The organism is Nonomuraea sp. NPDC004580 (assembly GCF_040609855.1).
Classification (GTDB): domain Bacteria; phylum Actinomycetota; class Actinomycetes; order Streptosporangiales; family Streptosporangiaceae; genus Nonomuraea; species Nonomuraea salmonea.
Genome location: NZ_JBEXLH010000007.1, coordinates 1 through 56,943 on the forward strand (window position 1 = coordinate 1; position 56,943 = coordinate 56,943).

At 70.5% G+C, this 56,943-nt stretch carries 50 protein-coding genes and 1 riboswitch (1 of these 51 only partly in view); of the genes, 23 read left to right on the top strand and 27 right to left on the bottom strand.

The annotated features are described in order from the left end of the window. Window positions 1–412: 412 nt before the first annotated feature. From ABZW11_RS10400 to ABZW11_RS10410, 3 genes are all read right to left on the bottom strand, one after another. Window positions 413–904, bottom strand: coding sequence for an NUDIX domain-containing protein (locus tag ABZW11_RS10400; RefSeq protein WP_355414814.1), 492 nt, complete (start codon window positions 902–904; stop codon window positions 413–415). A 952-nt stretch (window positions 905–1,856) separates the two neighbouring features. Further along, window positions 1,857–2,390, bottom strand: a complete 534-nt coding sequence (gene cpt / locus ABZW11_RS10405) for a chloramphenicol phosphotransferase CPT (protein WP_355414816.1) — start codon at window positions 2,388–2,390, stop codon at window positions 1,857–1,859. 90 nt (window positions 2,391–2,480) lie between these two features. Beyond that, complete coding sequence (locus tag ABZW11_RS10410; RefSeq protein ID WP_355414818.1) at window positions 2,481–3,323, bottom strand: PhzF family phenazine biosynthesis protein; 843 nt, start codon at window positions 3,321–3,323, stop codon at window positions 2,481–2,483. 168 nt (window positions 3,324–3,491) lie between these two features. On the opposite strand from ABZW11_RS10410, the gene sepF reads away from it, so the two are divergent. Further along, window positions 3,492–3,875 carry a cell division protein SepF gene (sepF, locus tag ABZW11_RS10415; RefSeq protein ID WP_355414820.1) on the top strand — a complete coding sequence of 128 codons (384 nt, stop codon included), beginning with the start codon at window positions 3,492–3,494 and terminating at the stop codon, window positions 3,873–3,875. 555 nt (window positions 3,876–4,430) lie between these two features. Here the strand turns inward: sepF and ABZW11_RS10420 are convergent. The 5 genes from ABZW11_RS10420 to ABZW11_RS10440 form a co-directional block, all read right to left on the bottom strand. Beyond that, entirely contained in the window at window positions 4,431–5,765 is a 1,335-nt protein-coding gene (locus ABZW11_RS10420; protein ID WP_355414822.1) for a hypothetical protein, read from the bottom strand. A 120-nt stretch (window positions 5,766–5,885) separates the two neighbouring features. Next, window positions 5,886–7,613 carry an arginine--tRNA ligase gene (gene argS, locus ABZW11_RS10425; RefSeq protein WP_355414824.1) on the bottom strand — a complete coding sequence of 576 codons (1,728 nt, stop codon included), beginning with the start codon at window positions 7,611–7,613 and terminating at the stop codon, window positions 5,886–5,888. After that, a complete protein-coding gene (locus tag ABZW11_RS10430; protein ID WP_355414826.1) occupies window positions 7,610–9,922 on the bottom strand; it encodes an HAD-IC family P-type ATPase in 2,313 nt (770 codons plus the stop codon). Before ABZW11_RS10430 ends, argS begins: the two co-directional genes overlap by 4 nt. 73 nt (window positions 9,923–9,995) lie before the next feature. After that, window positions 9,996–11,015, bottom strand: a complete 1,020-nt coding sequence (gene plsX / locus ABZW11_RS10435) for a phosphate acyltransferase PlsX (protein ID WP_355414828.1) — start codon at window positions 11,013–11,015, stop codon at window positions 9,996–9,998. Window positions 11,016–11,155: 140 nt separating this feature from the next. Continuing rightward, window positions 11,156–11,716 (bottom strand): DUF1707 domain-containing protein, encoded by a 561-nt coding sequence (locus ABZW11_RS10440; RefSeq protein ID WP_355414830.1) that lies wholly within the window; start codon window positions 11,714–11,716, stop codon window positions 11,156–11,158. A 178-nt stretch (window positions 11,717–11,894) separates the two neighbouring features. On the opposite strand from ABZW11_RS10440, the gene ABZW11_RS10445 reads away from it, so the two are divergent. Further along, entirely contained in the window at window positions 11,895–13,211 is a 1,317-nt protein-coding gene (locus ABZW11_RS10445; RefSeq protein ID WP_355414832.1) for a lysine 2,3-aminomutase, read from the top strand. Window positions 13,212–13,604: 393 nt separating this feature from the next. Then, window positions 13,605–14,567 carry a hypothetical protein gene (locus tag ABZW11_RS10450; RefSeq protein ID WP_355414834.1) on the top strand — a complete coding sequence of 321 codons (963 nt, stop codon included), beginning with the start codon at window positions 13,605–13,607 and terminating at the stop codon, window positions 14,565–14,567. A 667-nt stretch (window positions 14,568–15,234) separates the two neighbouring features. Here ABZW11_RS10450 and ABZW11_RS10455 read toward each other — a convergent pair. The 3 genes from ABZW11_RS10455 to ABZW11_RS10465 all read right to left on the bottom strand — a co-directional run bounded on the left by ABZW11_RS10455 (window position 15,235) and on the right by ABZW11_RS10465 (window position 17,349). Further along, the gene (locus tag ABZW11_RS10455; protein ID WP_345391275.1) at window positions 15,235–15,390 is read right to left on the bottom strand and encodes a hypothetical protein; all 156 of its coding nucleotides are present in this window, start codon (window positions 15,388–15,390) and stop codon (window positions 15,235–15,237) included. 164 nt (window positions 15,391–15,554) lie between these two features. Beyond that, complete coding sequence (locus ABZW11_RS10460; RefSeq protein ID WP_355414836.1) at window positions 15,555–16,421, bottom strand: ABC transporter ATP-binding protein; 867 nt, start codon at window positions 16,419–16,421, stop codon at window positions 15,555–15,557. Next, window positions 16,414–17,349, bottom strand: a complete 936-nt coding sequence (locus ABZW11_RS10465) for an ABC transporter permease (RefSeq protein WP_355414838.1) — start codon at window positions 17,347–17,349, stop codon at window positions 16,414–16,416. Before ABZW11_RS10465 ends, ABZW11_RS10460 begins: the two co-directional genes overlap by 8 nt. A gap of 602 nt (window positions 17,350–17,951) precedes the next feature. On the opposite strand from ABZW11_RS10465, the gene ABZW11_RS10470 reads away from it, so the two are divergent. The 5 genes from ABZW11_RS10470 (at window position 17,952) to ABZW11_RS10490 (ending at window position 23,548) form a co-directional block, all read left to right on the top strand. After that, on the top strand, window positions 17,952–19,460 hold the full coding sequence (locus tag ABZW11_RS10470; RefSeq protein WP_355414840.1) for an ABC transporter substrate-binding protein: 1,509 nt from the start codon (window positions 17,952–17,954) through the stop codon (window positions 19,458–19,460). 125 nt (window positions 19,461–19,585) lie between these two features. Next, window positions 19,586–20,530 (top strand): ABC transporter permease, encoded by a 945-nt coding sequence (locus tag ABZW11_RS10475; RefSeq protein ID WP_355414842.1) that lies wholly within the window; start codon window positions 19,586–19,588, stop codon window positions 20,528–20,530. Beyond that, window positions 20,523–21,497, top strand: a complete 975-nt coding sequence (locus ABZW11_RS10480; protein WP_355414844.1) for an ABC transporter permease — start codon at window positions 20,523–20,525, stop codon at window positions 21,495–21,497. The genes ABZW11_RS10475 and ABZW11_RS10480 overlap by 8 nt, the downstream gene beginning before the upstream one ends. Window positions 21,498–21,510: 13 nt before the next feature. Further along, window positions 21,511–22,548 carry an ABC transporter ATP-binding protein gene (locus tag ABZW11_RS10485; protein ID WP_355414846.1) on the top strand — a complete coding sequence of 346 codons (1,038 nt, stop codon included), beginning with the start codon at window positions 21,511–21,513 and terminating at the stop codon, window positions 22,546–22,548. Further along, window positions 22,532–23,548, top strand: a complete 1,017-nt coding sequence (locus ABZW11_RS10490; RefSeq protein ID WP_355414848.1) for a dipeptide ABC transporter ATP-binding protein — start codon at window positions 22,532–22,534, stop codon at window positions 23,546–23,548. Before ABZW11_RS10485 ends, ABZW11_RS10490 begins: the two co-directional genes overlap by 17 nt. Window positions 23,549–23,607: 59 nt before the next feature. On the opposite strand, the gene ABZW11_RS10495 is transcribed toward ABZW11_RS10490, so the two are convergent. The 5 genes from ABZW11_RS10495 to ABZW11_RS10515 form a co-directional block, all read right to left on the bottom strand. Beyond that, window positions 23,608–24,792: a lipid-transfer protein gene (locus ABZW11_RS10495; RefSeq protein ID WP_355414850.1), complete on the bottom strand. Its 1,185-nt coding sequence runs from the start codon at window positions 24,790–24,792 to the stop codon at window positions 23,608–23,610. Continuing rightward, on the bottom strand, window positions 24,789–25,193 hold the full coding sequence (locus ABZW11_RS10500; RefSeq protein ID WP_355414852.1) for an OB-fold domain-containing protein: 405 nt from the start codon (window positions 25,191–25,193) through the stop codon (window positions 24,789–24,791). Before ABZW11_RS10500 ends, ABZW11_RS10495 begins: the two co-directional genes overlap by 4 nt. A 26-nt stretch (window positions 25,194–25,219) precedes the next feature. Beyond that, the gene (locus ABZW11_RS10505) at window positions 25,220–26,377 is read right to left on the bottom strand and encodes a S8 family serine peptidase (protein ID WP_355414854.1); all 1,158 of its coding nucleotides are present in this window, start codon (window positions 26,375–26,377) and stop codon (window positions 25,220–25,222) included. After that, window positions 26,374–26,523: a hypothetical protein gene (locus ABZW11_RS10510; protein WP_355414856.1), complete on the bottom strand. Its 150-nt coding sequence runs from the start codon at window positions 26,521–26,523 to the stop codon at window positions 26,374–26,376. Before ABZW11_RS10510 ends, ABZW11_RS10505 begins: the two co-directional genes overlap by 4 nt. 188 nt (window positions 26,524–26,711) lie before the next feature. Continuing rightward, a complete protein-coding gene (locus ABZW11_RS10515) occupies window positions 26,712–27,518 on the bottom strand; it encodes an SAM-dependent chlorinase/fluorinase (protein WP_355414858.1) in 807 nt (268 codons plus the stop codon). A gap of 118 nt (window positions 27,519–27,636) precedes the next feature. Between ABZW11_RS10515 and ABZW11_RS10520 the strand changes: the two genes are divergently transcribed. Then, window positions 27,637–27,936 carry a DUF3263 domain-containing protein gene (locus tag ABZW11_RS10520; protein WP_355414860.1) on the top strand — a complete coding sequence of 100 codons (300 nt, stop codon included), beginning with the start codon at window positions 27,637–27,639 and terminating at the stop codon, window positions 27,934–27,936. 39 nt (window positions 27,937–27,975) lie between these two features. Beyond that, a complete protein-coding gene (gene otsB, locus ABZW11_RS10525) occupies window positions 27,976–28,746 on the top strand; it encodes a trehalose-phosphatase (RefSeq protein WP_355414862.1) in 771 nt (256 codons plus the stop codon). Between the two features lie 4 nt (window positions 28,747–28,750). On the opposite strand, the gene ABZW11_RS10530 is transcribed toward otsB, so the two are convergent. Next, window positions 28,751–30,175 carry a trehalose-6-phosphate synthase gene (locus tag ABZW11_RS10530; RefSeq protein WP_355414864.1) on the bottom strand — a complete coding sequence of 475 codons (1,425 nt, stop codon included), beginning with the start codon at window positions 30,173–30,175 and terminating at the stop codon, window positions 28,751–28,753. Window positions 30,176–30,206: 31 nt separating this feature from the next. On the opposite strand from ABZW11_RS10530, the gene ABZW11_RS10535 reads away from it, so the two are divergent. The 6 genes from ABZW11_RS10535 (at window position 30,207) to ABZW11_RS10560 (ending at window position 35,315) form a co-directional block, all read left to right on the top strand. Beyond that, window positions 30,207–30,761 (top strand): RNA polymerase sigma factor, encoded by a 555-nt coding sequence (locus ABZW11_RS10535; RefSeq protein ID WP_355414866.1) that lies wholly within the window; start codon window positions 30,207–30,209, stop codon window positions 30,759–30,761. 79 nt (window positions 30,762–30,840) lie between these two features. Further along, window positions 30,841–30,982, top strand: a riboswitch (SAM riboswitch). Between the two features lie 13 nt (window positions 30,983–30,995). Then, window positions 30,996–32,228 carry a threonine synthase gene (thrC, locus tag ABZW11_RS10540; protein WP_355414868.1) on the top strand — a complete coding sequence of 411 codons (1,233 nt, stop codon included), beginning with the start codon at window positions 30,996–30,998 and terminating at the stop codon, window positions 32,226–32,228. A gap of 24 nt (window positions 32,229–32,252) precedes the next feature. Continuing rightward, window positions 32,253–32,528, top strand: coding sequence for a MoaD/ThiS family protein (locus tag ABZW11_RS10545; RefSeq protein WP_355414870.1), 276 nt, complete (start codon window positions 32,253–32,255; stop codon window positions 32,526–32,528). Window positions 32,529–32,771: 243 nt separating this feature from the next. Further along, window positions 32,772–32,972, top strand: coding sequence for a cold-shock protein (locus ABZW11_RS10550; RefSeq protein ID WP_043633553.1), 201 nt, complete (start codon window positions 32,772–32,774; stop codon window positions 32,970–32,972). A 330-nt stretch (window positions 32,973–33,302) separates the two neighbouring features. After that, window positions 33,303–34,934, top strand: coding sequence for a chaperonin GroEL (groL, locus tag ABZW11_RS10555; protein WP_355414872.1), 1,632 nt, complete (start codon window positions 33,303–33,305; stop codon window positions 34,932–34,934). A gap of 150 nt (window positions 34,935–35,084) precedes the next feature. After that, window positions 35,085–35,315: a hypothetical protein gene (locus ABZW11_RS10560; RefSeq protein WP_355414874.1), complete on the top strand. Its 231-nt coding sequence runs from the start codon at window positions 35,085–35,087 to the stop codon at window positions 35,313–35,315. Window positions 35,316–35,369: 54 nt separating this feature from the next. Here the strand turns inward: ABZW11_RS10560 and ABZW11_RS10565 are convergent, their stop codons facing one another. Both ABZW11_RS10565 and ABZW11_RS10570 read right to left on the bottom strand, forming a co-directional pair. Next, window positions 35,370–35,900: a YbhB/YbcL family Raf kinase inhibitor-like protein gene (locus ABZW11_RS10565; RefSeq protein ID WP_355414876.1), complete on the bottom strand. Its 531-nt coding sequence runs from the start codon at window positions 35,898–35,900 to the stop codon at window positions 35,370–35,372. 66 nt (window positions 35,901–35,966) lie between these two features. Continuing rightward, on the bottom strand, window positions 35,967–37,997 hold the full coding sequence (locus ABZW11_RS10570) for an AAA family ATPase (RefSeq protein ID WP_355414878.1): 2,031 nt from the start codon (window positions 37,995–37,997) through the stop codon (window positions 35,967–35,969). Between the two features lie 121 nt (window positions 37,998–38,118). Here ABZW11_RS10570 and ABZW11_RS10575 point away from each other — a divergent pair, with 121 nt between their 5' ends. Beyond that, window positions 38,119–38,448: a hypothetical protein gene (locus tag ABZW11_RS10575; RefSeq protein ID WP_355414880.1), complete on the top strand. Its 330-nt coding sequence runs from the start codon at window positions 38,119–38,121 to the stop codon at window positions 38,446–38,448. Window positions 38,449–38,663: 215 nt separating this feature from the next. Here the strand turns inward: ABZW11_RS10575 and ABZW11_RS10580 are convergent, their stop codons facing one another. The 3 genes from ABZW11_RS10580 to ABZW11_RS10590 form a co-directional block, all read right to left on the bottom strand. Beyond that, window positions 38,664–40,316, bottom strand: coding sequence for a DNA repair helicase XPB (locus ABZW11_RS10580; RefSeq protein WP_355414882.1), 1,653 nt, complete (start codon window positions 40,314–40,316; stop codon window positions 38,664–38,666). 131 nt (window positions 40,317–40,447) lie between these two features. Continuing rightward, a complete protein-coding gene (locus tag ABZW11_RS10585; RefSeq protein ID WP_355414884.1) occupies window positions 40,448–40,804 on the bottom strand; it encodes a hypothetical protein in 357 nt (118 codons plus the stop codon). A gap of 73 nt (window positions 40,805–40,877) precedes the next feature. Next, window positions 40,878–42,356, bottom strand: coding sequence for an AMP-binding protein (locus ABZW11_RS10590; protein WP_355414886.1), 1,479 nt, complete (start codon window positions 42,354–42,356; stop codon window positions 40,878–40,880). A gap of 342 nt (window positions 42,357–42,698) precedes the next feature. Here ABZW11_RS10590 and ABZW11_RS10595 point away from each other — a divergent pair, with 342 nt between their 5' ends. Then, window positions 42,699–44,048, top strand: a complete 1,350-nt coding sequence (locus ABZW11_RS10595) for a hypothetical protein (protein WP_355414888.1) — start codon at window positions 42,699–42,701, stop codon at window positions 44,046–44,048. On the opposite strand, the gene ABZW11_RS10600 is transcribed toward ABZW11_RS10595, so the two are convergent. Then, a complete protein-coding gene (locus ABZW11_RS10600) occupies window positions 44,026–46,416 on the bottom strand; it encodes a helicase C-terminal domain-containing protein (protein WP_355414890.1) in 2,391 nt (796 codons plus the stop codon). The two genes, ABZW11_RS10595 and ABZW11_RS10600, sit on opposite strands and share 23 nt — an antisense overlap. A 45-nt stretch (window positions 46,417–46,461) precedes the next feature. On the opposite strand from ABZW11_RS10600, the gene ABZW11_RS10605 reads away from it, so the two are divergent. Next, window positions 46,462–47,271: a hypothetical protein gene (locus tag ABZW11_RS10605; RefSeq protein ID WP_355414892.1), complete on the top strand. Its 810-nt coding sequence runs from the start codon at window positions 46,462–46,464 to the stop codon at window positions 47,269–47,271. On the opposite strand, the gene ABZW11_RS10610 is transcribed toward ABZW11_RS10605, so the two are convergent. Both ABZW11_RS10610 and ABZW11_RS10615 read right to left on the bottom strand, forming a co-directional pair. Continuing rightward, window positions 47,268–47,885: a helix-turn-helix domain-containing protein gene (locus ABZW11_RS10610; RefSeq protein ID WP_355414894.1), complete on the bottom strand. Its 618-nt coding sequence runs from the start codon at window positions 47,883–47,885 to the stop codon at window positions 47,268–47,270. The genes ABZW11_RS10605 and ABZW11_RS10610 overlap by 4 nt on opposite strands. A 34-nt stretch (window positions 47,886–47,919) precedes the next feature. Then, window positions 47,920–48,375 carry a hypothetical protein gene (locus ABZW11_RS10615; RefSeq protein ID WP_355414896.1) on the bottom strand — a complete coding sequence of 152 codons (456 nt, stop codon included), beginning with the start codon at window positions 48,373–48,375 and terminating at the stop codon, window positions 47,920–47,922. A gap of 112 nt (window positions 48,376–48,487) precedes the next feature. Here ABZW11_RS10615 and ABZW11_RS10620 point away from each other — a divergent pair, with 112 nt between their 5' ends. Both ABZW11_RS10620 and ABZW11_RS10625 read left to right on the top strand, forming a co-directional pair. Then, window positions 48,488–49,096 carry an HAD family hydrolase gene (locus ABZW11_RS10620; protein WP_355415191.1) on the top strand — a complete coding sequence of 203 codons (609 nt, stop codon included), beginning with the start codon at window positions 48,488–48,490 and terminating at the stop codon, window positions 49,094–49,096. Between the two features lie 93 nt (window positions 49,097–49,189). Then, window positions 49,190–49,585 (top strand): cold-shock protein, encoded by a 396-nt coding sequence (locus tag ABZW11_RS10625; RefSeq protein WP_355414898.1) that lies wholly within the window; start codon window positions 49,190–49,192, stop codon window positions 49,583–49,585. A gap of 124 nt (window positions 49,586–49,709) precedes the next feature. On the opposite strand, the gene ABZW11_RS10630 is transcribed toward ABZW11_RS10625, so the two are convergent. Then, a complete protein-coding gene (locus tag ABZW11_RS10630) occupies window positions 49,710–51,224 on the bottom strand; it encodes an MFS transporter (protein ID WP_355414900.1) in 1,515 nt (504 codons plus the stop codon). A 289-nt stretch (window positions 51,225–51,513) separates the two neighbouring features. On the opposite strand from ABZW11_RS10630, the gene ABZW11_RS10635 reads away from it, so the two are divergent. Beyond that, window positions 51,514–52,314, top strand: a complete 801-nt coding sequence (locus ABZW11_RS10635) for a DUF3027 domain-containing protein (RefSeq protein ID WP_355414902.1) — start codon at window positions 51,514–51,516, stop codon at window positions 52,312–52,314. Window positions 52,315–52,381: 67 nt separating this feature from the next. Then, on the top strand, window positions 52,382–55,417 hold the full coding sequence (locus ABZW11_RS10640) for a hypothetical protein (protein ID WP_355414904.1): 3,036 nt from the start codon (window positions 52,382–52,384) through the stop codon (window positions 55,415–55,417). Window positions 55,418–55,567: 150 nt separating this feature from the next. Here the strand turns inward: ABZW11_RS10640 and ABZW11_RS10645 are convergent, their stop codons facing one another. Next, window positions 55,568–56,943: the 3' portion of an alpha/beta hydrolase gene (locus ABZW11_RS10645; RefSeq protein ID WP_355414906.1), read on the bottom strand. 103 nt of this gene lie beyond the right edge of the window; only the last 1,376 of its 1,479 coding nucleotides appear in the window; the start codon falls outside the window, past its right edge — the gene reads right to left on this strand; its stop codon occupies window positions 55,568–55,570.

Here is a 56,943-nt window from a genome sequence, read left to right on the forward strand (position 1 = left end):
TTAAGCTTCCCTGCGCCGATGGTACTGCACTCGGGAGGGTGTGGGAGAGTAGGTCACCGCCGGACAATCTTTGGGGAAGGGTCTCAACGCCTTACAGGGTGTTGGGGCCCTTTCCGCATGTCCGGACCCCTTTTGTTCCGCATGGCTGGGGTCCTTCTCCGCATGGTTCCCGGTCTTCCTTGGAAGGTCGCGGTCCCGTCGTTTGTGCGGGATTCTTCGGGGGTTGCTGTGTTTCGCCTGCGGGGTCTTCGAAGGCCGCGGGTTTTCGTATGGCCGCTCGTCTTCTTCGCGAGTCGGGGCTTCTTGGGTGATGCCGGCTTTGGTCTGGTGCGGGTTTTCGGGGTTCGGCTGAGCCCCTGGATCGGTTGTGGTGGTTGTTGTTCAGCTAGAGCGCCTTTCATGTTCGGATCACCTAGAGGGGCGGTCCGGTGCTCCCTCGGGAGGGGTTGGGGTCGTTCCTGTGCTGGGGCCAGCCGCTCATTCCGATGGGTTGGTTGCGGTGGTAGTGGTCGAGGCCGGCGATCGTGTACGGGACGGTGTTGTCCGGTAGGCGGCGGGCCGGGAACCATTCGACGGCGGCGCACTTGTGCGGTTCGGCGTTGATGATGTCGCCTGTCCAATGACTGGTGGCGAAGAAGAAGCCGATGCGGGGCTTGCCTTCGGGGTTCAGGTGATGAAGGACGGTCGCCGGGCGGAGGGAGGCGAGGTCGAGGTGGACGCCGACCTCTTCCCTGGTTTCTCGTAGCGCGCATTCGATGACCGTCTCGCCCTCGTCCAGGTGGCCTGAGGGGAGACAGAACCAGCCGTCCCGGTAGCCGGTGCCTTGGCGTAGGCAGAGGAGGATGTCCTTGCCTCGTTCCAGAATCACATGGACGTCCACGGTGACCTGCTGGCGTTGCGGCAAGAGATGTCCTCCCACGAGTCGGCCCCCTGCGACGGTAACGATGGTGCTGGGCTCGCGCGGGAGCCGTAGGTCGGGGTGTCGGTCGTGATCGGGCTCCTGCGTGGAGCCGGTAAGGGTGTTGCGGTCGTCGATGTGACCATCATGCGCCGCTGAAGGTGCGCTCGGCCACCGCTGGTTGTGTGATCGTCGCACTGTGTTGCCCGTAGGCGCTCCTCGCCTCCGCGCCTAAAACCCGCGACCCCGTCTCCCCGCGGCTACCGTGTTCGTGCCCGTGCCCTCGTGGCTGTGCGCGTGGTCCGTGCGCGTGGTCCGTGCCTTCGTCCCCGGCGATCGCTTGTATGCACCTTCGCGCGCTCGCGCCAGCGCGACCACGAATGTCCGTGCTCCCGTGCCCCCGTGCCCTTGTGGGCTCGTGCTCCGCGTCTTTGTGTCCGGCGCTCCGGTGCTCGGCATTCCCGTGGTCCGTGTCTCGTACCCGTGCTTACGGTGGCCTGTGTCGGCCGCTGCCTCATGGCCCCTTGCCTTAGGGGCCGCGGGCCCGTGCCCCAGGAGCCCTGGTGCCTCCAGACTCCGCGGCCTGCGCCTCGGCGCCCGTGTGCTTCCGTGGGCTCGTGGTCCGCGTCGCTGTGTCCGGGGCTCCGGTGCTCGGCGCTCTCGTGAGCTCGCGCCTCCATGCCCTGTGGCCGGCGATTCGGTGGCCCGTGACGACCTGGTCCTGCCCTTATGGCCCCGTGCCTTCATGGCACTACGTTCTCGTGGCACCGAGGGCTCATGCCCTCAGGGCTCGTGCCCCGAGTGCCCATGCCCCCAGGAGCGTGGACCGTTTGAGCACTTGTGCTCGGCGTTTCCTGGTCCGTGCCTGTCCGCGCGCTGGCCTCGTGGCCCCTTAACCCGGCTTCATGGCTCCGTCTTGCTGGTCGCGGGTGTGCGTTGTCGGTGCCCGGTGGGGGTTTCAGGTGACGTGGGTGGCGATGGTGCGGGCGCAGGCCAGGGATTCGGCGTGGGTGGTGTCCACCTCCACGTCGTAATGGACGCCTTGGTGGACCAGGTCCGCTTGCTGGGCGGCCATGCCGCGGACGCGGTTGCCACGGGCCAGCTCGCGGCCGGCCGCAACCTCGCTGTCGCACTTGACGCCGACCCACAGGACGTCGAGGCCGGCCAGGGCCCTCTGCCAGCGTTTCTGAGAGTGGGCACCGCCGAGGAAGACATCATCGATGATGATGTGGGCTCCGGCGCGGGCCATCGCGGCCACGCCCTCGGACCAGGCTCGGTCGAGGGCGGAGAACTCGGGCCCGACGTTCACGCTGCCGTCGGGGCCGATGTCGAGGCCCGCCTCCGACGCCTGCAGGGCCGCGGGCAGCGCATCGACCATTGTGTCGACCCCTAGGGCGAGCCATGGGACCGGCAGGATGGCCTGCAGACAGCGCACGATGCCTGATTTGCCGGAGCTGGATCCGCCGTTGAGCACGATGACGTCCGTTGCCATGCGGGCTACCTTACGGGGGTGCGGCGGCGGCACGAAACGGGTTTTCGGCAGCTCAGCGAGCCCGCATGCGTTTGGCGCGATCTTTCCGGGTCAGAGGTGCAGGGTGCCGGATATCACTGTGACCGCCTGGCCGGCGAGATGAACGCGTTCGCCGGTGTATGTGACGTGGACGATGCCGCCGCGCTTGGACAGCTGCGCCCCCACCAGAGACGTACGGCCGAGGCGGTCCGCCCAGTACGGCGCCAGGGCGCAGTGCGCCGAGCCGGTGACCGGGTCCTCGGGGACGCCGACGTTCGGGGCGAAGAAGCGGGAGACGAAATCCGGCTCGGTGTCCGCCCCAGCAGCCGGGCCAGCAACCGGCTCAGCATCCAACTTGGTATCCGTGCCTGCGGCCGTCCCGGTATCCGTCTTTGGGGCGGTGACGATGATGCCTCTCGCGTCGAGTGCGGTGAGGGCGGGGATATCGGGGGTGAGGGCCGCTACGGTTTCCGCCGAGTCCACCTCCACCAGCAGGTCGAGCTGGCTTTTTCCGACCCGTACCGGGGTGACGCCGAGCGCTTTCTCCAAGCCGCGAGGAACGGTGGCGGAGGTCACCTCCTTGGCCGGGAAATCCATTGTGATCATGTTGTCGGGGCGGCGATTCACGGTAAGGGTGCCGCTGGCCGTACGGAATTCGAGCGGGCCCGTCGCGGCTCCTGTCGAATAGAGCACGTGCGCGGTGGCCAGCGTGGCGTGGCCACACAGCGTGACCTCGACGGCGGGGGTGAACCAGCGCAGGGAATCTCCCAGCAGGAAAGCCGTCTCGGAGAGGTTCATCTCGGCCGCTACGCTCTGCATCCATCGGTCAGTAACCGGAGAGTCCAGCAGGCAGACGGCTGCGGGATTACCCTTGAAAGCTGTGCCGGTGAAGGCGTCGACGGTGAAGAGGCGCATGTGGCCGATGGTATACGGGGGGCGGATATCCAGCTGCAAGCGGGCTGCAAGCCGTACAAAATGGAATTAGGGCTGGGCGTGTCGCGTGGCGAATGCGGAATCGTCGGTTACCGTCCAATGTGTAGGGACGTGCCGATTACGGTGAGTTCCTGAGGAAAGGACAAGCCGATGGGGGCAGTGCGCAAGGTGGTGAGCTACCTTGGCCTGAGCGGGGTCGAGCACTACGACGAGGGCTACGAGTACGACGAGCAGTACGAGGACGAATACGTCCCGGCGACCGAGCGGGCCGCCCGCAGGTGGCGTGCGAACGTCGACTCGTCGCGGATCGTCATGGTGCAGCCGCTCAAGTACAACGACGCACCGTTGATCGGCCAGCATTTCCGTGACGGCCAGACGGTGATCATGGATGTCACGGGCATGTCGATGTCCGAGGCGACGCGGATGGTGGACTTCGCGGCCGGGCTGGCGTTCGGGTGCGAGGGCCGGATCGAGCGCATCGCGGAGCGGGTGTTCCTGCTCGCGCCGGCGCACGTGGAGATCGAGACCACCTGACCGGGTGGCGCCGGTTCACGCCGGCGATTCCGCGCGCCGGGCCTGGCCGAGGTGGCCGGGTGCCGTCTCGACGCCGTCGTGGCGCCGTGTCGATGCCGTGCGAGCTGGGCCGTCTCCCTCCCGGTCCCAGGCCGCGCCTATTGCCCTGTTTTCGCCGGGGGACTCTTGGGCCCTCCGGCCCTCACACTCCGTGAGCGGCCAGCCACTTCCACGAGTCTTCTACGAGACTTCTACGAGGGGCGGGCCGCCGCAAGCGCGGAGCCGAGGGAGCGGGTCGCCGGATGTGCGTCGTCTAGAGGTGGCGGCCCTGTGGGCGACGGGTCCCGGTAGCGCTTCGCTCAGTTGGTGTTCATCCCGAAAGAGCCGTCCGTCAGCGGACGGGCCGCCGTGGTGGTCGGCCGCTGGTGGTCGGCCGGCTGTGGTCGGCCCGTGGGGTCGGCCCGTGGGGTCGGCCCGTGGGGTCGGCCCGTGGGGTCGGCCCGTGGGGTCGGCCCATGCTGGCTTGGGGTGGGCGGACTGGCTGTGGAGAAGACCGGTGGTCTTGGTCGGGTTTGGTCAGTGGGCGGCGCGGGGGCCGCGGCGGATCAGGCGGGTGAGTTCTGTGGCGTCTTCGGCGGCTTCCTTGGAGCGGGCCTCGGCCTCGCGCGCGTAGGCGTGCAGCGCCCACACCGCACCCTCGGCCAGCTCTTTCAGCTCGCTGACCTGCCCCGCGACGTAGCGGGCGTCGGCCTCGATGAGTTTGCGGCGCTGCCAGAGCTGCCAACCGGCCAGGCCGATCATGGCGACGCCCGCGGCGGCGAGCAGGTGTTCGGCCACGACGGCGCCGATCAGGCAGGCGACGCCGAGGACGATGAGCACGATGGCGGCCCACGGGCGGCCGCGCGGCACCGCGCCCTCGGTGAGGATGGAGTGCTCGGCCGCGGTCAGTGACTCCTGGTCGGGGCCCTCGGGGTGTAGCCGGATGCGGTGGCCGAGCAGCGGAACGGTGAGCGTCTCGGGTGGTTCGAGGCGGCTGTCGGCTTCGAGCTCCTCGGCCACGCCGCGCAGGATGGGCGCGGCGACGTGCAGCGCGATTGCCGCCAGGTGCGGGTCGGCGCCGGGGCGCAGGTCGTCGAGCAGGTACGTGCTGAGCGAGGCCATCGGCCCGGCCGGCCCGCCCTGGCCGATGAGGGAGCGCAGCACGGCGAGCGGTTCGTCCTCGGCCCAGCTGCCGGCGGGGTCGCCGGCGCTGTTGTCGAGCGGCGCGCCGGAGACCTGCTCGGACTGCCGGGCGGAGGTGATCTCGGCGCAGCGGGCGCGCAGCCGGGCCAGGCGGGCGGCGGCCACGGCGGGCTTGGCCAGCTCGGGGATCTCCGCCATCTCCGGGAAGTCGGCCAGCGACGGCGGCACGACGACGGAGGGCTCGCCGGGCACCAGCGCCTGCACCCATTGCTGGGCGTCGGCGTGGTTTTGGACGGCGAGGGCGTCGAGCTTGCGCAGCACGAAGATCTTGCCGGCGGGCCCGTAGGCGCCCCTGGCTGCGGCCAGCCAGAGCGAGCGCTGGCCGTGGGTGACCGGCCGGTCGATCGACAGCTCGCCGAACGCGGTGCCGAGCCAGGACGCGTGGATGCGGCTGCCCTGCCCGGAGACGGCGAGCGCGAGGCAGAGGAAGAGCGCGGTCTGCTGCTGGTCGCGCCCGGCGGCCCGGCTCAGCGGCTCGAGCGGGTCGTCGCCGGCGAGCAGCGCGACCAGCGCCTCGACGGCCGGCGGCAGCCAGTAGCCGGGCATGTCGCTGAAGCTCGGTGCGGCCGGTGGTGCGGCGCCATTGGCGGCGAGGTGCGCCACCAGCGCCTCGGCATAACGGTGCAACTCGGTCGCTGCTGGGGGGCTCGCAGTCAGGTCCGTGCTCAAGGCAGAGAACTCCCCGTTTCGGCCGTGGTTCATGACCGCGTAAAGCCTAGCCGTTGGGGCGCGCGAACCCGGTGGAGGCGCGCCCACGACGATAGGGGAGACTTTGAGCCAACTGCCGGTTTACATGCGCTCGGGGACAGGGACACCGAGGAGACCGAGCCCCGTTTCGAGCACCCGAAGGGTCAGCGCGCACAGGGCGAGCCGGGAGGCGCGGGTGTCGGGGTCGACCCCTTCCTTGAGCACCGGGCACTGCTCGAAGAAGTCGGTGAAGGCGGAGGCGGTGGCGTAGAGGTAGGCGCACAGCCGGTGGGGCTCGCTCAGCTCCGTCGCCTGCTCGACCACGCTGCCGAAGCCCAGCAGCTGCAGGGCGAGCGTCCGCTCCGGCGCGGCGCCGAGCATGATGGGGCCGGTCGCGGTGGCGGGGTCGATCGCGCCCTTGCGGAAGATGGAGCGGATGCGGGCCTGGGCGTATTGGAGGTAGGGGCCGGTGTTGCCGGTGAAGGCCACCATGCGGTCGAGGTCGAAGACGTATTCGCTGTCGTGGCTGACCGACAGGTCGGCGTATTTCACCGCGGCCATGCCGACGGCGCGGGCGATCTCCTCCTGCGTCTCGGCGTCGTAGCCGCGGTCGGCGATCAGCGCGGCGGCCTTGTCGACGGCCGACTGGAGGAGGTCCATCAGCTTGACGGACTCGCCGGAGCGGGTCTTGAAGCGGCGGCCGTCCTTGCCGAGCATCATGCCGATCTGGACGTGCTCCGCCGAGACGGTGTCGGGCAGCCAGCCGGCCATGCGGGCGGCGGCGAACACCATGCGGAAGTGCAGCGCCTGGTCGCTGCCGACGACGTAGAGGATGCGGTCGGCCTTGAGGTCGTGGACGCGGTAGCGGACGGCCGCCATGTCGGTGGTGGCGTAGCCGTAGCCGCCGTCGCTCTTTCTGATGATGAGCGGCAGCGGCTTGTCGTCGGAGCCGGTGAAACCGGGCGGGAAGACGCAGAGCGCGCCCTCGCTCAGCTGCGCGGTGCCGGACGCCTCGAGGTCGTCGCAGGTCTTCTGCAGCATGGGGTTGTACATGCTCTCGCCGGCGATGTCGGCGTCGGTGAGGGTGACGCCGAGCATGTCGTAGACCTTGTTGAAGTAGCGCACGGTGGCGTCCATGAAGACGTGCCAGAGCCTCAGCGTGTCGGGGTCGCCCGACTGGAGGGTGCCGACCCGCGCGCGGGCGCGTGCCTTGAACGCCTCGTCGCTGTCGAACTTGGCCCGCGCCGCCTGGTAGAACTCGGTGCCCTGACCGGCCTCGAGCTGGGCGATCGCGGCGGGCTCACCGATGTCGAGCAGGTGCTCGATGAGCATGCCGAACGGGGTGCCCCAGTCGCCCAGGTGGTTCTGCCTGATGACGGTGTTGCCGACGTGTTCGTGCAGGCGGGCCAGCGAGTCACCGACGATGGTGGTGCGCAGGTGGCCGACGTGCATCTCCTTGGCCGCGTTGGGCGCGGAGTAGTCGATCACCACGGTCTGCGGCGGGGTGCTGGTGCCGACGCCGAGCCGCTGGTCGGCGAGGATCTCGCCGGCCTCGGCCGCGATCCAGCCGTCGTCGAGGGTGATGTTGAGGAAGCCGGGGCCGCTGACCTCGACCGTGCCGGGAAAGCCGGACAGCTCAGCCTTGATCGCCTCTGCGACCTCCCGCGGGCTCCGTCGCAGGCGCTTGGCCAGGCTCATCGCGACGTTCGCCTGGAAGTCGGCGAACTGGGAGGGCCGGATCAGCGGGTCTGCGTCGGCGTGCTCGGAGCCGAACGCGCGGGCCAGCGCCTGCTGGACGCGCTCGGTGAGCACTTTCTGCGGGTCGGTCATGGTCTAAGGGTACCGGCGAGCTTGACCGCCACGCTTATCATCACGGCCGCCACGAGGGAGATGCCGACGGCGGTCAGGTCGTTGCCGAGATCGCCCGGCTGGAGGGCGAAGAAGTCTCTGACGAACGGCAGCGCGAGCCCGATCGCGAACAGCACCGCCATGGCCCCGACCAGCGCCCCGCGCCACCAGTTGAGCGGCCTGGCGATGAGCACGAGCACCCACCAGGTGGTGAGGAAGAGGGTGATGACGGCGGCGGTCTGGTGCTCCAGCAGATCGGGGGAGCCGTGGTGGGCGGCCCAGAACGTCGCGAGCACCGCCAGCGCGCACAGCACCCCGGCCGGTACGGCGAAGCGCATCACCCGGGGCACGAACCCGGGCCGCGAGCGTTCGAGGGTGGGCGCGAGCGCGAGGAAGATCGCGGGGATGCCGATGACCAGCGCGTTCGTCAGGGTGGAGTGGCGGGGCGCGAACGGGAACGCGATGCCGGCCAGCCCGACGAGCAGCGACAGCACGATCGCGTAGAAGGTCTTGGTGAGGAACAGGTTGGCGACGCGCTCGATGTTGGCCAGCACGCGGCGGCCCTCGCCGACGACGTGGGGCAGCGTGGCGAAGGCGTCGTCGAGCAGCACGACCTGCGCGACCGCCTTGGTGGCCGGGCTGCCGGCGCCCATGGCGATGCCGAGGTCGGCGTCCTTGAGCGCGAGCACGTCGTTGACGCCGTCGCCGGTCATGGCGACGGTGTGGCCGCGGGCCTGGAGCGCGGTGACGAACGCGCGCTTCTGCTGCGGGGTGACCCGGCCGAAGACGGTGTGGCGGTCGAGCAGCTCGCCGAGCGCGGCGGGGTCGGCGGGGAGCGTACGGGCGTCGACGGCGCGCTCGGCGCCGGGGATGCCGAGGCCGGTGGCGATGGCCGAGACCGACAGCGGGTTGTCGCCGGAGATCACTTTGACCGTGACGCCCTGCTTGGCGAAGTAGCGCAGGGTCTCGTGGGCGTCGGGCCTGACGCGCTGGCTGAGCGTGACGAGCGCGACGGCCTCGATCTCGGCGTGCCCGTTCTGAGCTCTCTCCAAGCTGTCGGTACGGCACAGCGCCAGCACGCGCGTGCCCGACGCGGCCAGCTCGGTGGCCCTGTCGTAGGCGTCGCCGCCCTTGAGCAGCACGTCGGGGGCGCCGAGCAGCCAGGTGCCTCGCGTGCCGAAGTCGGCGCCGCTCCACTTGCGGGCCGAGGAGAACGGCACGGTCGCGCGGGCGCTCCAGCCGGCGGGCGTGGCGGGGTGGCGGGACCTGATGGCCTCGGCGGTGGCGTTGGGGTGCGCGTCGAGGTTCGCCAGGGCGGCGAGGGCCTGCTCGACGGGCTCGCCGTCGCGTACGGGCAGCACCTGGTCGAGGTCCATGCCGCCGGCGGTGAGTGTGCCGGTCTTGTCGAGGCAGAGCACGTCGACCCTGGCCAGGCCCTCGATGGCGGGCAGCTCCTGGACGAGGCAGCGGCGCCGGCCGAGGCGGACGACGCCGACGGCGAACGCGATGGAGGTCATCAGCACGAGCCCTTCGGGGATCATGGTGACGATGCCGGCGACCGCGCCGGTGATGGCGGTGCCCAGGTCGGCCGAGTTGTTCAGCTGGCTGTAGATGAGCAGGGCGCCGATCGGGACGACCAGCCAGGTGATGTATTTGATGAAGTTCGCCACGCCGGCGCGCAGCTCGGAGTGGGCGAGGTGGAAGCGGCTGGCCTCTTCGGCGAGCTGCACGGCGTAGGCGTCGGTGCCGACCCTGGTCGAGACGAACGCGCCCGAGCCGGCCACCGCGAAGCTGCCGGACAGCACGCGGTCGCCCGGCCGCTTGTGCACGGGGTCGGCCTCGCCGGTCAGCAGCGACTCGTCGATCTCGAGGCCGTCGGAGTGGACGACCTCGCCGTCGACCAGCAGGCGGTCGCCGGGGCCGAGCAGGATGAGGTCGCCGAGCACCACGTCGCGGGGTTCGACCAGGCGTTCTTCGCCGTCGCGGCGCACGCGTACGGGAGCCTCGTTGATCACCGCGAGCCGGTCGAGCGTGCGCTTGGCGCGCAGCTCCTGGACGATGCCGATCAGCGCGTTGGCCACGATGACCAGCCCGAACAGGCCGTCCTGCCATTCGCCGAAGATCAGGATCAGTGCCCAGAGCACGCCGATGACCAGGTTGAACAGGGTGAACACGTTCGCCCTGAGGATGGCGCTCAGCGACCTGCTGGATCGGCGCGGCACATGGTTGGCCTTGGCCCCCGCTGCTTGGGCGGACGTGAGCCCGTGGACCACCGAGGTGAGCCCGTCCACATAACCCCCCGTTTCTGTGGATCGGTCACACCCTAAAGGGTCGGCACCCTTCCGCGAGGGTTACTTGATTCTGTCACCACAATCGATGGGAGCGGCCCGTGGCGGCCATGCGTTCGCCGATGGCGGGAACGACTCCGGCCGCGGCCAGGTCGGCGGCGAGCCGGCAGGCGGCGCTGATGCCCTGGGCCTTGGAGGCGCCGTGGGCGATGACGACGGTGCCGTTCAGGCCGAGCAGGACGGCGCCGCCGTACGCCTCGGCGTCGAGGCGGCGGCGCAGGTCGCGGATGCGGGAGCGCTGCAGCGCGGCGCCCAGCCTGGCGATCCTGCTGTCCTCGATCGCCTCCCGCAGCTCGGTGAAGGCGTAGCGGACGGCGCCCTCCATGGTCTTCAGCGCGACGTTGCCGGTGAAGCCGTCGGCGGTGATGACGTCGACCTTGCCGGTGAGCAGGTCGTGGCCCTCGACGTTGCCGGCGAAGTGCAGGCCGGGGCCGGCCTGGAGCAGCTCCTGGGCGCGCTTGACGACCTTGTTGCCCTTCTCGGCTTCGCTGCCGATGGTGAGCAGGCCGACCTTGGGGTCGCGGACGCCGTGGGCGAGCTCGGCGTAGATGGCGCCGAGGTGCGCGAACTGCAGCAGCATCTCCGGCTTGGCCTCGGCGTTGGCGCCGGCGTCCACGAGGACCGTGGGGGAGGGCAGCGTGGGGAGCGCGACGGCGATGGCCGGTCTGAGCACGCCCTGCTGGCCCTTGAGCCGCAGCCGGCCGGTGGCGACGACGCCGGCCGTGGACCCGGCGGAGACCACCGCGGCGGCGTCGCCGCGGCGGACGAGGTGGCAGGCGACCGCGATGCTGGACCTGGGGCGGCGCAGGCTGGCCAGCGCGCCCTCGTCCATGGCCAGCGCCTCCTCGGCCCTGACGATCGGGATCTCCTTGGTGGCGTCGTGGTCGGCGAGCGCCTCGTACAGCACGCGGGGCGAGCCGACGAGCACGACGGGCAGGCCGCGTTCGCGGACGGCGTGCACGGCTCCCGCCACGATCTCGTGGGGCGCGTGGTCGCCGCCCATGGCGTCGAGCGCGATCGGCCTGCTCTCTGACAATGGTCACCTCGTACGGCTTCGAGCCCGCCGTCACGGCTTGGGCCGGAACGCGGGCTCGGATGTCCGCATCGCAGGCACGGCAGGTGCCAGGTTAACCGGCGGGTACGCCTGGATGGTCCCCGGCCGGGGGCGCGTCGCGGCTAGTGCAGGTTCCAGTCGTCCAGGCCGCGGGTGACGATGACCTTCGAGAACGCGGACGAGCCGGTCAGCCTGATCAGCGGGCCGTCGCCGGTGCCGCCTGCGGTGCTCACGTCGCGCTTGCCGAAGACGGAGCCGCCCTCGTCGATGACGCGGGCGTCCGCGGGCACCCTGACGATGACCTTGCTGAAGTTCGCGCTGGTCTCGATGGTGATCTCGCGGCCGGGCAGCACGGCGTCGGACAGGTCGATGACGAGCGCGCCGAAGCCGGCCCGGAGCTTGAGGTGCCGGGAGGCCACCCAGCGGCCCTTGCGCACGATCTTGCTGAAGGTGGAGCTGATGACCTGCCGTTCGATGGCGACGGGAGCGGCCGAGGCCGTCACGTCGGGCAGGTCGCGGGTGAGGGGGACCAGCTCGCCGACGGTCTTGGCGTGGTAGGCGACGTCGAGGCGGTCGGCGTGCTCGACGCTGGTGAGTCTTCCTGTGGCGAGTGCTTCGGACAGGACGGCGGCCACGCGGTCGCGGTCTTCGTCTGAGGCGCGGAGCTGCGGATCCTGGGTCACGATATGTCAGTGTACGCCGAAACGCGATATGTCGCGAGTGTGCTCGAACCTCAAGGAAAACTTGGAGACCGGCGGAACCGGTGACGGCGGTGGGCGCGTCCGGGTATTAAGAACCGTAGACGCGCGACAGGGTCGTGAGGTTTACACGCGAGCGAACAAAAAAGATGGGAAAGGCCTAGTGATCTTGAACCAAGCCGGCACGCGACGCTTCCGGGCGTACACGTCCAAGCACCTAGACGAGCTCCTGCGGCGTGCGGGGCTCGGAGACGACGAGCGCCTCAAGGTGCGCGCCGTCGCCACGGTGCTGCCTTTCCGGACCAACGCCTACGTCGTGGATGAACTCATAGATTGGTCGGCTGCTCCCGACGACCCGATTTACCGCCTGGTCTTCCCACAGGAGGACATGCTGCCCGCAGCCGACGTCGCCCGGCTGGCCGACCTGCTCAAGGCCGAGGCGCCGAACGCCGAGATCCAGGCGGAGGCCAATCGAGTACGCGCCCAGCTCAACCCGCACCCCGCAGGCCAGAAGGAGCTCAACGTCCCGAAGATCGGCGACGAGCCCGTCCCTGGCATGCAGCACAAATATCCGGAGACCGTGCTGTTCTTCCCCAAACAAGGGCAGACCTGCCACGCCTACTGCACCTACTGCTTCCGGTGGGCGCAGTTCGTCGGCGACGCGGACCTGAAGTTCGCCTCCGACGACATCGACCAGATGGTCGGCTACCTCCGCCATCATCCAGAGGTGACCAGCGTGCTGATCACCGGCGGCGACGCGATGATCATGGGTGAGCCCGTGATCAGGCGCTACATCGAGCCGCTCCTGGAGCTGGAGCAGCTCGAATCCATCCGGATCGGCACCAAGGCGCTCGCCTACTGGCCACAGCGCTTCACCACCGACCCCGACGCCGGCGAGACCATGCGGCTGTTCGAGCAGGTCGTGGCCAAGGGCAAGAACCTCGCGTTCATGGCCCACTTCTCGCACCCGCGCGAGCTGGAGTCGTCGCTGGTCGAGTCCGCGGTCAAGAACATCCTCGGCAGCGGGGCGACGATCAGGACCCAGGCGCCGCTGATCAGGTCCATCAACGACGACCCGGCCACCTGGTCGTACATGTGGCGGCGGCAGCACAGGCTGGGGATGATCCCCTACTACATGTTCGTCGAGCGCGACACGGGCCCCCAGGACTACTTCGCGGTCCCGCTGGCGCAGGCGTACGAGATCTTCAGGGACGCCTACTCCTCGGTCTCCGGCCTCTGCCGTACGGTGCGTGGGCCGTCCATGTCGGCCACGCCGGGCAAGGTCTGCGTCGACGGCGTCACCGAGATCGCCGGCGAGAAGGTGTTCATGCTCCACTTCATCCAGGCCCGCGACCCGTCACTGGTGGGGCGGCCCTTCTTCGCCCGCTACGACCCGTCGGCGGTATGGCTGACGGACCTGCGGCCGGCCTTCGCCGACCGTTTCCCGTTCGAGAGCGCGGAAGACCTGCTGCCCGCCTGACGCCGGTCGCGCGCGTCCACCGCGACCGCAGAAAAACCGCGCCCCCGGCCCGTGACATTTGTTTTCGCGACCCTTTGTTCACGGGCCGCCGGGGCGCTTCCGACTTCGTGCGGTCTTGTCCGCGCTTTATCGTGAACAAGGCCGTCTGAATCCCGTTTTGTCTCCCCGCTCAACGCTCCCCCTTTACTCGGTAACCGGGCTGCAAACCCCTGCTACATGGGCATTCATGCGCCTGCGGCCACTCCGGGCGAGTGGTAGAACTGCTTTCGTAGCTCAGCCGTGGCGACACGCTCAGTGTGGTGCCCATAGCGCGTACGCGACGGCATACGGGGGTTATCGATTCGCATTTCCATCGCATTCGAGAGCGATCGATCACGAGCCGGGAAGGCAATCATGAATCGAGTAGTCAAGACGGCCCTGGCCGTCACAGCTTTCGGCTTGGCGGCGGCGGCCATGGCCGTTCCGGCGCAAGCCGATGTTCAATCAGAGACCGCCGCGCACGCGCCGGTCGACGGCGGGGGCACCACTGCGGCAGGCCCGCTCGGCAGCCTCCTCGGCGGCCTGGTCGGCGGCGACCTGCTGGGCGGCCTGCTCCCCGGGAGCAAGGCCAAGTCCGCGGCCGCTCCGTCCGGCCAGCTGAGCGAGGTCGAGCGCGACCGGCTCAACGAGATGCGGATGCAGCAGCAGGCCGAGGCCAGGGGCAACGGGTTCGAGGACATCACGCGTACCGGCGGGCCCATCCCTGAGCTGTCGCCCATCGTCTCCAGCATGCCGTTCGGCGGCGGCGCCCTCACCTCGTCGCTGCCCCTGCTGGGCGCGGCGCGCATGGCGCAGCCGTCCGTCAAGTCCGGCCGCGCCCAAGGCGCCGCCCCGGCGGCGTCGGCGTTCAGCACGGTCAACGGCGTGCTCGCCTCGCCCGTCGGCGGTGCGCTCGGCCGCCTGCCCGGCGCCGGTCTGCTGCCGGCCTCCGGCAGCAGCGTCGCCGACACCAGCGGCGTCACCGCCAAGACCGTCAACAGCGCGACCTCCGGCCTGCGGGCCGTCTCGGCCGACTCGTTCGTGGCCGGGCTCAGCGACGCCGCCGCGCGGGCGCTGCCGCACGCCACGAGCGGCCGGCTGTCGCCGGTCGTCGGCCGGGTCGCGCCCGCCGAGGTGGCGCCGGTCGTCGAGGTGGTGCCGGGGACGACGCAGGCCGTCGCCATGGACGAGCTCGCGCCGCTGGTCGAGGACACCGCCGCCTTCGTCGCCAACCGTGGGACCAAGGCCGCGGGCTCCTACAGCGACGTGGTCACCGCCCTGGGCTGGACCGCCGACGCGCTGACCGGCTCGGTGCGCGGCGTCACCGCCCACCACTAGCCCTCGCGGGGCGGGGGTGAGCGCGGGCTCGTCCTTGACGCGGCATGAAGGTACGCGGACGTCAAAGGTGCCGACGCCCGTGCATCTGATCGCCGGAAGGCACGACCCGCCGCCCAGCCCCCGCAACGGGCCCCCTCCAGCTGGATCCGGTGTTCCCCGGCGCGATCGCCGGCCGCCGTGGCGGATTCCCCCTCCGGCGACGGGCCTCGTGGCCGGGTGCGGCAGGGCGATCAGGATGTCCCCAGGTGCCGGGCGCCTGAGGCACTGACGCGCAGAGATGACGAGGACCTCCGCGGCACGCGGGCGGTCCGAATGACGGGCCAGGGCGGACGCGCCCTCGCCCCGGGCGTGCTCGCGCACGGCGCCGCCACTGCAGGGCAGCGGCGCCACGCGAGCCCCGCCCCGCCGCCGACCCTCAGGGGTCGGCGGCTTTCGCATGCTGTGCCGAGCCTCGCCTTCCTCATCCTCGGGGGGCCTGTCACTCGGCTTCCCTTGGGCTCGGCTTCTCCCGTCTCGCGGGTGGGGGTGGTGGGGTCGGCGGCGCTGTGGTGGGTGCTGGGGCGTCAGCGGCTGCGGGTGCCTCATATCCCGAGGCTCTCCGGCCGCTCGGGCGTCCAGGGCCCGTACGGCCCCTCGAACGGGGTTCTGCGGCGGCCCGGGCGGGTGGTCAGGGGAGGCGGACGCCGGTGCGGCGGGCTATCTGGGCTTGTAGGCGGGCCATCTGCCAGTGCAGCTCCAGCAACTGCTCGGCCAGTTGGATCCGCGGGATCTCGGACACATCCTCGGTGGCCAGGTGGTCAATCGCGGCCGAAAGCTCTCCCATCGCGAGCCCCCACTCCATCACCATTCCTCGGATCGAATTGACGTTCGAATCCTAGCGGAACCCCCGCCGCGCTGTCAGTCTTTTGCCCCTCGCGTCGCACCCGTTTCGGACACAAGAACGAACCCCCTGCACGATCGTCGTGCAGGGGGCGGGAAGCGAGAAGGTCAGCCCTTGTTGTAGGCGGCGATGACTTCCTTCGGGTCGCCGTCCATCCTGATCTTGCCCTTGTGCAGCCAGATGACCCGGTTGCAGGTCTCCTCGATGACCCTGAGGTCGTGGGCCACGAGGAAGACGGTGCCGGCCGACTCGCGGATCTGGCGGATGCGGGCCTCGCTCTTCTTGCGGAACTCGCGGTCGCCGGTGGCCAGCGCCTCGTCGATGAGGAGGACGTCGTGGGTCTTGGCGGAGGAGATGGCGAAGCGCAGGCGGGCGCCCATGCCGGAGGAGTAGGTGGACATCGGCAGCTGGACGAACTCGTCGATGCCGGAGAAGTCGACGATCTCCTGGTATTTCTCCTTGACCTCGGCGGGCGTCATGCCCATGGCGTAACAGCCGAGGACGATGTTGCGCTCACCGGTCAGCTCGCGCATCAGGGCGGCGTTGACGCCGAGCAGCGAGGGCTGGCCGTCGGTGTAGACGGCTCCTTTGTGCGGGGGCAGCAGGCCGGCGATGGCGCGCAGCAGGGTGGACTTGCCGGAGCCGTTGCGGCCGACGATGCCGATGGCGTCGCCGTGGTAGGCGACGAACGTCACGCCCTTGACCGCGTGGACCTCTTTCATCTGCGGACGGCCCTGGCGCTTCAGGATGCGCGTGAGGGCGTTGACCGCGTTGCCCTTCTCGGTGTCGGAGGCGGCGCCGTAGACGCGGTAGACGATGTGGAGGTCGTCGACGATGACCGTGGGCGTGCCCGTGGGCACATCGAGGGGCCGCTTGCTCGAAGGCTCCGGGGTGGGACGCTTCTTGGCGTCCTTGCCGGGGACGGCGGGCTTGTCGCCCTTCACCTGTGACAGCTCCTTGGTCAGTTCAGCCACGCCCGTACCTCTCCTCGGACCGCCAGAAGTACCAGAAGCCGAAGCCGAGTGCGAACACCGCCCAGAATACGCAAGACATCCACACCATCGGTGGCGGGTGGTGGCCGAACTCCGGCCTGTAGCTGTGGATGAGGATCTCGCGCATCCACTCGATGAACGACGCCGCCGGGTTGAGGTACATCACGTTGGCCACCCACTGGGGCAGCTCCGCCGAGCCGACGACCTTGTCCTGGATGGAGAAGAAGACGCCGGAGGCGTAGAGCCAGGTGCGGGTGATGAACGGCAGCAGCTGGTTGAGGTCGCGCATCGTGGCGCCGAGGCGGGCGACGATGAGGCCGGCCCCGATGTTGAACAGCGTCTGCAGCGCGAGCACCACGGGGATCATGAGCCAGAACCACGTGGGCCACTCGCCGGTCGCGACCACCAGGACGAGGAGCACGCCCATGGAGATGGCGAGCTGCTGCAGCTCCTGGATCGTGTACGCCAGCGGCAGCGAGGCCCGCGGGAAGTGCAGCGCCCTGATGAGCGACAGGTTGCCGGAGATCGACTTGGCCCCGGCGGTGACCGTGCGCTGGGTGAAGGTGAAGATGAACATCCCGGTCAGCAGGAACGCCGGGTAGTTCTCGATGCCCTTGCCGCCGCCCAGGATGAGGCCGAACATCAGGAAGTAGATGGCGGCGTTGAGCAGCGGGGTCAGCACCTGCCACAGCTGACCGAGCGTGGAGCTGGAGTATTTCGAGACGTTGCGCGAGGTCGCGTACGTCAGGATGAAGTGTCGCCGCTCCCACAGCTGGCGCAGATATACCGGGAACCTCGGCCGCGCGATGGCACGGCGAAGTCCGTATCTCTGGGCGAGCTTGGCCAGCGGCTCCTGCCCGCTTCGGCCGCCCGCCTGGGCGTCCGCGACAGCGGATTCCGGCTGGCTCATGGCAAGGACTCTATTGGATCCCGGGTGGTGGGGTGCCTGTCGTACGGGTCGACGACAGACTGTTGGACGGTCTTCGGTGGCGCCGGGTTCCAAGGCGTCACCAAGACCTGGTCAACCGTAGCTCAGGGAGCCGGGCCGCGTGGGCGGAGGCACGACCACCGTCATGTAGGGGATATTTTTCATCGACTGTTCACGTCCGGGCCCGGCCGGTCTGCGGTGTTCTGTACCATTTGCGAGGCATCAGGCCGATTGTCTGTGACGCTGGATAGGCACACGTGTGACCGAACTGCAACGCGCCAGAGACTCCCTGGTGGCAAGGAGTAAGGGATAGTCGCGATCGACTGGCAGGGCGTCGGCTGGTTTGACCATGTCAGCCAAATCCGGGGGGATACCAGGAACTCCCCGTCAGGCTGCTCACGATCACCGCAGCTCAGCGCTTGGCGCCCACCTGTAGAGGGAGGAATTCTTTCACCATGCGTGTTACTAAGGGCGCACAGATCGTCGCCGGTACCGCGCTGCTCGCCCTCGCGGTTGCCGCGTGTGGCGGCGGTGCCTCGGACAACGGTGGCACTGCCGCGGGCGGCGCAGAAACGCCGGTCCGCATGGAAATCGGTGAGCCTCAGGAGCTCCTGAACCCGCAGAACACGACCGAGACAGAGGGTTCCGAGGTCCTCGCCGCGATCTTCTCGCCGCTCGTGAGCTACGACGAGAGCAAGCAGCCGGTCGAGGAAGCCGCCGAGTCGGTCACCACGGAAGACAGCAAGGTCTGGACGATCAAGCTGAAGTCGGGTTACACCTGGCACGACGGCACCCCCGTCAAGGCCGCCGACTACGCCCGTGCGTGGAACTACGCCGCTCTGCAGGACAACGCCATGGGCTCGTCCTACTTCTTCGGCCGGATCGACGGCTACGAGGACGTGCACCCGGGTGAGGGCAAGACGCCGACGGCCAAGGAGATGAAGGGCCTGAAGGTCGTCGACGACCTCACGCTCGAAGTCACCCTGACCGCGCCGTTCTCGCAGTTCAAGACCATGCTGGGCTACACCGCCTTCTACCCGATGCCGGAATCGGCGATCGGCTCCGACGGCAAGGTCACCCAGGAGTACGGCGAGAAGCCGATCGGCCAGGGCCTGTTCAAGATGGACAAGCCGTACAAGAAGGGCACCGACCCGACCGTCGAGCTGTCGGTCTACGACAAGTTCCCGGGCAAGAAGCCCGCGGGCTGGACGAAGCTCCAGTTCAAGGTCTACACCAGCTCCGAGACCGCGTGGAACGACCTCCAGGCCGAGAACCTCGACATCCACGACTCCCTGCCCGCGACCGCCATCGCCACGGCCAAGTCCGTGCTCGGCGACCGCTACTTCGACGAGCCCGACGCGGCCATCGGCTACATCGGCGTCCCGCTGAAGTACAACAAGGACTTCGAGAACGTCGACATCCGCAAGGCCATCTCGATGGCCATCGACAGGAAGACCATCGCCGACACGGTCTTCTCCGGCACCCGCGCCCCCGCGGACGACTTCATCAACCCGGCCATCCCCGGCTACCGCCAGGGCGCCTGCGAGGCGTGCACGTACAACCCGGCCGAAGCCAAGAAGCTGTACGAGTCCGCGAACGGCCCGAAGACCATCGAGCTCGGCTACAACGCCGACGGTGGCCACAAGGAGTGGATCGAGGCCGTCGCCAACAACCTGCGCGCGAACCTGGGCATCGAGGTCACGCCCAAGCCGTTCGAGAAGTTCCAGGGCATTCTGGACGCCCTGGACGCCAAGGAGTACAAGGGCCTGTTCCGTATGGGCTGGGCCATCGACTACCCCTCGGCCGAGAACTACCTGACCCCGATCTTCGGCACCGGCGCCATCGACACCGGGTCGAACTACGGTGGTTACTCCAACAAGGACTTCGACGAGCTGGTGGCCAAGGGTGACCAGGCCGCCGACGCCGCCGAGGGCCTCAAGTTCTACCAGCAGGCCGACGACATCCTGCTGAAGGACCTGCCCTACATCCCGGTTTACTTCTACCGGAGCAACTTCGGCCACTCCACGAAGGTCAAGAACGTCAAGCTCAACCTGCTGAACCAGGTTGAATGGGCCGACATCGAGAAGGCCTGACGTCGTTCGCCTGGCGGGTGGCTCTTGCCGCCCGCCCGTCGGAGGGCTGAACTTGGAGGCAGTCACTCGGACCGGGTAAACCACGGACTCCGAGGGCTGCCTCCAAGCGTGTACCGGAGGGCTTAATGGGCCGATATGTCATCAGGCGCTTGATTCAGGCGATACCCGTCCTGCTCGGCGCCACGCTACTCATCTTCTGCATCGTCTTCGCGCTGCCCGGCGACCCCATCGCGTCACTGTTCGGGGACAAGCGGCCGGATCCGGCTGTGGCCGAGGTGCTGCGCGAGCAGTATCACCTCAACGATCCGCTGCTCCTGCAGTACTGGTACTACATCAGCGGCGTGCTCTTCAGGGGCGACTTCGGCGTCAACTTCGCCGACGTGCCCGTCTCGGAAATGCTGGCAGGCAAGTTCCAGGTCACGCTGAACCTGGCGCTGACCGCCCTGATCATCGAGGCGCTCCTCGGTGTGGGCCTGGGCCTGTGGGCGGCGCTGCGCCGCGGCAGGGCCACCGACACCGCCATCCTCGCCTCCACGCTGCTGCTGATCTCGGTGCCCACGCTGGTGACCGGCTTCGTGCTGCAGCTCGTCCTGGGCGTGCAGCTCAAGCAGTGGACCGGGCTGGACATCTTCCCCGTCGCGGGTACGTTCGCGGGGCTGCGCAGCTATCTCCTGCCCGGCTTCGTGCTGGCCGGCGTGTCCGTCGCGTACCTCACCAGGCTCACCAGGACGAGCCTGGTGGAGACCCTGAGAGCGGACTACATCCGCACGGCGATCGCCAAGGGGCTGTCCAGGCGGCGCGTCATCGGCAGGCACGGCCTGCGCAACGCCCTGATCCCGCTGGTCACCTATCTGGGCGCCGACCTCGGCAACCTGATGGGCGGCGCGGTGATCACGGAGACGATCTTCAACCTCCAAGGGATCGGCAACCAGCTCTTCACCTCGGTCTACTTGCGTGAGCAGCCGGTTGTCGTCGGGATCGTCACCATCCTGGTGCTGATCTACATCCTGGCCAACCTGATCGTCGACCTGTTGTACGCCGTGCTCGACCCGAGGATCCGCTATGAGTAACCCAACCCCACCGGGCGGGCCTGGACTCCCGGAGACGCAGACGCTCGTACCCGACACGGTCGCCCCCGCGGCGCCCGACACCGAGGGCGCCGAGGGCAAGGGCGGCAAGCCCGCCAGCCTGTGGACCGACGCCTGGCACGACCTGCGGCGCCGGCCGATGTTCATCATCTCGGTGATCATCATCCTGGTGCTGCTGGTCATGTCGTTCTGGCCGTCGCTGTTCAGCGCGATCGACCCGTACAACGCCAGGACCTGTGACCTGTCGACGGCGCGGCAGGGCCCGGGGCCCGGCCACCTGTTCGGCCGCGACAACCTGGGCTGCGACGTCTACGCGCGGACCATCTACGGCGCCCGCAACTCCATCGTCATCGGCGTGTTCACCACGCTCATGACGACGATCATCGGCGGTCTGCTCGGCATCTTCGCCGGCTTCCGCGGCGGCGTGACCGACACGATCGCCTCGCGGCTGACGGAGATCTTCTTCGCCATCCCCTCGATCCTCGGCGCGCTGCTGATCGCCGCCACCTTCCGCGGCAAGGCCAACAGCATCCTGCTGGTGATCGTGGCGCTGACGGTGCTCGGCTGGCCGATGGTGTTCCGGATCATGCGAGCGGCGGTGATCACCGCGAAGAGCCAGGACTTCGTGGTCGCCGCCAGAGCGCTGGGCGCGGGGTCGAGCCGGATCATGTTCCGTCACCTGCTGCCGAACTCGCTGGCGCCGGTCATCGTGGTCGCCACGATCAACCTGGGCAGCTTCATCGCCGCCGAGGCGGCGCTGTCGTTCCTGGGCGTGGGCGTGCAGTCGCCGGACATCTCATGGGGCCTGATGATCGCCGACGCGCGCAACAGGTTCCTGGAGGCGCCGCTGCCGCTGGTGTTCCCCGCCGTGTTCCTGAGCATCACCGTGCTCGCGTTCATCATGCTGGGCGACGCGGTGCGCGACGCGCTCGACCCGAAGCTCAGGTAGAAGGGGGGATCAAGTGAAGAAGACGTCTTCGGATGTGTTGCCCGCCGAGGGAGGGCCGGGCGACGGACCGCTGCTCGCGGTGGAGGACCTGCACGTGGAGTTCCACACGCGGGCCGGCATCGTACGAGCCGTCAACGGCGTGAGCTACACGGTCAACCCAGGCGAGACGCTCGCGGTGCTGGGCGAGTCGGGTTCGGGCAAGTCCGTGACGGCGCAGGCCATCATGGGCATCCTCGACATGCCTCCGGCGGTCATCCCCAAGGGGGAGATCCGCTTCAGGGGCACCGACCTGCTCAAGCTGTCGGAGGAGGCCCGTACGCAGGTCCGCGGCCAGCGGATCGCGATGATCTTCCAGGACGCGCTGTCCGCGCTCAACCCGGTGTTCACCGTGGGCTGGCAGATCAGCGAGATGTTCCGGGTGCACCGGGGCATGTCCAAGGCCGACTCCATGAAGAAGGCCGTGGAGCTGATGGACCGGGTCCGCATCCCGGCCGCGCGGCAGCGGGTGAACGACTACCCGCACCAGTTCTCCGGCGGCATGCGGCAGCGCATCATGATCGCGATGTCGATCGCCCTCGACCCCGAGGTGCTGATCGCCGACGAGCCGACCACGGCGCTCGACGTGACCGTGCAGGCGCAGATCATGGAGCTGCTGTCCGAGCTGCAGCGCGAGAGCCAGATGGGCCTGATCCTCATCACCCACGACCTCGGCGTCGTGGCCGACGTGGCCGACAAGATCGCGGTCATGTACGCCGGCCGCATCGTCGAGCACGCCCCCGTGTACGACATCTACAAGGCCCCCGCGCACCCGTATACCAAGGGCCTGCTCGACTCGATCCCCAGGGTCGACCTCAAGGGCCAGGACCTGTACGCGATCAAGGGCCTGCCCCCTAACCTGCTGAACCTGCCGAAGGGGTGCTCGTTCCACCCCCGGTGCCCGTTCCGTCAGGACAACTGCCTGACCGACACCCCCCCGCTCTACGAGATCAGCGGCACTCGCGGCAGCGCCTGCCACTACTGGAGGGAGGTCCTCGATGGCGAGCGGCAGTGAGACCATCCTCGAGGTGCGTGACCTGGTCAAGCACTTCCCGCTGACGCAGGGGATCGTCTTCAAGAAGCAGGTCGGCGCGATCAAGGCCGTGGACGGCGTGTCGTTCGACCTGAACAAGGGCGAGACGCTGGGCATCGTGGGCGAGTCGGGCTGCGGCAAGTCCACGCTGGCCAAGGTGCTGATGGCGCTGGAGCGGCCGACGTCGGGCTCGGTGAAGATCAACGGGCGGGACATCGCCAAGGCCAGGGGCGGCGAGCTCAAGCGCATGCGCCGCAACATCCAGATGGTGATGCAGGACCCGTACACCTCGCTGAACCCCCGGATGACCGTCGGCGACATCATCGGCGAGCCGTACGAGATCCACACCGAGGTCGCACCCAAGGGCGACCGGCGCAAGAAGGTGCAGGAGCTGCTGGAGGTGGTCGGGCTCAACCCCGAGCACATCAACCGCTACCCGCACCAGTTCTCCGGCGGCCAGCGGCAGCGCATCGGCATCGCCCGCGGCCTGGCGCTGCAGCCGGAGATCATCGTCTGTGACGAGCCGGTCTCCGCGCTCGACGTGTCGATCCAGGCGCAGGTGATCAACCTGCTGGAGCGGCTGCAGAGCGAGTTCGGTCTCGCGTACATCTTCATCGCCCACGACCTGTCGGTGGTGCGCCACATCTCCGACCGGGTGGGCGTGATGTACCTGGGCAAGTTCGTGGAGCTGGGCAAGGACGCCGAGATCTACGACCGTCCTGCGCACCCCTACACGCAGGCGTTGCTGTCGGCGGTGCCGGTGCCCGACCCCGACGGGCGCGAGCAGCGGGAGCGGATCATCCTCCAGGGTGACCCGCCCTCGCCGGCCAACCCGCCGAGCGGCTGCCGGTTCCGTACGCGGTGCTGGAAGGCGCAGGAGATCTGCGCGGAGGAGGAGCCGCTGCTGCAGATCAGGCCAGGTACGGGCCACGCCAGCGCCTGCCACTTCGCGGAGACGCACGACGTGGTGCACGTGAGTTAGAACTGGTTAGAACCACCTGAAACGCCCCGGGGGCCTGCTTCCTGGGGCGTTTCGGATGCTCAGGCGGTGACGATCAGCGCCGAGCCGTGGCCGAACAGTCCCTGGTTGGCCGCGAGGCCGACGCGGGCGCCGGGCACCTGGCGGACGCCGGCCCGGCCGCGCAGCTGCGTGGTCAGCTCGCAGAGCTGGGCGATGGCCTGGGCGGGCACGGCCTCGCCGAAGGAGGCCAGGCCGCCCGACGGGTTCACCGGGATCCGGCCGCCCAGGGCGGTCTGCCCGTCCCTGAGCAGCTTGTCGGCCTCGCCGGGCGGGCAGAGCCCGACGTCCTCCATCCAGTCCAGCTCCAGCGCCGTGGACAGGTCGTAGACCTCGGCCAGCGACACGTCCTCAGGGCCGACGCCGGCCTCCTCGTAGGCGGCGTACGCGATCGACGCGCGGAACGGCCGCTCGGGCGGCGGCACGGCGGCGCAGGAGTCGGTCGCGAAGTCGGGCAGCTCCAGCACCGTGTTGGGGAAGACGGGGGTGACCGTGGAGACGGCCGCCAGGCGGACGGGGGCGGCGACGCTGTGGCGGCGCGCGTACGACTCCGACGCCAGCACCACCGCCGCGCCCCCGTCGGAGGTGGCGCAGACGTCCATGAGCCGCAGCGGGTCGGCCACCATGGGGGAGGCCAGCACCTGTTCGGCGGTCACCGGCTCGCGGTAGCGGGCCATCGGGTTGAGCGAGCCGGCCAGCGCGTTCTTGACCTTGACGGCGGCGAAGTCGGCAGGGGTCGAGCCGTGCAGGGCCATGCGGCGGCGGGCGTAGAGCGCGAAGTACGCCGGGTTGGTCGCGCCGAGCAGCCGGAAGCGCAGCCAGTCGGGGTCGTCGGGCCGGTCGCCGCCGACGGGGGTGAAGAAGCCCTTCGGCGCCGCGTCCGCGCCGATCACCAGCGCGACGTCGCAGAGCCCGGCGAGGATCCTGGTACGCGCGATGTCCAGCGCCTGCGCCCCCGACGCGCAGGCCGCGTAGCAGGAGGCGACCCTGGCGCCCGACCAGCCGAGCGCCCTGGCGTAGGAGGCGCCGGAGACGAAGCCGGGGTAGCCGTTCCTGATCGTGTCGGCCCCGACGACGAACTGCACGTCGGTCCAGGCCAGCCCGGCGTCGTCGAGGGCGGCGCGGGCGGCGGCCAGGCCGTACTCGAGGAAGGGGCGGCCCCACTTGCCCCACGGGTGCATCCCGGTGCCCAGCACGGCCACGCTCATGAGGCCCGCCCCCACATCCACATCAGCGGCCCGTCGGCCAGCTCGCCCGAGGTCAGCTCCAGCTCCATGCCCACCGCGAGCTGCTCCACCGTCAGGCCCTTGACCTGGCCGAGCACGACGATGCCGACCTCGTCCAGCTCGACCGCGGCGAGCGTGACCGGCTCGTACGGCCGCGCCGCCACGTACGGCGCGGGCGGCGGGTAGCAGGCGTTGGTGTACGACCAGACCCGCCCGCGCCTGGGCAGCCGGATCTCCTCCATGTCGGTGACCTCGCAGCGCGGGTTGGGGCAGGAGTCCCGGCGGGGCGGGAAGCAGACGGTGCCGCAGCCCGCGCATCGGGTGCCGAGCAGGCGGACACCGCCGGGCTCGACCGCGAACCAGCCGTCGATCGCGTACGTCATAGCTCGGAGTATCACACAAGCGCTTGCTAGGGAGAATCCCTCCGCCGCTCCCGCGAGCGCAGCACCACCCACCCCGACATCACGACCGCCAGCAGCACCATCCCCGCCACCACCGCCGTCCTGGACGCCGGATAAGGACCGTCGCCGAAGTAAGAACCGGGCAGCGGCGGCACGACGGCGGGCGCGGCCAGCCGGGCGGCCTCGCGCAGTGCCAGCGCCGCGTCCGCCACCCCGTGCCCGTAGGCCGGGTTGTAGCCGTCGCAGGGCCGGCGCCTGGTGCCCTCCTCGATGGCCAGCCGCACGTGGTACGGCGACAGATGCGGATGCGCCGACCTGATCAGCGCCGCGATGCCCGCCACTATGGCGGCGGCCGAGCTGGTGCCGTCGCTCACCACGTACGAGTCGCCGCCGTCGGCCGTCACGATGTCCGTGCCGGGCGCGACCACCGACACGTAGTCCTGCCGGTTGGAGAAGCGGGCCACCCTGCCCCGCCGGTCCACCGCGCCCACGGCGATCACCCCGGGGTAGGCGGCGGGGAAGTTCTTCCTGTTCGCCGCGGCCCCGTCGTTGCCCGACGACGCCACGAGCACCGCGCCCTTGCCGATGGCGTACTGGACGGCCTCCTCCTCGGCGGCCGAGCCCTCCCACGCGCCGCTGCCGCCGCCCAGCGACATGCTGATCACGCCCGCGCCGTGGTCGGCGGCGTACCTGATGCCCCTGGCCAGCGCGTCGCGCCAGCCGGGCCGCCGGTGGGCGCGGCGCGGGTCGCCGTTCTCCAGCGTGACCCTGACCGACAGCACCGTGGCGGCCGGCGCCACGCCGAGCACGCCGCCCTTGCCGCCTTCGCCGTGCCCGCGCCCGGCGATCAGCCCGGCCATCGCGGTGCCGTGGGGGCCCCACCCGCGCCCGTCCCCGCCGGGGCCGGTGAGGTCGGGGCCCTCGATGACGGCGTCGCGCAGGTCGGGGTGCCCGGGGTTGACGCCGGTGTCCAGCACCGCGACCGTGACGCCCTCGCCCTTGCTGGTGCGCCAGGCGTCGGGCAGGCGCAGCGCGCCGAGCTGCCACTGCCCGGCCCTCGCGGCGGCGGCCAGCTCGTCGGAGCCGTCTCCCGCGCTCGTGGCCAGGGCCGGCACGGGACCCGACAGCAGCACGGTCAGCAGGACCGGTACGGCGATCCGCCTCATCGCGTCAGCGCCCGGTGCAGCGACGTGGCGACCTGACGGGCGGCGGCGCGCAGGCGGGAGGCCACGGGGTCGCCGGGACGGTAGGCCCGCCCGTCGGCGTACCCGGCCGCCGTCGCCACCGGCCAGGCGCGCCAGCGCTCGGACACGGGCGGGAGCGGGCCAGGTCACGGACAGCAGGAAGGACAGCACAACGGACAACTGGAACACGTCGACCTCGAGCGGGAGGGGAGGGACCTCCGGTCAGCTCGCATTCTGACACGCGGATACGCCGACGGATGGACGCTTCAGTAAACAGACCGATACGAGGAGTAGTTCCAGAACTATCTTCTTTGTCCTATGGAGAGGGGGAAAGTCGGACATGTGCACCGGGCGGCAGGCCCAGCCGCTGAGCCGCGTCACCGCAGTTGACCGCGATCGCGATCAGCCCCGCCGAGTCCGCGAACGCCACCAGCTCGCCCGGCGGCACCGCCGCGTACGTCTCCCGGTACGGCAGCGCGAGCTGCCGCCGCCCCAGCCACACCCCGAGCGTGTCGCCCACCCGCACGCCCAGCGCCCGCAGGTCACCGGCCCCGATCGACAGCTGCGTGTTGCCGTAGCGGTCGACCGAGACCACCTCGCCCTCGACCGAGCCGTCGCGCAGCAGCGTGGTCGGCTCGGGCAGCGTGACCAGCCGCGACACCGGCAGTCGCGGCCCCAGCTCGGCCGCCGGCAGCCCGCCGTGGAGCCGCCCGGCCACCGGCGCGAACACGTCACGCCCCGGGAACGTCGGCGAGGCAGGCCGCAGGAAGTAGGCGTCGTTGGCGATCTCGTACGCCGCCCGCGCGCCGCCGCTGGCGTGCACCGCCCACGACAGCAGCCCGTTGTCGGGCCCGATGAACACCCGGCCGCCCGCCTCCACGGCCACCGCCCGCCGCGCGCCACCCACACCGGGATCGACCGCACCGATGTGGATACCCTCGGGGAGGTACGGGATGGTCTGCGCCAGAACCGCCGCCCCGCGCCGCACGTCGCCGGCCGGGATGAGGTGACAGACGTCGATCACCCGGGCCTCAGGGGCTATCCCGGCGATCACTCCATGACAGGCCGCCACATATCCATCCTCTAACCCGTAGTCGGTGAGGAGCGTGATGACAGAGGTCACATCTGGTGACTGTACGTCTCCCAATCCGTCGTGAACAGCCGCACTCCGCACATTACGATGGCGAACGGGCCGCGTGCGGGCGGCGAGATCGTCGCCCGCCCCTTTCGAGGAGGACACCATGGGAGCACCGCTCAGCGGTGACAATGCTGCCCAGGAACCGTCCCGACAACCACTCTCACAACGCGATCTCGATCTCCTCGCCTTCGAACGCCAATGGTGGCGCTACGCGGGCGCGAAGGAGCACGCCATCAAGGAGACGTTCGGCTTCTCCGCCACGCGCTACTACCAGCTCCTCGGTGAGCTGATCGACCGGCCGGAGGCGCTGGAGCAGGACCCGATGCTGGTCAAGCGGCTGCGCAGATTACGATCCACGCGCCGGCGCGACCGTGCGGCCAGAAGGCTCGGCATGCGTCCCTGACCGTCTGGGTACGGCAGCCGAGTGAAGAACATCCCTGGAATGGAAGCGATCCTGCACGATCCGGCGGGCGCCGTGATCGGGCTCGACTTCGACGGCACCCTGTCGCCGATCGTGCCCGACCCCGCCCAGGCCGTGATCCATCCGAAGGCGCCCGGCGTACTCGCCGAGCTGGGCGCCCGCGTCCGAGCGGTGGCCATCGTGACCGGCAGGCCCGCGGCCACCGCGCTGGAGCTCGGCCCCGGCCTGGCCGACGTGCCCGGCCTGGTGGTGCTCGGCCACTACGGCTTCGAACGCTGGGAGGACGGCCGCGTCTCCGCGCCCCCGCCGCCGCCCGGCGTCCCCAACGCGGAGACCGAGCTGCCGCTGCTGCTCGAATCCCTGGGCGTGCGGGGCGCGCGCATCGAGGACAAGGGGCGGGCCGTGGCCGTCCACACCAGGCGCAGCCCCGACCCCGAGGGCACGCTCGCCGCGCTGCGCGAGCCGCTCGCCAAGCTGGCCGACAAACACGGGCTGGTCATCGAGCCCGGCCGCATGGTGCTGGAGCTGCGGCCGCCCGGCATGGACAAGGGCCACGCGCTCGGCCTGTTCCTCACGGAGCGGGAGGCGCGCTCGGTCATGTTCGTCGGCGACGACCTGGGCGATCTGGCGGCGTTCGACGCCGTACGCGCCTCGGGGCTGCCCGGCGTGACCGTGTGCAGCGGCTCGGCCGAGGTCACCGCGCTCGCGGAGCGCGCCGACCTGGTGGTGGACGGCCCCGACGGCGTGGTGCGGCTGCTGGAGGAGCTGGTCTTGGCGATCACCCGCTCGTGACGCCTCAGGCCAGGGCTTCGAGCTGGGCGGCGAGCCACTGTTGCGGTGGCAGCGCGGTCGCGGCGGCGCGCAGCTTGTCGCGGCGGGTGCGCCGCTCGTCCTCCGGCATGACCAGCGCCTCGTGCAGCGCGGCCGCGGTGCCGCTGATGTCGTACGGGTTGACGAGCAGCGCGTGCTGGCCCAGCTCGGCCGCGGCGCCCGCCTCCCGCGACAGCACGAGCGCGCAGTGCGGCGACAGCACGGGGCCCTCCTTGGCCACCAGGTTCATGCCGTCGCGGATGGGGTTGACCAGCAGCACGTCGGCCATCCGGTAGGCGGCCAGCGAGCGCGGATAGTCGTCGTTGACGTTGAGGATGAGCGGGTCCCAGTCCTCGGTGGCGTACTCGTCCTCGATCTCCTGGGCGCAGCGCTGCACCGACGCGGTGTACTCGCGGTATTCGGGCAGGTCGTGCCGGCTGGGATAGGCGAAGGCGAGGTGGACCACGCGGCCGTGCCACTCGGGATGGGCGGCGAGGAACTCGCGGTAGGCGTTGAGCCCGCGCACGATGTTCTTCGACAGCTCGGTGCGGTCGATGCGGACGATCAGCTTGCGCCCGCCGACCTGCTCCCGCAGCGCCGTCATGTGCGACTCGACGTCGGGCTCGCAGGCCCGCTCCCACAGCGCGGCGCCGTCCACCCCCAGGCTGTGGACGCCGATGCGGGTGGTCCTGCCGGCGTGGGTGACGCTGCGCCCGACGCGGTCGGACTCGGCGCCCAGCAGCCGCTCGCAGCAGTCCATGAACGCCTGCGCCCACCGGTCGGTGAGGAACCCGGCGTGGTCGGCGCCCAGGATGCCTTCGAGCACCTCCTTGGCGACGTCGTCGGGCAGCAGCGAGAAGTATTCGGGCGGCGCCCACGGGGTGTGGCTGAAGTGCGCGATGCGCAGGTCGGGTCGTTCGGCCCTGAGCATGGCCGGGGTCAGCGTAAGGTGGTAGTCCTGCACCATCACGCGTGCGCCGTGGCCGGCCTCCTCGGCCAGCGCCAGCGCGAAAGCGCCGTTGTAGTCGCGGTATGACTCCCACTCGCGCTCGAACCTGGTGCCGAAATTGGGCGAGTTGGGGATGTCGTAGAGCAGATGGTTGACGAACCACAGGGTCGAGTTGGCCACCGCGTTGTAGGCGCGGTGGAAGATGGCGGGCGGGATGTCGAGCATGCGCATCGGGCCCGTGTCGTAGCCCGCGTGGTCGACGCGGCCGCCGCCGGCCTGCCGTACGGCGCTGCGGTCGCCGTCGGACAGCGCCGCGCAGACCCACAGCACGCCGTCGCCCTTGGCCACGCCCGACAGGCCCGACACGAGACCGCCGCCGCCGCGCTTCATGGTGAGTTCGCCGTCGTCGGAGACGGTGAAGGAGACCGGCCCTCTGTTGGAGGCCAACAGCACGCTGTTCATCTAGGCTCCTTTCGATCATAGGATCCCAGCTATGGCGCTTGATGAGCTAACCGAGGAACTCGCCCGCTCAGCCGCTGCCGGAGATCATCGCGCACTCGGCGAGCTCCTGGCGCGGATAGAGCCCGATGTGATGCGGCACTGCGCCCGAATCCTGCCTTATCACCAGGACGCGGAGGAGGCCTCGCAAGATACGTTGCTGGCCGTGGCGCGTAACATCGGGCGGTTCGAGGGGCGCGCCAGGTTCAGTACGTGGCTGCACATCGTGACGGCCAACTGCGCGCGCACGACGTACCGGTCGCTGAAGCGGCGGGCGGCCGAGCAGAGCTCGGACGAGCTGCCCGTGCAGAAGCCCGACGTGCGGCGGGTCAGCGTGATCGCCGGCTCGCGGCTGGACCTGCTCGACGCGATGGAGGCGCTGGAGGCCGACAAGCCCGACCTGGCGCAGGCGCTGGTGCTGCGCGACATCGTCCAGCTCGACTACAACGAGGTGGCCGAGCAGCTCGGCATCCCGCTGGGCACCGCGAAATCCCGCATCCATCAGGCGCGCAAGTACGTGCAGGGTGTGCTGGGCGAGGACTACCGCTGAGACCACCCGTCTCACATGTTGAGACGGGTGGTAATTCCAGCCACTTAAGCGGGTAGAGTCCGTTTCAACAACTTCATATTGCTCATCCAGAGGGGTGGAGGGACCGGCCCTGCGAAGCCCCGGCAACCCTCCCGGCTTTCGACTCGCGACCAGGCGAGGCCGACCGGGACAAGGTGCCAATTCCGGTTCGCGGTCAAGGTGGCCGTGGGCGAAGATGAGGGAAGGCCTCGCTTCATGTCGCTTGACTTTGGTCCTGCCGTCGCTCTGTCCTGCCGCGAGTGCGGCGCGCGTTACCCGCTGGGTCCCAGCTTCGCGTGTCAGGAGTGTTTCGGGCCGCTCGAGGCGGCCTACGACTTCGGCCAGGTGACCCGCGAGCAGATCGCATCGGGTCCGGCCAACATCTGGCGTTACCGGGCGCTCCTTCCGGTGCCGGCGAACGTGACCGAAAAGCCGAATATGAACCCCGGCTGGACGAAATTGGTCAAGGCCGGAAACCTCGGCCGAACGCTCGGCATCAAGTCCCTTTACGTGAAGGACGACTCCGGCAATCCCACCCACTCCTTCAAGGACCGGGTCGTCGCCATGGCCGTCGAAGCGGCCAGGAACTTCGGTTTCCACACGCTTTCCTGCTCCTCCACCGGCAATCTCGCCGGCGCCGTCACCGCCGCCGCCGCGCGGGCCGGGCTCGACGCGTGCGTGTTCATCCCGGCCAATCTGGAGCAGGCGAAGATCGCCATGGCGCGGGTCTTCGGCGGGAGACTCATCGGCATCGAGGGCACGTACGACGACGTCAACCGGTTCTGCTCCGAGCTCATCGGCGACCCGATGGGCGACAAGTGGGGATTCGTCAACGTCAACCTGCGGCCCTACTACGCCGAGGGCTCCAAGACGCTCGCGTACGAGATCGCCGAGCAGCTCGGCTGGCGGCTGCCCGAGCAGATCATCATCCCCATCGCCTCCGGGTCCCAGCTCACGAAGATCGACAAGGGCTTCAAGGAGCTGGTGAAGCTGGGGCTGGTCGAGGACACCCCGTACAAGATCTTCGGGGCGCAGGCGGCCGGGTGCTCGCCGGTGTCCACCGCGTACAAGGCGGGGCACGAGGTCGTACGGCCGGTCAAGCCCGACACCATCGCCAAGTCCCTGGCCATCGGCAACCCGGCCGACGGCCCGTACGTGCTGGACATCGCCCGGCGCACCGGCGGGGCCGTCGAGGACGTCACCGACGCCGAGATCGTGGCCGCCATCAAGCTGCTGGCCTCGACCGAGGGCGTCTTCGCCGAGACCGCGGGCGGCGTCACCGTCGGCGTGCTGAAGAAGCTCACCGAGAACGGCGTGCTCGACCCCGACGCCCTCACCGTGGTGCTCAACACCGGTGACGGGCTCAAGACGCTCGACGCGATCAGCGACGACGCCGCACCCACGGCCGTGATCCGGCCCTCCCTCGACGCGTTCCGCGCGACTGTCTGACAACCAGGAAAGGCGACTTAAACCATGAGCGTTTCTGTGCGGATTCCCACCATTCTGCGCACCTACACCGGGGGCAACGCGGAGGTCAGTGGCGAGGGCGCGACGCTTCGTGACGTGCTCATCAAGCTCGACGCCGACTACCCGGGCATCGGGGCGAGAATTCTGGATGAATCGGGCAAGATTCGTCGTTTCGTCAACGTTTACGTGGGGGAAGAGGACGTCCGTTTCGCCGAGGGTCTCGACACTCCCGCCCCTGAGGGCGCTCAGATCTCCATCATCCCGGCGGTCGCCGGCGGCTGAGTGTCGCGGCTCACATCCAGAAGGCGCCCCTTGTGGGCGCCTTCTCCTTTTGCGGGCCTAATTCAATGTTGAACCACGTTCGGGAAGAAGAAATAGGCAGTTCCCAGATTGACTCTGTTGCCAAACCCCTCCCCACAGGTATGGTCGAGGGCGATCGTCCGGCTGATTTTCTGTTAAGTCGGGCGATTACAGGTCTCGCGGAGGAATGGGCGAGATCTGGGAGACCAGTAAGAGGAGTCGGAAGTGGCGCAGGGCACCGTCAAGTGGTTCAACGCGGACAAGGGCTACGGCTTCATCGCGGTAGACGGTGGTAAGGATGTATTCGTCCATTACTCAGCGATCCTGATGGACGGGTACCGATCTCTCGAGCAGGGACAGCGCGTCGAGTTCGAGATCACGCAGGGCCAGAAGGGACCGCAGGCGGAGTCCGTCCGAACGGTCTGATCGACATCCTGGTATGCACCGGGCGGGTTCGCACGGCAGCGCAGTCCGTGCGAGCCGTCATCTCTCTTTCGTCGACTCGCGTACGGTGAGCCGCTCAGGGCGGCTCGCCGTACCGGCGTACTGACTGACCTGGGCGGAAACGTGGGGCAGGTGGGCGTTCGCTTGCACTCGGCAGGGTAGAGTGCTAAACAGTTCGTTGGCACTCTGTGCAGCAGAGTGCCAACACCGGATCGGGACGATGGGGTCTGCCGAAGGAGATGCTGACCCATGCCGTCGCGGGCGTCGGCTCGGTCCACGACAAGCCACCCTGCATCTGGGAGGTCTAGCCTTATGGCAGCCAAGATGATCGCGTTTGACGAGGACGCCCGGCGCGGTCTCGAGCGCGGTATGAACCAGCTCGCCGACGCCGTCAAGGTGACCTTGGGCCCCAAGGGCCGCAACGTCGTGCTGGAGAAGAAGTGGGGCGCTCCCACGATCACCAACGACGGTGTGTCCATCGCCAAGGAGATCGAGCTCGAGGACCCCTGGGAGAAGATCGGCGCCGAGCTGGTCAAGGAGGTCGCGAAGAAGACCGACGACGTGGCTGGTGACGGCACCACCACGGCCACCGTGCTCGCCCAGGCGCTGGTGCGCGAGGGTCTGCGCAACGTCGCCGCCGGCGCCAACCCGATGGCCCTGAAGAAGGGCATCGAGTCCGCCGTCGAGCGCGTCAGCGAGGAGCTCTCCAAGCTGGCCAAGGACGTGGAGACCAAGGAGCAGATCGCCTCCACCGCCTCCATCTCCGCCGCCGACCCCGAGATCGGCTCGCTCATCGCCGAGGCGATGGACAAGGTCGGCAAGGAAGGCGTCATCACCGTCGAGGAGAGCAACACCTTCGGCCTCGAGCTCGAGCTCACCGAGGGCATGCGCTTCGACAAGGGCATGACGTCGATGTACTTCGTGACCGACTCCGACCGCATGGAGGCCGTGCTCGAAGACCCCTACATCCTGATCGTCAACAGCAAGGTCTCCGCCAACAAGGACCTGCTGCCGCTGCTCGACAAGGTCGTCCAGTCGGGCAAGCCGCTGCTGATCATCGCCGAGGACGTCGAGGGCGAGGCCCTGGCGACCCTGGTCGTCAACAAGATCCGCGGCCTGTTCCGCTCCGTGGCCGTCAAGGCCCCGGGCTTCGGTGACCGCCGCAAGGCCATGCTCAACGACATCGCGATCCTGACCGGCGGTCAGGTCATCGCCGAGGAGGTCGGCCTCAAGCTCGAGACCGCCACCCTCGACCTGCTGGGCCGCGCCCGCAAGGTGGTCGTGACCAAGGACGAGACGACGATCGTCGACGGCGCCGGTGACGCTGAGCAGATCTCCGGCCGGGTCAACGAGATCCGCGCCGAGATCGAGCGCACCGACTCCGACTACGACCGCGAGAAGCTCCAGGAGCGTCTGGCCAAGCTGGCCGGCGGCGTCGCCGTCATCAAGGCCGGTGCCGCCACCGAGGTCGAGCTCAAGGAGCGCAAGCACCGCATCGAGGACGCCGTCCGCAACGCGAAGGCGGCCGTCGAGGAGGGCATCGTCCCCGGCGGTGGCGTGGCGCTGCTGCAGGCCGGCGCCAAGGCGTTCGACAAGCTCGAGCTCAACGGCGACGAGGCCACCGGTGCCGCCATCGTCAAGAAGGCGCTGGAGGAGCCGCTCAAGCAGATCGCGGTCAACGCCGGCCTCGAGGGCGGCGTCGTGGTCGAGCGCGTGCGCAACCTCACCCCGGGTGAGGGCCTCAACGCCGCGTCGGGCGAGTACGTCAACATGTTCGAGTCGGGCATCATCGACCCGGCCAAGGTGACGCGCTCCGCGCTGCAGAACGCCGCCTCCATCGCGGCGCTGTTCCTGACGACCGAGGCCGTCATCGCCGAGAAGCCCGAGAAGGCTCCGGCCGCTCCCGCCGGCGGCATGCCCGGCGGCGGCGACATGGACTTCTAGGTCTTTATCCGTCGCGCAGGCGAAGAGCGGTCCGGAATTTTCCGGGCCGCTCTTTTTCTTGTGGAGCTGCCATTACGTTTCACCATTGATCCGCTACTCATGGTGAGGAAAGGTGGTCAGCCATAACTCACCTCAACGAAGGAGTGGCGGATGTTCTCCCGCAGCAAGCGCATTTTCGGTATCACGGCCATCGCCCTGGCCGCCGTCACCGCCGCGGCGGCTCCCGCGCATGCCGACGACGAGCTGACGGGCACGTTCAGCCTGCTGCGCCAGCTGAACAATCCGTTCTGCCTGCCGGGCGCGACCACCACCGGCATTCCGGTCGTCGACTCGCTGCTGCCGGGGCTCGTCGGCTGCCCCCAGGCGCCCCTCGTACGCTGACCCCGACATGACGAGCGCCCCGCCGGGCTCCCGGCGGGGCGCTCCGGCGCCTTTTCAGACGCCGAAGTGGGCCACGATGAAGCCGCGGGCCAGCAGGTTGGCGTTGATGTTGAAGCCGACCACGGCCGGGCTGACGTCGCTGTCGACCCCCAGCTTGTCGACGCCCAGCGCGTGCACGGTGAAGACGTAGCGGTGCGGGTCGCCGGGAGGCGGGGCGGCGCCGCCGTAGGCCTTGGTGCCGTAGTCGGTGCGGGCGTGCACGGCGCCCTCGGGCAGGCCCTTGAAGTCGGGCGCCGAGCCCGCGCCGGTGGGCAGCTCAGTCACCGAGGCCGGCAGGTCGAACAGCACCCAGTGCCAGAAGCCGCTGCCGGTCGGCGCGTCGGGGTCGAAGCACGTGACGGCGTAGCTCCCGGTGCCCTCGGGGGCGCCGGACCAGCGCAGGTGCGGCGACTGGTTGCCGCCCGTCATGCCCCAGTCGTTGAAGACGTGGAGGTCGGGCAGGCGCTCGCCGTCCTGGATGTCGTCGCTCTCGACCGCGAGCGCGGGGACCGATGGCAGGAATTCATGGGGAAGCGGTGCGGGCACGGCATCCTCCTTGGGTGAGAGCTAGGTGCTTGCCCAGCCATCCTAGAAGCGCCGTGCCCGCGCGGCTCACGGCTCCAGCTCGGCGGGCAGCGGCTTGTCGTGCAGCACGGTCAGCGAGGTGACCGCTCGGGTCAGCACGACGTAGAGCCGGGCCAGGCCCCTGGGCTCGGCGGCCACGATGTCGGCCGGCTCGACCACGATGACGTGGTCGTACTCGAGGCCCTTGGCGAGCGTGGCGGGCACGACGAGCAGGCGCTGCTCGTCGGGGGAGTCGGGGTCGAGCACGGCGTGCGGCAGCTCGGCCAGCGCCTGCGAGACGGTCTCGACCAGCGCGTCGGGAACGATGACGCCGATGGAGCCCTCGTTGGCCAGCGCCTGCCGCGCCGCCTCGATGACCGAGCCGCCGGGCAGCACGGTGAGCGAGCCCGCGCCGGGACGCAGCGAGCGCGGCGCGGCCAGGCCGGGGGCGATGGAGGGCAGCAGCCGGGCCGCGTAGTCGAGCACCTCGCGCGGCACGCGGAAGCCGAGCGTCAGCTCCGTCACCTCGCCCTCGCGCTGGCCGAGGTGTTCGAGCACCGCCTGCCACGAGGTGGTGGACCACGGGGTGGTGCCCTGCGCGAGGTCGCCGAGCACGGTGGCCGAGCCGTTGCGGCAGCGCCGCCCGAGCGCCCTGAGCTGCATCTCCGACAGGTCCTGCGCCTCGTCCACGACCAGGTGACCGAGTGAGGGCGTGCGTTCCATGAGGTCGCGCAGCTCGTCGAGGAGCGCCGCGTCGGCCGCCGACCACTTCGCGGACTTCCAGCTCCGGTACGGCTTGCGCCGGCCGAGCAGCTCCTGCTCCTCGGCCGTCAGGTCGGACTTGGCGGCCTTGGCGCGGAACTCGGGGTCGGACAGCAGGCGATGGAGCACCTGCTCGGGCGTCAGCTTGGGCCAGACGGCGTCCACGAGCTGCTTGACCGGCTTCGACCTGGCCACCGCGTCCTGGACCCGGTCGTCGGGGGACTCGCCGCGCTGCTCCATGCGTACCAGCACCATGTGGGCCAGCCGCTGGGCCAGCGCCGCGCGGCCGGGGTTGTAGCGGGTGGTGCCGCGCAGGGAGGCGACGATCTCGCGCACCTCGTAGTCGGCGACCCGGTAGCGGTAGGCGCCCTTGGTGAAGACGACGCCCTCCTCCGGCTTGACGATGTGCAGCCAGAGCGCGCGCTCAAGGACGCCGGCCATCCTGGCGTCGCCCTTGATGGCGGCGACCTCGGGGTCCTCGGGGGTGGCGTGCTCGCCGAGCAGCCCGGCCACCGTGGTCTGGTCGACCTTGACCTCGCCCAGCGCGGGCAGCACAGAGGAGATGTAGGACAGGAAGGCCCGGTTCGGCCCGACGATCATGACGCCCGACCTGGCCAGCCGCTCGCGGTGGGTGAACAGCAGGTAGGCGGCGCGGTGGAGGCCGACGGCGGTCTTCCCGGTGCCGGGCGCACCCTGCACGCACACCGTCTGGGCCAGCGTGGAGCGGACGATCTCGTCCTGGTCGGGCTGGATGGTGGCGACGATGTCGCGCATGGGGCCGGTGCGGGGGCGCTCGATCTCCTCGGTGAGGATCTTCGACGGGCCGATGTCGCCGCCGTCGGCCAGCGGCTCGTCCTCGTACGCGGTGAGCGCCCCGCCGTGGTAGCCGAAGCGCCGCCGGCGCTCGACGCCCATCGGGTCGGCCGGGCTGGCCTGGTAGAACGCGCGCGACACCGGCGCCCGCCAGTCGATCACCAGCGGCTTGCTGCCGGCGTCGTGGACGTGGCGGCGTCCGACGTAGATGGTGCCGGGCAGGTCGTCGCCCCCTGCGCGGTCGAGGCGGCCGAAGAAGAGCGGGGTGTCGGGGTGGTCGGCCAGCGCGGCCACCCGCTGGTCGAGCAGCGACTGCAGGATCTGCTGCGAGACCCAGTCGCCGGCCGCGTCGGCCGACAGAGACTGGGCGTGCGCGCGCATGGCTTTGAGCGCGGCTCTGGACTCGGCGAGGTGGGCCTGCTCGGCCGCGAGTACGCCGGCCGGGTCGTCGGGGTCTGTGCTGGTCTCTTGGCGTATGTCTGGGGCCATCTGGTGCCCGGGCATGCGAAAGCGCCTCCCTGGTCTGGTGAACGGAGGTGGTCAAGGCAGCGAATCCGCCAGTCTAGTGGCGACTTCAGCGGGCTTCCACAGCATTTACTCGCGGCCGGCCGGGTACGCATAGGAGGTGCTCCGGCTCCGTGTCTCGCCGATCGTCCCCACGATCGCGAGCTTCCTGCTCGCCGCGTTGTGGGGTCTGTCGGTGTTCGCCGGGTGGGGGCTGCAGGCGTTCTGTGCGGGAGATGAGAGCCCGTCGACGTGTTCGCAGCGCCTTGATACCGTTTCCACGGTGTCGGCGCTGTTCGCCGCACTGGCGGCGTGCTGCACGGTGGCCGCCTGGCTGATCCCGTGGTCGAGGGCCGACTCGCGGACGTTCGCCCGCTTGATGGGCGCCGGGGTGGTGGCCTGGATCGCGGCCGAGGGAGTGTTGTTCCTCGGCGGCCTGCTGGCACGCTGAGCCAGGCGGAAAAGGGCGTCAGCTACCAACCTGGAAATACCGAAAAAATCGGGCATTTCAGGTGGGTTTGTCGGATCATGGGGGTATGTCGCAGGCGGCGTGATAGTACGCAGGTGAGGGGGGTGGTTCGAATGTCGTCGGCCCGCGGAGTCTCGTGGACGTGAGACCACGGTGAATGCCTGGCCGCTCGGGCGAGCGGCCGGGCATCGCGACCGCTACACCCCGCCCAGCACGTCGTCGGCGTCGATGATCTGGTAGGCGTATCCCTGCTCGGCCAGGAACCGCTGCCGGTGCGCCGCGAACTCCTGATCGACGGTGTCCCTGCTGACCACCGTGTAGAACCGGGCGCCCCCGCCGTCGGCCTTGGGCCGCAGCACGCGTCCGAGCCGCTGGGCCTCCTCCTGGCGCGAGCCGAACGTGCCCGACACCTGGATCGCGACGGCCGCCTCAGGCAGGTCGATGGAGAAGTTGGCCACCTTCGACACCACCAGCACCTGGATCTCCTTGTCGCGGAACGCCTGGTAGAGGCGCTCGCGCTCCTTGATCCTGGTGTCGCCCTTGATCACCGGCGCGTTGAGGTGCTCGCCCAGCTCGTCGAGCTGGTCGATGTACTGGCCGATGACCAGCACCTGCTCACCCAGATGGCGGCGGACGAGAGCCTCGGTGACGTGGGTCTTCGACGGCGTGGTGGCGCAGAAGCGGTAGCGCTCCTCCGCCTCGGCCATCGCGTACGCCAGCCGCTCGTCGTCGGTCAGCGTGACCCGGACCTCGACGCAGTCGGCCGGCGCGATCCAGCCCTGGTTCTCCATCTCCTTCCAGGGCGCGTCGTAACGCTTGGGGCCGATCAGCGAGAACACGTCGCCCTCGCGGCCGTCCTCGCGCACCAGCGTCGCGGTCAAGCCGACGCGCCTGCGGGCCTGCAGGTCGGCGGTCATCCGGAAGATCGGCGCGGGCAGCAGGTGGACCTCGTCGTAGACGATCAGGCCCCAGTCGCGGGCGTCGAACAGCTCAAGATGGCTGTAGACGCCTTTGCGCCTGGTGGTCATCACCTGGTAGGTGGCGATGGTGACCGGGCGGATCTCCTTTTTGTTGCCGGAGTACTCGCCGATCTCGTCCTCGGTCAGCGACGTGCGCTTGAGCAGCTCGGTCTTCCACTGGTGGGCCGAGACCGTGTTGGTGACCAGGATGAGCGTGGTGGCCTGGGCGTGTGCCATGGCCGCCGCGCCGACGATCGTCTTGCCCGCGCCACAGGGCAGCACCACCACGCCGGAGCCGCCGTTCCAGAACGCGTCGGCCGCCTCGCGCTGGTAGGGCCGCAGCGCCCAGCCGTCCTCGTGCAGCGTGATGGGGTGGGCCTCGCCGTCGACGTAGCCCGCCAGGTCTTCGGCCGGCCAGCCCAGCTTGAGCAGCGCCTGCTTGACGTTGCCGCGGTCGCTCGGGTGCACGACGACCGAGTCGGCGCCGATGCGCTCGCCCAGCATCGGCTGGATCTTCTTGGAGCGCAGCACCTCCTCCAGCACCGCCCGGTCGGTGGAGGTCAGGACCAGCCCGTTGACCGGGTCCTTCTCCAGGCGCAGCCGGCCGTAGCGGGCCATCGTCTCGGCGACGTCCACGAGCAGCGCGTGGGGCACCGGATAGCGGCTGAAGCTGATGAGCGCGTCGATGACCTGCTCGGCGTCGTGGCCCGCGGCGCGGGCGTTCCACAGCGCGAGCGGCGTGACGCGGTAGGTGTGCACGTGTTCTGGAGCGCGCTCGAGCTCGGCGAACGGCGCGATCGCCTTACGGCAGGCGTCGGCCTGCTCGTGGTCGACTTCGAGCAGCAGCGTCTTGTCGGACTGGACGATCAGCGGTCCATCGCTCACTGGCATGTCTCCGTGGGGTCGCGTACGGGGCTCTGACGCATCAGGACCATCGTCTCGTGATCCCGGCTCCCCCGCTCCGTGTCTCCAACAACGGACACGCCAGGATTAGTCCTGGACGGCGATGTGCGGCCCCCGGCTCAGTCGTCGAAGGCGCCGTTGACGCCCAGCAGGATGAACGTGCCGAAGGTGATCACGAGGCCGGCCCCGAACAGCACCCAGCTCCAGACCAGCATCGTGCGGGCGACCTGCGGCCTGGTGGTGGCCCTGCCGAGCGCGAGGCCGGCGAGGATCGCGCCGGGGATGCTGAAGACGTTGCAGCACGAGACGACCGCGAGCAGGTTGAGCACGAGGGCGACGATCGCGTTGGCGGTCGGGCCGCTGCTGGGAGGCGGCGGAGGAGGACCGTAGCCGTAGCCGTGGTGAGGCGGCGGCTGCTCGCCGTAGGGCGCGCCGTAAGGGATGTACGGGTGGCCCGACGGGTCTTGCTGGCTCATCTTCACCTCCGAACTGGTCAACAATTATCACGGAATCACCCCGTGGCCGACCGGTATGGAGGATGGGCACTGCTCAGCCGAGCAGCGCGCGCAGCGCCTTGCGGTCGAGCTTGAGCACGCTCGTCAGCGGCACGGAGTCCACGAACCGCACCTCCCGGGGATACTTCACCCGGCCCACCCGCTCGCGCGCCCATGCGACGAGCTCCTCGGCCGTCACCGTCGCGCCCGGCCCGAGCTGCACGAACGCCACGACCTCCTCGCCCAGGGCGGGCTCGGGCCGGCCGACGACGCCCGACAGCACCACATCGGGATGCCGGTCGAGCGCGTCCTCGACGTCGCGCGGGAACACGTTGAAGCCGCCCCTGATGATCAGGTCCTTCTTCCTGTCCACGATGTAGAGGTAGCCGTCGTCGTCCACGCAGCCGATGTCACCCGTACGCAGCTCGCCGTCCACCAGCGCCGTGCCCTCGGGGTCGGGCTCGTGCTCGCCCCAGTAGCCGAGCATCAGCGACGACCCCGACACGCACACCTCGCCGACGTCGCCGGGCTCCACGACCTCGCCGTCGGAGTCCCTGATCGTGAGGGAGTAGCCGGCCAGCGGCAGGCCGACGCTGCCCACCCGGCGCCTGCCCGGCGGGTTGAACGTGGTGACCGCGCTGGTCTCGGTCAGCCCGTAGCCCTCCAGGATCTGCACGCCCGGCATCCTGCGCTCGAACTCGCGCAGGGCGTCCCTGCCGAGCGGGGCCGCGCCGCAGGTGAGGTAGGCGAGGTCGGGCAGCGGGCGGGATTCGAGCGGCTCGGCGAGCAGCTCGTGGATCATCGAGGGGACCACCGTGCCGTACCTGACGTGCTGCTCGGCGGCCAGATCGAGGAACTTCTTCGCGTCGAACCAGCGCATCAGCACGGTCTGCTGGGGCTCGCTGGCGTGCAGCGAGGCGACGGTGATGATCAGCCCGTACGCGTGCGACAGCGGCACCGGCACCAGCGCCCGGTTCATGCCCTCCTGGTGGGAGAGGGCGAAGGCGTCCCTGGCGACGTGCCAGAGGCCCTGGTGGCTGAGCATGACGCCCTTGGCCGTGCCGGTGGTGCCGCCGGTGTACATGAGGGCGGCCAGGTCACCGGGGTCTCTGGCGACGGGGCCGTGCTCGGCGGCGCGTTCGAGCTCGGCGGTGTCCACGTACGCGGGGACGTCCACGCCGGCCGCGCGTACGGTGTCGGCCAGCTCGGGGGAGGTGACGACGGCGGCCGCGCCGCTGTCGGTGAGCACGTGCCGCAGCTCGTCGGGGCCCACCAGGAACACCACCGGCGTCACCACCGCGCCCGCCGCCCACAGCGCCTGGTAGACGATCGGCACCTCGGGGGAGTTGGCCATCATGACCGCGACCCGGTCGCCCGGCCTGATGCCGGCCTCGATGAAGCCGCCGCACATCCGGCGCGCCCGCTCGGCGAGCGCGTGGCCGCGGTGCCAGACGCCGTCGTAGAACACCGCGTCGTGGTCGTCGAAACGCTGCCATGACTCCTCGGCCAGGCGGCCCAGCGTGTGCTCGGTCACATGCCCAACCTGATGGGAGCGGGGAGGCGGAGTCAAGAGCCGTGACCTTGACTCGTCATTGTGGACATGGGTGGCGTAGGCCGTAAATCGATATATTCCCCGTTATATTGTGCTTCGAGTTTGCATGTAGCGCTAGATCGTGTATCTGTGGAGACCTACGGGTCGTGAGGCCCCGTGCGGGCAATGCCGGGCATGATCCACGTGTCCGGGACTGTCGTGAAGGGTGACTGATTTCCGCAGGTCAGGTGCGGGATGGCTGCCTCTCGTACGAAGGCGAAGAAATTCCTTGACTCGCAGGTCGTCTTTCTGGAGAAAACCTTCCCCCTTATTCCGAGGTGCTTCGTGACGGAAACGCCTGAAACGGGCGAGATCGACCTGGACCACATTACGCTCACAGGAAGTCTCATAGCGGTCAGCGACCACGTGCGCGTCACCGCCGCTCCCGCCACCGGAGACCTGACCAGGCGGGCGGCCGACGCACAGCTCAGGTCGTACCTGGAGCCGGGATGCTTTCCCGAGGCGGTGCGGCGGCTCGCCATGGGCCACCTGCTCGTCCTCGTCGGTGAGGAGGACAGCGGGCGCCGGCTCGGGGCCATCGCGCTGCTGTCGCGCATGTCGCTGGCCGAGAGCACCATCACCGTGCTGTCCCCGGCCGCCGGGCCTTCCGAGCTGCTGACGGGCATCGAGTACGAGCCGGGCCGGGCGTACCTGCTGCACGACTGGATCGCCGGGGCCGAGCGCTCCGAGCTGGTCGAGCTGGCCCGCAAGCTGGCCGAGCTGGGCTCGTACCTGGTCGTCACCAGGAGCGGCGCGCCGTCGGCCGCCGTCGAGGTCGAGCTGGCGTGGGCCGCGCCCGACCCCGGCGAACTGTACGACCTGTGCCTCAGCGCCTTCGACCGGCGGGCCGGGCTCAGCCCCGCCGAGCTGACCCGCGGCAGGGACCTGGCGCTGCGCCTGCCCACGCCCGCCGAGGTCGATCGGCTGGCCGCCCGCCTGGCCCGCGGCGAACCGCCCGCCGACGAGGTGGCCGCCTGGTTCGACACCAAGCCGGCCATGGGCGAGGTGCTGGGGGTGGCCGCGCTGGCGTTCGCGCACCGGCTCTCCGAGCCGGCCTTCGACGCGCAGCTCGCCAGGCTCGAACGCCTCTGCGGCGACACCGCGCGCCGGCCGCTCGCCGGGCCGCTCGTCGGCGTCGTGGACGGGCTCGTCGGCTTCCGCGCGCCGCACCAGCGCGGGCAGGTGCTGGCCGAGCTGGTCGGACGCTACGGGTTCTGGCTGTGGCAGCCGCTGCGCGACTGGGTCAGGTCGCTGCCCGGGCAGGGGGCGGCCGTCCAGGTGCGGGCGGCGGCCGGTCTCGCGCTGCTCGCGCGGCACTCGGGCAGGGAGGTGCGGCAGGAGTTCCTGGAGGTGTGGGCTTCAGGAAGCGCGGCCGAGCAGGTGGCGGCGGCGAACGTGCTGTCGTACATGTGCGGTGACGACACCCTCGCCCCTGAGGCGCTCAGGATCGTGCTGGAGTGGTCGGCCGACCCCCGCGATCCGCGTGCGACGGTGGCGGCGGTGGCGCTGGGCGGCGGGCTCGCCGTCCGCTACCCGGACGACTGCGCACGGCACCTGCGCCGGCTGGAGTCGTCCGGCGGCCCCGTCGCGTCGGTGGCCGCCCAGTCACTGCTCAGAGTCCGGCGACGCCCGTGATGCGGTGGAGGGCGAAGCGGTGGACGGCGGCGCGGGTCTCGTCGTACGCCGTCAGGTAGCCGCCCTCCATCCTGGCCGGCTCCAGGATGCGCGAGGTGGCGTTCCCCTGGGAGTCGAGGTAGCCGATCCACACCCGCACGCCCTGCTTGATGGCCTCCTGAAGGGCCGAGATGGTGGCCGTGGCGGGGCCGCGCGGGACGCCGCCGCCTGGCGCGTCCGCGGGCTCGCGCCGCGACAGGTGCGCCGCGTCGCCGGCCCGCAGCGCGCGTACGGCCGCCGCCGCCACCTCGGGATCGAGGCCGTTGGGCGGCGCCATCGCGCGGGCGGGGGTGAGCGCCTCGGTGCGCCGGCTCTCCAGCTGCGAGATGATCACGTCGCCGTCGAGCGACTCGGCGACCGGCGCGTACCCCATGGCGCGCAGCGAGTCGACCAGCGCCGCCCTGGACGAGCGCGAGGCGATCACGGTCGGCGCCAGCCGGCGCAGCCGCAGCGCGGCCGAGCGCCGGTCGGCGGTGATCTGGTCGAGCAGCGCGGGGTCGTCGCACCTGATGTACGCGCTCGCCGTGCCCACCCTGATCCGCCCGTGCCGCCGCGCGACGTCGGTCACCAGGTACGACAGCGCCTGCGGCACCGGCGTCGCCGAGTGGCGGGCCAGCATCGACACCAGCTCCTCGCCCCCGTGCCCGGCGTCGAGCGCCCGCCTGATCGACTGCTCGCTGAACCGGTAGACGGTCGCCCCGCCCTTCGACTCGACGTCGGCGGTGAGCGTCATCCAGCGGTTGAGCTCGCTGGTGAGCGGCCCGGGCGCGACGGCGGTGAGGTCGGCCTGCAGCAGCACGTGATCGACCGGCTCCGGCAGCAGCGGCGCCAGCGCGCCCGCCGCGTCGCCGCCCTCGGCGAGCAGCCTGCCGTGCGCGGACAGCGCGCCCAGCCCGGTCACGCCCACCTGCTCGGCCTCCCGCAGCGTGAACTCGGTGAGCTGCTGGCGCAGCGGCCCCCTCCTGCGGGGCTGCTCCCACGCCAGCCGTTCGAGCACCGCGTCACGGTCGGGCGCGAGGCCCGGCGCCGCCGCCAGCACGCCCAGCGTGGCCGCCCGCACCCCGGGCGCCGACGAGCGGCGCAGGTCGGTGTGCAGGGCGTTGAGCGGCCTGTCACGCTCGTCGCGGTCGCCGACCAGGCCGGGCACCCGGTCCATGTGCAGCCACGTGGCCGCCAGCGTCACCCACCGGTCGGCGGTGGACCTGACCCGCCACAGGTCGTAGCCAGCGGTCGGCAGCCACTCGCCGTCCACGCCGCCGCCCGCCGCGATCAGGCCGGCGGCGTGCGCGACCTCGATCACCAGCGCCGCCACCCACTCCGGCACGTCCAGCTCGGCCGAGGCGCGCTTCAGATCGCGTACGCCGAGCCCGCCGGTACGCAGCACGCCGGGCGGCTCGATGCTCCACCTTTCGCACAGCTCCTCCACCGACCTGACGAACGAGAACGCCTGCCCCGCCGCCGTACGGTCGGTCAGCTTCTGGTCGCGCGCGGCCCCCTGCAGCGGCGGCGGCACCGCGAGCAGGCCCCGGTGCACCCGGCCGCCGCGCAGGTGGAGGGCGACCTCGCGGGGCAGCGTCACGCTCTCCTCGCCGGTCGCCGCCAGCAGGCCGCGGGCCAGCAGCTCCTCGATGGGGGAGCGGGCCGACTCGATGCGGACCTCGCGCCTGGCGTTCGGCACGCGGCCGGTGGGCGGGCCCCAGGCGAGCTGGTCGAGCGCCGCTCTGGCCTCGGGGGAGACCGAGCCGATCAGCTCGGCGGGATCGGTCAGCGCCGCCGCCAGGCGTTCCTTGCCCGTGCCCGTGGTGCCCGGCGCGACGTCGTCGGCCATCTCGGTCAGTTGCTCGGGTGCGTGGTGGCGGAACGCGTCGGCCGCGCTCGGGCCCAGGCCGGCCGGGTCGTCGAGCACCTTGCGGACGCCGGGACCGAGGTGGAGGGTGTCGTCGGGGCCGTACAGGAGGGCCAGCTCGCGCAGCCTGTCGAGGGCGGCGGTCAGCGCAGGCTCGGGGTCCGCGCCGCGTGCGCGCTTACCGCCGCGCTTGCCGTTGACCGCCTGGGCGTCGTCCGGATCGTCGGCGGCCAGGGCCGCGGCGATCAGGGCGCGCAGGGCGTCCTTCGACAGCGGCTCCTCGCGTACGGCCAGCGTCTCCACGACCGCCAGCGTGAACCGGTCGAGCCGGTCGAGCACCCTCGCTATGGCCGACGGGCTCGCCGCGCGGGACGCGAGACCTTCCAGGTGCGCGGGCACCGGAGTGATCAACTCGGGACGCGCGGAGACGAGCGCCCGTAGCTGTTCGTCGGTGCGCCCCCTGATCCACTCCGTGAACTCCATCGTTGCCATGGTATGTCCCCCCTGATTGAGGCAGCATTGCTAGGCGTGATAGAGCGCGCGGACCAGCTCGTGCTGAACTACGTCTCCAAGGCCGCCGACGCGGCTCACGGTGTGCTGCGCGCCGACCAGCGGCTCGACTTCGCCCGCCGGCTGCGCGCCAGGATCGAGACCGAGCGGGGCGGTAGCCAGGACGCGCGGCAGGTGGCGCGGGTGCTGGCCAGGTTCGGCGACCCGATGGACCTGGTCGAACGCGAGGCCCGCCGCCTCGCCGCCCCCACCCCCGCTGAGGCGGCGGAAAGCGCGACGCGGCAGCTGCCGGCCGTGGTGGACGAGCGGGAGGCGCCGCCCGGCGTGCGGGTCCATCGGCGGCTCGCCGAGGAGCATCTGGCGCAGGAGCGGGGGTACGGGCTGCCGTTCGCCGGGCTGCGCAGGGTGGCGATGGCGCGGGCCAACCCCATGGCCACCGGCGGCAGGGACGCCAGGACCATCGTCAAGGAGCATCCGCGCGACGCGGCCGCCATCGTGATCCTCGTGGCGGCCGCGCTGCTGGTGCCGTTCCACCTGGCGCCGCTGGCGATCTTCCCGGTGCCGGTCGTGGTGTGGGCGCTCGGCGCGGCGCCGGTGCTGTTCAGCGAGAGCTGGAACCTGCGCGACAAGCTGCTCGGCATCGGGGCCCCGATGCTCGGCTACTCCGCGGGCGGCGTGCTCGTCGGGGGCCTGCGGGTGGGCGTCGAGGCCGGGTGGCAGCCGTTCATCGAGCAGTTCTTCGACGTCAGCGGCACGATGTTCATGATCGGTACGGGGCTCGGCGTCGTCTGGCTGGCGTACCGGCTGCTCGCGCTGGACGAGCGTTAACTCACCGGGGCGGGGCTGGGCAGCAGGCCGAGCGCGAGGCGTACCCACGCGCTGACGAACTGGTCCTTCTCCGCGTGCCCCGGCAGCTCCCCGATCGTCTCCTGGAACAGCCGGTAGTGCACCACCGAGCCGCCCAGCACCGCCGCGATGCCCGTCCAGTCGAGCTCGGCGTCGCGGTATTCGGGCTGGGCGCGGAACCAGCTCACGATGGCGTCGAACATCGGCTGGAGCAGACCCTCGCGGACGACCTCGACCAGCTCGGGGAACTGGCTCAGGTCGCGGAAGAAGACCCGCGTCAGCTCCGACTCCTCGCGCACCTTCGCCAGGCCCGCGCGGCACACGTGCGCCAGGCGCTCCTCCAGGTCGACCGACGACTCCATGGCGCTCAGCTCCGCCAGGCTCTCGGCCACCTGGATCCTGGTCCGGCTGGCGTGCTCGTTGATGGCCGCGGCGAGGACCTCGTACTTGGACTTGAAGTGCCGGTAGAGCCCTCCTGCGCCGGGGGACAGCCCTGAGGCGGCCTCGATCTCGGCCACGGACGTGGCGGAGTAGCCCCGTTCCGCGAACAGCCGCAGGGCCTCGTCGACGATCCGCTCGCGGGTCGATCTGCTCATGTCTGTGCTGATACCTCCGTAAGGAGCGTAGTCGCTAATCAGCGGTACGCCGGATGAGGCCCGCCACCGCGGAGCCGATGATCAACCAGACGATCGCCGCGAGGCCGTAGTTGACGAGCGTCGTCCAGCGCGGGTCGGCGAACTGGAAGAGGTTGGCCAGGCCCAGGGACAGCGACGAGGCGAGCGTTTCGACGAACTGGTACCACACGTTGGCCGGGTTGGCCTTGAGCACCGTGAAGATCGCGTAAAGCAGGACGGACAGCGCGGCCACGCGGGCGGCCAGGCGTACCAGGGCGGCCAGGGCGGTCATCACGCGCCGCCACGGCGTCACGGCCTTCCCGCCGGGTCGGGCCGGGCGGTGCGGGCGGTGCGGGCGCGGCACGGCGGGTCCGCTCCCGGCGCGCGGGCGGCTCTCCGTGACGGCACCGCCCTTGACGGGGGACGCGACGAGCCGGTCTCCGGCGTGCGGCGGGTGGGGGGTGTCGGTCACGGCCGCTCCTCTCCGATAAGTAATTCCTTTCTTCCCATTCCCATGCTCCCAGAACAAGGCCCGTTACGGGCAGTAGGGGAGGGTTTGGCATCCTTCACGTGTGACGACTTCGGTGGGATTCGACCTTGACATGACATTGGCGGACACGCGGGAGGGCATCGCGGCCGTTTACGACGAGCTGGCCGTGCGATTGGGCGTGCCATTTGACAGTGCGGCGATCGTGGAACGGCTGGGGCCGCCGCTGGAGGTGGAGCTCGCCAACTGGTTGCCGCCCGAGGAGGTGCCCGCGGCGGCCGACCTCTATCGGGAGATATATCCGAAACTGGGAGTTCCGGTGCACACGGCCATGGCGGGCGCGTACGAGGCCATCGACGCCGTACGCCGGGGCGGCGGCCGGGTCATCGTCGTGAGCGGCAAGAACACCCGCGACGCCGCCGGCACCGTCAAGGCGCTGGGCCTGGCCGTGGACGAAGTGGTCGGCTCGCTTTTCGGAGCGGCCAAGGGATCGGCACTCGCGCGCTTCGGCGCGGCGGCTTATGTTGGTGACCATGTCGCGGACATCGAGGCGGCACGCGCGGGCGGCGCCGTGAGCGTGACAGTGGCGACCGGTCCTTACACGGTGGGAGAGCTGCGTGATCACGGAGCTGATGTGGCGCTGGGCGACCTGACCGAATTCACCGCCTGGTTCGCCGGCTGGCGTGATCATGGCGGTCCCATGTAATTATCGGGGATTTACCCGGTCGCCCTGGCGCTTCCCGGGGCATAACCTACTTCCATCCGTCCTTCTTTTCGACTGTTTGAACGAGGTCCTCCTGTGCCGAGTGGCAAGGTCAAGTGGTACGACGCCGACAAGGGATTCGGCTTCCTCACCCGCGACGACGGCGGTGAGGTCTTCGTGCATTCATCCGCACTGCCCGCTGACGCGGGGCCGCTCAAGCCGGGCCAGAAGGTCGAGTTCGGCGTGGCCGAGGGTCGCCGGGGCCAGCAGGCGCTGTCGGTCAGGATCCTGGAGCAGCCGCCGACGCTCGCCAAGGTCAAGCCCAAGGGCAAGCGGAAGAAGCCGGATGAGATGGTGGTCATCGTCGAGGATCTGATCAAGCTGCTCGACGGGGTCTCGACGTCGTACCAGCGCGGCAAGCACCCGGACGCGGCCCACGCCAAGAAGATCGCCCAGGTCCTCCGCGCCGTGGCCGACGACCTCGACGCCTGACCCCACCCGCCGGCGCACGTCTTCTGTGAGAGGACCCCCACGTCGTCCTCTCACAGCTCCTGCGTTGCTCCTCAGGGGCGGCACTGGTTCGGGACGGGGTGGTGTGTGCGCGTCCCCGCGAAGGTCAGGCGTTGGGGTTGGTCAGGGGTTTGGTGGGGTCCACCGGTTCAGGGCGTGACGGGGTTTCTGGTCGGGCGTGTTCGCGGTGGAGGCGGTCCCGCACCGCGCGTACGCGCCTGCGGCGGGTCACCAGGAGCCAGCCGAGGGCGGCCGTGAGCAGGACCGCGAGCGTGACCAGGCCGGCCGTGCTGCTCTGAGTCAGCGACAGCACCAGGCCCACCAGGCCACCGAACACCCATGCCAGCTGCAGCATCGCCTCCACCACGCCGAACGTCGACGACCGCACCTCCTCACCGATCTCCCGCTGCACGATCGCGTCGAGCGCCAGCTTGCCCAGCTCCTGCGCGAAGGCGGTGATGAGGGAGATCGCCAATGCCGCCCAGATGCCGAAGAAGACGGCGGCGGCGATGGTGGTGACGGCCGTGACGGCGAGCGTGACGAGCACGATGCCCTGCGGCGAACGATTACGGGTCCAGTTGGCGACGGCGGCGCCTGCCAGGCCGCCCAGCCCGGCGGCGCCCGCCAGCAGCGCGATCGTCTTCGTGACGTCGAAGAACGGGTCACCCGCCGCCGGGCCGCCGGCCGACAGCCACGGCACGGCCGCGTCCTGGACCAGGAAGAGCAGGAAGAACAGCAGGAAGCCGGAGAAGACGCGGATGGCCACGTTCGCCCAGACGGCCTCGGCGACGGTGGCCCCGACCTTGAGCAGCGTGCGCCAGCGCGGCGCGGCGCCCTCCTCCTCCAGGTCGGGCGAGTCGACGTGCCGCGGCAGGCGTACGGCGACGACCCCGAGCAGCAGGAACGCCACCATCGCGATCCGCAGCACCACCGCGCTGCCCAGCCACGCGGTCAGCCCAGCGCCGACCGGCACCGCGACCCCGGCCGAGACCAGCGTGAACAGCGCCACCCGCGCGTTCGCCGACACCAGCGTGATGTCGGCGGGCAGCACGGACGGCATGATCGCCGCCCGCGACACGTTGTACGCCTTCGACAGCACCAGCACGCCGAGCGCCCCGATGAACAGCGTGGGCAGGTCGCCGGGCCCCACGGCGGCGGCCATGGCGAAGCAGAGCAGGCCGCGGCCGAACAGCGTCCCGGCCATGACGTAACGCCGCCCCGACCTGAACCGGTCGAGTATCGGCCCCACGAACGGCGCCAGCAGCGCGAACGGCAGCATCGTGATGACCAGGTAGAGGGCGACGGAGCCGCGGGCCTCACCGACGGGCACCCCGAAGAACACCGTGCTGGCCAGCGCGACGGTGACGAGCGCGTCACCGGCGCTGTTGCCCGCCGACAGCTCGATCAGCCGGCCCAGCCCGGTGCGGCCCGCGCCGTTGGCATAGGTGAGCCGCCGGGTGGCCCGCCCGACCTTCCTCGCACCCGCGGCCGTGGCCTTTCCCGCCCGTGCGGTGCCGGTCGCGGTGGCCTTGGTCGCGCGCGCCGTCGCACGTCCCGCGTCGGCGGCGCCACGCGCCACCCGCCGCGAGATCTCGCGTGCTCGCTCCCAGCCACCCTCCACGCCTACCAGTCTTACCCGAATCCCTCCGCGATCTCAGCGCGGGTCCGCCCCTGGACATCAGCCCTTTTCCCACCGCCGAGAACCAGCCCAGGAGAAGGCCGGATCCGCCGGCGCCGGCCAAGGGTCACGACCTGCGGGACGGCCGCCGGAGGGCCGAGCACCGGAGGGCCGAGGGGTGGGGAACGGGTGGGGGAATTGGGGGCGGGATGCGCGGTTGTGGGTCCCGCGGGTCGCTCGATGGGTGAGAATGAAGTGTGAGCGAACAGCACCTTTCGGCGGAGGCGGGCCGATGAGCCGCACCAGGGCCCGTGTCTCCGCTCCCGACCAGGCCTGTGTCGCCGCCGTCGATCTGGCGCGCGCCGCGGCCGAGGAGCTGGCGCGGCCGGGCGAGCCCGGTGAGCACCTCGGCTACGAGAGCGAAGGCGACCGGATCGTCACCCACTACTTCGCCTGCCAGGATCGCGCCTATCGCGGCTGGCGGTGGGCCGTCACCGTCACGCGCGCGTCGCGGGCGAAGAAGGTGACGGTCAGCGAGGCGGTCCTGCTCCCCGGCACCGGCGCGCTGCTGGCGCCCGAGTGGCTGCCGTGGAGCGAGCGGTTGCGCCCCGGCGACCTCGGGGTGGGCGATCTGCTGCCGACCGCCGACGACGACGACAGGCTGGCGCCGGGTTTCACCGAGACCGACGACGACGCCGAGCATCAGGCGGTTTTCGAGTACGGCCTGGGCCGGGCACGTGTGCTCTCGGCCATCGGCAAGGACCGGGTTGCCAGACGCTGGCACTCGGGCGAGCACGGGCCGCACACGCCGATCGCACACGCCGCTCCCGCGCAGTGCTCCACCTGCGGCTTCTACTGGCTGCTCGCGGGTGGGCTGCGGCAGATGTTCGGAGTCTGCACTAACGAATACGCACCCGACGATGGCAAGGTCGTCGCCGCCGACCACGGCTGCGGCGCCCACTCGGAGGCCGCCGTGTCGCCGCCGCCGGTCGAGCAGGCGATCCCGATCCTCGACGACCTGGGCTACGACCTCATGGAGGAGGAGGCGGGCTCGGTCGACGAGTCGGCTTCCGAAGAGCTCGGCCATTCCTGATCGTGAGTGTCGGTGCGGGCCGCTAACCTACGGTGGCCCCCAACCCTCTCTACCAGGATCGTGATCGATGAGCGACACCTACGGCACTGACCGGATGCGCGCGGCCGTCCTGTCCGCGTGGACGGCCTCGCCTGCCCGGTTCCGCGAGGACGCCAACGCGGAGGAGGACTTCGCGCTCGGCGGTTACCGCGACCGGCTGATCGTCGAGCTGGCCCAGAACGCGGCCGACGCGGCGCTGCGGGCGGGCGTGCCGGGCGTGCTGCGGCTGACGTTGCGCGGCGAGGTGCTGACGGCCGCCAACACCGGCGCGCCGCTCGACGCCACCGGCGTGGAGAGCCTGTCCACGCTGCGCGCCTCGGGCAAGCGTGACGAGGCCGGGGCGGCGGGCAGGTTCGGTGTCGGGTTCGCGGCGGTGGTGTCGGTCTGCGACGCGCCGTCGATCGGCTCGCGCGGCCACGGCGCGGTCCGCTGGTCCCGTACGGAGACCGCGGCGCTGGTGGCCGACATCCCGGCGCTGGCGGGCGAGCTGGCCAGCCGCGGCGGTCACGTGCCGCTGCTGCGGCTGCCGTTCGACGAGCCGCCGTTCGTCGACATCCCCGAGGGCTTCGACACCCTCGTACGCCTGCCGCTGCGCGACCACGCGAGCGTCGAGGCGGTCCGCGCGATGCTGGCCGAGACCAGCCCCGCGCTGCTGCTCGGCCTGCCCGCGCTGGAGCGCATCGAGATCGAGCTCGACGGCGAGATGCGCACGGTGGCGGCCGAGGGCTGGCACGTCGTGTCGGAGTCGGGCGAGTTCACCCAGGAAGAGGTCGCGAGGCTGTTCGCCGACCGGCCCACCGAGGAGCGGGCCCGCCCCTTCTGGTCGCTGCGCTGGGCCGTCCCGGTCACCGGCACGGGCGAGCCCGGCGCGCTGCCCGCCATCGTGCCGCCCGTGGTGCACGCGCCGACCCCCAGCGACGAGCCGATCGACCTGCCCGCGCTGCTGATCGCGTCGTTCCCGATGGCCACCGACCGGCGCCACGTCGCCAAGGGGCCGCTGACCGACTTCCTGGTCGAGCGGGTCGCCGACGCCTACGTACGCCTGCTGCGCGAGCTGCCCCGCACGTCCAGGCTGCTCGACCTCGTGCCGTCGCTGATGGGCAAGGGCGAGCTCGACGCCCGCATCCGCAGGGCGGTGCTGCGGCGGCTGCCCGCCACGCCGCTGCTGCCCGCGCTGTCGGCGCCCGCGCCCGTCGTGCAGACCCCGTCGTTCGCCGACGAGCGGGTCTACGAGCCCGACGCCGAGTGGCGGGTCGAGCATCCCGTGCCCGAGCCCGAGGGCGACGGCTGGGTGGTGGCCGGCCGCGAGGCCGCCGTGGTGCCCGGCGCGTCCGCCGAGTTCCTGGCGGCGATCGCCGGTTTCGTGCCCGGCCTGCTGCCCGCCGGCTGGAACGCCCGCCACCCCGCCATGGCGGCGCTCGGCGTGCGCAGGGTCGAGCTGGCCGACGTCGTCGACCTGCTGTCGGGCGAGGCCGTGGAGGGGCGCGAGCCGTCGTGGTGGCGTTCGCTCTATGAGGTGCTGCCGGCCGACGACCCCGAGTCGCTGGGCGCGCTGCCCGTGCCGCTGACCGACGGGCGGCTCGTACGCGGCCCGCGCGGCACCCTCATCCTGACCGACGGTGGCGCCGAGCTCGACCTGACGCCGCTCGGGCTGCGCATCGTGCACCCCGAGGCGGCCCACCCGGCGCTGCTGAGGCTCGGCGCGGCCGAGGCGACGCCCCGCACGGTGCTCGACGACCCGCTGACCAAGGCCGCGGTCTCCCAGTCGCTCGACAGCCCCGACCCCGAGCCGGTGGCGAAGGCCGTGCTGTCGCTGGTCGAGGCGTCGGGGCTGGCGCCCGGCGAGGCGCCGTGGCTGGCCGAGCTGGCGCTGCGCGGCAGCGACGGCGACCTCTATCCGGCGGGCGAGCTGATGCTGGCCGACGGGGCGCTGGCCGGGCTGCTTGAGCCCGACACGCATCTCGGGGTGGCGGCGTCGGAGCTGGAGGAGACCTACGGGCCGCGGGTGCTGGCGGCGGCGGGCGTGCTCGACGGGTTCGCGGTCGTCCACGACGCCGACGTGCTGCTCGACCCCGACGACTGCGACCACGACCTCGACGGCGAGGCCGACTGGCTCGACCACGTGCTCGACCTGCTGCCCGACCTCGACGTGCCGCCGCTGGTGCCCGAGTTCGTGGCCGTGCGCGACCTTGAGCTGGTGGCCGACTGGCCGGCCGCGCTGCGGCTGCTGACCACGCCGCCGCTGCGGGCCGCGCTGCATCCGCTGCGGGTCGAGGGCGTCGAGGTGCCGTCCTACACGGCGTGGTGGCTGGCCAACCGTCCGGTGCTCGGCGGGCGCAAGCCTTCGGAGCTGCGGCTGCCCGGCGCCGACCCGCTGTTGCAGGGCCTCTACGCCGACGCGCCCACCGGGCTCGACGAGGCGGCGCTGTCCATGCTCGGCGTCCGTACGACGCTGCCCGACCTGCTGGCCTCCCACGGCGGGCCCGAAGAGCTGCTCGACCTGATGGCCGACGAGTCGATCGAGGTCGATCGGGCGCAGCTGCGGTCGCTGTGGGTGGCGCTCGCCGCCGTCGATCCTTCGCGGGTGGCGCCGCCCGCGCGGGTGCGTGCCGTGCTGCGCGGGGCCATCGTGGTGGCCTCGGCCGACGACGCCGTCGTGGTGGAGGCGCCCGACCTGCTCCAGCTCGTCTCCGATCGGCCGCTGGTGCTGGCCCCGTACGATCTGGCCGAGGCGCTGTCCGAGCTGCTCGACCTGCCGCTCGCCGGTGAGCTGACCTCCGGTGAGGTCACCTCGGAGGGGGTGACGCGGCCGGTGCCCGCCGAGGTGCGCTCGTTGCTGCCCACGGCGCCCGAGACGTATGTCGAGCACGAGAAGCTGCTCGTGGACGGTGTGGAGTGCGCGTGGCGGTTCTTCGAGGGGTCGGTGCACTGCACCGGGGTCGATGGGCTGGCCAGGGGGCTGGCGTGGGCCACCGGGCAGTGGAACGACCGGCTCGCGGTGGCGGCGCTCCTGCGTGATCCGGCGGCGGTGCCGCTGCTGCTTGCCGAGGCCGATCTGTCCTGATGGTCATCCCGTCGTCGTCAGGGCGCGGCGGTCCAGCAGCGGCCTGACGACAGCCGGTGAGAGCCGCGTCAAGGCGGCGGCCTTTCGCGCTCGCACCCGCCCCGTCTGAGCGGCGGCCCCGAGGAGCTGAGGCGCCGCCGACGTGAGGGGTCAGGCGGGGCAGGTGGCGCCCTTGTCCGGGAGTTCGCCGTCCAGCAGGTACGCGTCCACCAGGCCCATCACGCACTGGCTGCCGCTCAGGTACGCGCCGTGGCCCTCGCCCTCGTACGTGACCAGGACCCCGGTCTTGAGCTGGGCGGTGAGTTCGGTGGCCCACTCGTACGGCGTGGCGGGGTCGCCCTTGCCGCCGACGACCACGATGGGCGCCGAGCCGGTGGCGTCGATGCGCTTGGCCTCGTCGTCGCCCGGCACCGGCCAGTGGGCGCACGCCGAGGAGGAGCCCTCCACCGACAGGATCGGGAAGATCTTGCGGATCTTGGTCTCCATCCGCGCGACGTCGGCCGCGGTGGGCCGCTCGCTGTTGTCGGCGCAGTTGATGGCCATCAGGCTGCTCATGGACGTGTTGTACGTCCCGTCGGCCCGCCGCCCGGTGTAGGCGTCGGCCAGGGCGAGCAGCATGGTGCCGTCGCCCTTGCGCGCCGCGGCGACGGACTGCTCCAGCACCGGCCAGCTCTGCTTGGCGTACAGCGGGGTGATGACGGCGAGCTGCGCCAGCCCGTACGTCAGCTCGCGCTCACCCACCTTGATGGGCTTGGTCTTGAGCTGTTCGAGCAGGTCCAGGACGTTCTTCTCGACGTTGGCCGGGGACGCGCCGATCTCGCAGCTCTGGGCGACGCAGTCCGCGGCGAACGCCTCGAAGGCGGCGTCGAACCCGCCCGCCTGGATGACCGCCCGCTCCTCGAAGGTCACCGTGGGGTCGAAGGCGCTGTCGAGGACGAAGCGGCCGACGTTCTTCGGGAAATGGGTGGCGTAGACGGCGCCGAGGTGGGTGCCGTAGGAGAAGCCGAGGTAGTTGAGCTTGTCGTCGCCCAGCGCGACGCGCATCTGGTCGAGGTCCTTGGCCGCGTTCACGGTGCCGACGTGCGGCAGCACCTTGCCGGAGTCCTTCTCGCACGCGGCGGCGAACTCGGCGGCCAGTTTGTCCTGGTCCTCGCCGTGGCCGGCGGCGAGCAGCTTCTCGACGGTGCCGCCGCAGCGGACGCCGGCGCTGCGGTCCACGCCGCGCGGGTCGAAGCTGACCAGGTCGTAGCGGGTGCCGAGCTTGGTGAACGCGGCGGAGGCGGTGGCGAGGGTGTCCACGCCGGAGGCGCCGGGGCCGCCGAAGTTGAACACGAGCGAGCCGAGGCGCTCGCCGGTGGCCTTGACACGGATGAGCGCGAGGTCGATCTTCTCGCCGTCCGGCTTGGCGTAGTCGAGGGGGACCGGCAGCTTGGCGCACTCGACGCCGGGGCCGGGCGTGGCGGGCTTGCCGTCGGCGCCCATGAGGTCGGTGCAGGCGCCCCACGCGATGGAGCCCTGGTCACTGC

Bases quoted from the DNA above. Each gene is read 5' to 3' on its own strand.
- ABZW11_RS10410 (WP_355414818.1), bottom strand. From the start codon at position 3,323: ATGCGCCTCTTCACCGTCGACGCCTTCACCGGCACAGCTTTCAAGGGT.
- ABZW11_RS10545 (WP_355414870.1), top strand. From the start codon at position 32,253: ATGAGCGTTTCTGTGCGGATTCCCACCATTCTGCGCACCTACACCGGG.
- ABZW11_RS10450 (WP_355414834.1), top strand. From the start codon at position 13,605: ATGAATCGAGTAGTCAAGACGGCCCTGGCCGTCACAGCTTTCGGCTTG.
- argS (WP_355414824.1), bottom strand. From the start codon at position 7,613: ATGACCGACCCGCAGAAAGTGCTCACCGAGCGCGTCCAGCAGGCGCTG.
- ABZW11_RS10580 (WP_355414882.1), bottom strand. From the start codon at position 40,316: ATGCCAGTGAGCGATGGACCGCTGATCGTCCAGTCCGACAAGACGCTG.
- ABZW11_RS10470 (WP_355414840.1), top strand. From the start codon at position 17,952: ATGGAAATCGGTGAGCCTCAGGAGCTCCTGAACCCGCAGAACACGACC.
- ABZW11_RS10610 (WP_355414894.1), bottom strand. From the start codon at position 47,885: ATGAGCAGATCGACCCGCGAGCGGATCGTCGACGAGGCCCTGCGGCTG.
- cpt (WP_355414816.1), bottom strand. From the start codon at position 2,390: ATGGCAACGGACGTCATCGTGCTCAACGGCGGATCCAGCTCCGGCAAA.
- ABZW11_RS10535 (WP_355414866.1), top strand. From the start codon at position 30,207: ATGGCGCTTGATGAGCTAACCGAGGAACTCGCCCGCTCAGCCGCTGCC.
- ABZW11_RS10465 (WP_355414838.1), bottom strand. From the start codon at position 17,349: ATGAGCCAGCCGGAATCCGCTGTCGCGGACGCCCAGGCGGGCGGCCGA.
- sepF (WP_355414820.1), top strand. From the start codon at position 3,492: ATGGGGGCAGTGCGCAAGGTGGTGAGCTACCTTGGCCTGAGCGGGGTC.
- ABZW11_RS10490 (WP_355414848.1), top strand. From the start codon at position 22,532: ATGGCGAGCGGCAGTGAGACCATCCTCGAGGTGCGTGACCTGGTCAAG.
- ABZW11_RS10520 (WP_355414860.1), top strand. From the start codon at position 27,637: ATGGGAGCACCGCTCAGCGGTGACAATGCTGCCCAGGAACCGTCCCGA.
- otsB (WP_355414862.1), top strand. From the start codon at position 27,976: ATGGAAGCGATCCTGCACGATCCGGCGGGCGCCGTGATCGGGCTCGAC.
- ABZW11_RS10505 (WP_355414854.1), bottom strand. From the start codon at position 26,377: ATGAGGCGGATCGCCGTACCGGTCCTGCTGACCGTGCTGCTGTCGGGT.
- ABZW11_RS10455 (WP_345391275.1), bottom strand. From the start codon at position 15,390: ATGGGAGAGCTTTCGGCCGCGATTGACCACCTGGCCACCGAGGATGTG.
- thrC (WP_355414868.1), top strand. From the start codon at position 30,996: ATGTCGCTTGACTTTGGTCCTGCCGTCGCTCTGTCCTGCCGCGAGTGC.
- ABZW11_RS10480 (WP_355414844.1), top strand. From the start codon at position 20,523: ATGAGTAACCCAACCCCACCGGGCGGGCCTGGACTCCCGGAGACGCAG.
- ABZW11_RS10635 (WP_355414902.1), top strand. From the start codon at position 51,514: ATGAGCCGCACCAGGGCCCGTGTCTCCGCTCCCGACCAGGCCTGTGTC.
- ABZW11_RS10475 (WP_355414842.1), top strand. From the start codon at position 19,586: ATGGGCCGATATGTCATCAGGCGCTTGATTCAGGCGATACCCGTCCTG.
- ABZW11_RS10500 (WP_355414852.1), bottom strand. From the start codon at position 25,193: ATGACGTACGCGATCGACGGCTGGTTCGCGGTCGAGCCCGGCGGTGTC.
- ABZW11_RS10600 (WP_355414890.1), bottom strand. From the start codon at position 46,416: ATGGAGTTCACGGAGTGGATCAGGGGGCGCACCGACGAACAGCTACGG.
- ABZW11_RS10560 (WP_355414874.1), top strand. From the start codon at position 35,085: ATGTTCTCCCGCAGCAAGCGCATTTTCGGTATCACGGCCATCGCCCTG.
- ABZW11_RS10495 (WP_355414850.1), bottom strand. From the start codon at position 24,792: ATGAGCGTGGCCGTGCTGGGCACCGGGATGCACCCGTGGGGCAAGTGG.
- ABZW11_RS10585 (WP_355414884.1), bottom strand. From the start codon at position 40,804: ATGAGCCAGCAAGACCCGTCGGGCCACCCGTACATCCCTTACGGCGCG.
- groL (WP_355414872.1), top strand. From the start codon at position 33,303: ATGGCAGCCAAGATGATCGCGTTTGACGAGGACGCCCGGCGCGGTCTC.
- ABZW11_RS10640 (WP_355414904.1), top strand. From the start codon at position 52,382: ATGAGCGACACCTACGGCACTGACCGGATGCGCGCGGCCGTCCTGTCC.
- ABZW11_RS10570 (WP_355414878.1), bottom strand. From the start codon at position 37,997: ATGCCCGGGCACCAGATGGCCCCAGACATACGCCAAGAGACCAGCACA.
- ABZW11_RS10530 (WP_355414864.1), bottom strand. From the start codon at position 30,175: ATGAACAGCGTGCTGTTGGCCTCCAACAGAGGGCCGGTCTCCTTCACC.